43 protein-coding genes are annotated in these 49,953 nt (G+C 41.6%); 5 read left to right on the top strand and 38 right to left on the bottom strand.

Translation table 11 applies throughout. The features are described from left to right. Positions 1–206: 206 nt before the first annotated feature. From M1R56_RS06685 to M1R56_RS06725, 9 genes are all read right to left on the bottom strand, one after another. Entirely contained in the window at positions 207–1,466 is a 1,260-nt protein-coding gene (locus tag M1R56_RS06685; protein ID WP_248035215.1) for a TRZ/ATZ family protein, read from the bottom strand. A gap of 269 nt (positions 1,467–1,735) precedes the next feature. Next, a complete protein-coding gene (locus tag M1R56_RS06690) occupies positions 1,736–3,484 on the bottom strand; it encodes an ABC transporter ATP-binding protein (RefSeq protein WP_248035217.1) in 1,749 nt (582 codons plus the stop codon). Position 3,485: 1 nt separating this feature from the next. Beyond that, positions 3,486–5,210, bottom strand: a complete 1,725-nt coding sequence (locus M1R56_RS06695; protein WP_248035219.1) for an ABC transporter ATP-binding protein — start codon at positions 5,208–5,210, stop codon at positions 3,486–3,488. A 50-nt stretch (positions 5,211–5,260) separates the two neighbouring features. Beyond that, a complete protein-coding gene (gene msrB / locus M1R56_RS06700; RefSeq protein ID WP_248035221.1) occupies positions 5,261–6,199 on the bottom strand; it encodes a peptide-methionine (R)-S-oxide reductase MsrB in 939 nt (312 codons plus the stop codon). A 124-nt stretch (positions 6,200–6,323) separates the two neighbouring features. After that, positions 6,324–7,193, bottom strand: a complete 870-nt coding sequence (gene thrB / locus M1R56_RS06705; protein ID WP_248035222.1) for a homoserine kinase — start codon at positions 7,191–7,193, stop codon at positions 6,324–6,326. 1 nt (position 7,194) lies between these two features. Continuing rightward, the gene (locus tag M1R56_RS06710; protein WP_248035224.1) at positions 7,195–8,481 is read right to left on the bottom strand and encodes a homoserine dehydrogenase; all 1,287 of its coding nucleotides are present in this window, start codon (positions 8,479–8,481) and stop codon (positions 7,195–7,197) included. Between the two features lie 139 nt (positions 8,482–8,620). Then, positions 8,621–9,343 carry a peroxide stress protein YaaA gene (yaaA, locus tag M1R56_RS06715; protein ID WP_248035226.1) on the bottom strand — a complete coding sequence of 241 codons (723 nt, stop codon included), beginning with the start codon at positions 9,341–9,343 and terminating at the stop codon, positions 8,621–8,623. A 45-nt stretch (positions 9,344–9,388) separates the two neighbouring features. Then, a complete protein-coding gene (locus M1R56_RS06720) occupies positions 9,389–9,799 on the bottom strand; it encodes a peptide deformylase (protein WP_248035228.1) in 411 nt (136 codons plus the stop codon). 108 nt (positions 9,800–9,907) lie between these two features. Next, positions 9,908–12,592, bottom strand: a complete 2,685-nt coding sequence (locus M1R56_RS06725; protein WP_248035230.1) for a cation-translocating P-type ATPase — start codon at positions 12,590–12,592, stop codon at positions 9,908–9,910. A gap of 266 nt (positions 12,593–12,858) precedes the next feature. On the opposite strand from M1R56_RS06725, the gene M1R56_RS06730 reads away from it, so the two are divergent. After that, a complete protein-coding gene (locus tag M1R56_RS06730) occupies positions 12,859–14,049 on the top strand; it encodes a cation diffusion facilitator family transporter (RefSeq protein ID WP_248035232.1) in 1,191 nt (396 codons plus the stop codon). A gap of 40 nt (positions 14,050–14,089) precedes the next feature. Here M1R56_RS06730 and scrK read toward each other — a convergent pair whose 3' ends face one another. Next, positions 14,090–14,977, bottom strand: coding sequence for a fructokinase ScrK (gene scrK / locus M1R56_RS06735; RefSeq protein WP_248035234.1), 888 nt, complete (start codon positions 14,975–14,977; stop codon positions 14,090–14,092). A 307-nt stretch (positions 14,978–15,284) separates the two neighbouring features. Continuing rightward, complete coding sequence (locus M1R56_RS06740; RefSeq protein WP_075230624.1) at positions 15,285–17,165, bottom strand: sucrose-specific PTS transporter subunit IIBC; 1,881 nt, start codon at positions 17,163–17,165, stop codon at positions 15,285–15,287. Between the two features lie 364 nt (positions 17,166–17,529). On the opposite strand from M1R56_RS06740, the gene M1R56_RS06745 reads away from it, so the two are divergent. Continuing rightward, positions 17,530–18,984 carry a sucrose-6-phosphate hydrolase gene (locus M1R56_RS06745; RefSeq protein ID WP_049528003.1) on the top strand — a complete coding sequence of 485 codons (1,455 nt, stop codon included), beginning with the start codon at positions 17,530–17,532 and terminating at the stop codon, positions 18,982–18,984. Then, positions 18,965–19,930 (top strand): LacI family DNA-binding transcriptional regulator, encoded by a 966-nt coding sequence (locus M1R56_RS06750; RefSeq protein WP_049528006.1) that lies wholly within the window; start codon positions 18,965–18,967, stop codon positions 19,928–19,930. Before M1R56_RS06745 ends, M1R56_RS06750 begins: the two co-directional genes overlap by 20 nt. 244 nt (positions 19,931–20,174) lie before the next feature. Here the strand turns inward: M1R56_RS06750 and M1R56_RS06755 are convergent, their stop codons facing one another. The 26 genes from M1R56_RS06755 to M1R56_RS06880 all read right to left on the bottom strand — a co-directional run bounded on the left by M1R56_RS06755 (position 20,175) and on the right by M1R56_RS06880 (position 43,241). Further along, positions 20,175–20,366 (bottom strand): hypothetical protein, encoded by a 192-nt coding sequence (locus M1R56_RS06755; RefSeq protein ID WP_248035236.1) that lies wholly within the window; start codon positions 20,364–20,366, stop codon positions 20,175–20,177. A 236-nt stretch (positions 20,367–20,602) separates the two neighbouring features. Further along, the gene (locus M1R56_RS06760) at positions 20,603–21,877 is read right to left on the bottom strand and encodes a hydroxymethylglutaryl-CoA reductase, degradative (RefSeq protein WP_075231434.1); all 1,275 of its coding nucleotides are present in this window, start codon (positions 21,875–21,877) and stop codon (positions 20,603–20,605) included. Beyond that, entirely contained in the window at positions 21,877–23,049 is a 1,173-nt protein-coding gene (locus M1R56_RS06765) for a hydroxymethylglutaryl-CoA synthase (RefSeq protein ID WP_075231435.1), read from the bottom strand. The genes M1R56_RS06760 and M1R56_RS06765 overlap by 1 nt, the downstream gene beginning before the upstream one ends. Before the next feature lie 153 nt (positions 23,050–23,202). Then, positions 23,203–23,652 (bottom strand): threonine/serine exporter family protein, encoded by a 450-nt coding sequence (locus tag M1R56_RS06770; RefSeq protein WP_049503410.1) that lies wholly within the window; start codon positions 23,650–23,652, stop codon positions 23,203–23,205. Position 23,653: 1 nt separating this feature from the next. Continuing rightward, positions 23,654–24,412 (bottom strand): threonine/serine exporter family protein, encoded by a 759-nt coding sequence (locus tag M1R56_RS06775; protein ID WP_248035238.1) that lies wholly within the window; start codon positions 24,410–24,412, stop codon positions 23,654–23,656. An 86-nt stretch (positions 24,413–24,498) separates the two neighbouring features. After that, positions 24,499–26,382, bottom strand: a complete 1,884-nt coding sequence (pknB, locus tag M1R56_RS06780) for a Stk1 family PASTA domain-containing Ser/Thr kinase (protein ID WP_248035240.1) — start codon at positions 26,380–26,382, stop codon at positions 24,499–24,501. Further along, positions 26,379–27,119, bottom strand: coding sequence for a Stp1/IreP family PP2C-type Ser/Thr phosphatase (locus tag M1R56_RS06785; protein WP_248035242.1), 741 nt, complete (start codon positions 27,117–27,119; stop codon positions 26,379–26,381). The genes pknB and M1R56_RS06785 overlap by 4 nt, the downstream gene beginning before the upstream one ends. Positions 27,120–27,134: 15 nt before the next feature. Then, positions 27,135–28,448, bottom strand: coding sequence for a 16S rRNA (cytosine(967)-C(5))-methyltransferase RsmB (gene rsmB, locus M1R56_RS06790; protein ID WP_248035244.1), 1,314 nt, complete (start codon positions 28,446–28,448; stop codon positions 27,135–27,137). Next, positions 28,441–29,376, bottom strand: a complete 936-nt coding sequence (fmt, locus tag M1R56_RS06795) for a methionyl-tRNA formyltransferase (protein ID WP_248035246.1) — start codon at positions 29,374–29,376, stop codon at positions 28,441–28,443. Before fmt ends, rsmB begins: the two co-directional genes overlap by 8 nt. Positions 29,377–29,387: 11 nt before the next feature. After that, positions 29,388–31,784 carry a primosomal protein N' gene (locus M1R56_RS06800; RefSeq protein WP_248035248.1) on the bottom strand — a complete coding sequence of 799 codons (2,397 nt, stop codon included), beginning with the start codon at positions 31,782–31,784 and terminating at the stop codon, positions 29,388–29,390. Between the two features lie 84 nt (positions 31,785–31,868). Beyond that, positions 31,869–32,183: a DNA-directed RNA polymerase subunit omega gene (rpoZ, locus tag M1R56_RS06805; RefSeq protein ID WP_006146546.1), complete on the bottom strand. Its 315-nt coding sequence runs from the start codon at positions 32,181–32,183 to the stop codon at positions 31,869–31,871. A gap of 24 nt (positions 32,184–32,207) precedes the next feature. Beyond that, a complete protein-coding gene (gene gmk, locus M1R56_RS06810; RefSeq protein WP_248035250.1) occupies positions 32,208–32,834 on the bottom strand; it encodes a guanylate kinase in 627 nt (208 codons plus the stop codon). A 136-nt stretch (positions 32,835–32,970) separates the two neighbouring features. Continuing rightward, positions 32,971–34,584 (bottom strand): ribonuclease Y, encoded by a 1,614-nt coding sequence (locus tag M1R56_RS06815; protein ID WP_049528027.1) that lies wholly within the window; start codon positions 34,582–34,584, stop codon positions 32,971–32,973. Positions 34,585–34,799: 215 nt separating this feature from the next. Further along, positions 34,800–35,054, bottom strand: coding sequence for a Txe/YoeB family addiction module toxin (locus M1R56_RS06820; RefSeq protein WP_248035252.1), 255 nt, complete (start codon positions 35,052–35,054; stop codon positions 34,800–34,802). Between the two features lie 3 nt (positions 35,055–35,057). Then, complete coding sequence (locus tag M1R56_RS06825) at positions 35,058–35,312, bottom strand: type II toxin-antitoxin system Phd/YefM family antitoxin (RefSeq protein WP_186822552.1); 255 nt, start codon at positions 35,310–35,312, stop codon at positions 35,058–35,060. A 132-nt stretch (positions 35,313–35,444) separates the two neighbouring features. Beyond that, positions 35,445–36,542: a nucleotidyltransferase gene (locus M1R56_RS06830; RefSeq protein ID WP_248035254.1), complete on the bottom strand. Its 1,098-nt coding sequence runs from the start codon at positions 36,540–36,542 to the stop codon at positions 35,445–35,447. Between the two features lie 9 nt (positions 36,543–36,551). Beyond that, the gene (locus M1R56_RS06835) at positions 36,552–37,292 is read right to left on the bottom strand and encodes a class I SAM-dependent methyltransferase (protein WP_282434686.1); all 741 of its coding nucleotides are present in this window, start codon (positions 37,290–37,292) and stop codon (positions 36,552–36,554) included. Between the two features lie 110 nt (positions 37,293–37,402). Beyond that, positions 37,403–37,756: a ribosome silencing factor gene (gene rsfS, locus M1R56_RS06840; RefSeq protein ID WP_075231449.1), complete on the bottom strand. Its 354-nt coding sequence runs from the start codon at positions 37,754–37,756 to the stop codon at positions 37,403–37,405. Between the two features lie 12 nt (positions 37,757–37,768). Next, entirely contained in the window at positions 37,769–38,269 is a 501-nt protein-coding gene (locus tag M1R56_RS06845) for a cysteine hydrolase family protein (RefSeq protein WP_075231450.1), read from the bottom strand. Further along, positions 38,270–38,863 (bottom strand): bis(5'-nucleosyl)-tetraphosphatase (symmetrical) YqeK, encoded by a 594-nt coding sequence (gene yqeK / locus M1R56_RS06850; protein ID WP_248035256.1) that lies wholly within the window; start codon positions 38,861–38,863, stop codon positions 38,270–38,272. After that, positions 38,863–39,492 (bottom strand): nicotinate-nucleotide adenylyltransferase, encoded by a 630-nt coding sequence (locus M1R56_RS06855; RefSeq protein WP_248035257.1) that lies wholly within the window; start codon positions 39,490–39,492, stop codon positions 38,863–38,865. The genes yqeK and M1R56_RS06855 overlap by 1 nt, the downstream gene beginning before the upstream one ends. 50 nt (positions 39,493–39,542) lie before the next feature. Next, a complete protein-coding gene (gene yhbY, locus M1R56_RS06860) occupies positions 39,543–39,854 on the bottom strand; it encodes a ribosome assembly RNA-binding protein YhbY (RefSeq protein WP_000060171.1) in 312 nt (103 codons plus the stop codon). A gap of 210 nt (positions 39,855–40,064) precedes the next feature. Then, positions 40,065–41,171, bottom strand: a complete 1,107-nt coding sequence (gene yqeH, locus M1R56_RS06865) for a ribosome biogenesis GTPase YqeH (protein ID WP_248035260.1) — start codon at positions 41,169–41,171, stop codon at positions 40,065–40,067. A gap of 2 nt (positions 41,172–41,173) precedes the next feature. Next, entirely contained in the window at positions 41,174–41,701 is a 528-nt protein-coding gene (locus M1R56_RS06870) for a YqeG family HAD IIIA-type phosphatase (protein ID WP_248035262.1), read from the bottom strand. 16 nt (positions 41,702–41,717) lie between these two features. Next, positions 41,718–42,623 (bottom strand): magnesium transporter CorA family protein, encoded by a 906-nt coding sequence (locus M1R56_RS06875; protein WP_075231455.1) that lies wholly within the window; start codon positions 42,621–42,623, stop codon positions 41,718–41,720. A gap of 51 nt (positions 42,624–42,674) precedes the next feature. Then, on the bottom strand, positions 42,675–43,241 hold the full coding sequence (locus M1R56_RS06880; RefSeq protein WP_248035264.1) for a mechanosensitive ion channel domain-containing protein: 567 nt from the start codon (positions 43,239–43,241) through the stop codon (positions 42,675–42,677). A gap of 150 nt (positions 43,242–43,391) precedes the next feature. On the opposite strand from M1R56_RS06880, the gene sstT reads away from it, so the two are divergent. Beyond that, complete coding sequence (gene sstT / locus M1R56_RS06885) at positions 43,392–44,597, top strand: serine/threonine transporter SstT (protein WP_070461192.1); 1,206 nt, start codon at positions 43,392–43,394, stop codon at positions 44,595–44,597. A gap of 64 nt (positions 44,598–44,661) precedes the next feature. Beyond that, positions 44,662–45,636 (top strand): aromatic acid exporter family protein, encoded by a 975-nt coding sequence (locus M1R56_RS06890; protein ID WP_248035266.1) that lies wholly within the window; start codon positions 44,662–44,664, stop codon positions 45,634–45,636. A 130-nt stretch (positions 45,637–45,766) separates the two neighbouring features. Here M1R56_RS06890 and M1R56_RS06895 read toward each other — a convergent pair. Continuing rightward, positions 45,767–49,953 (bottom strand): ZmpA/ZmpB/ZmpC family metallo-endopeptidase (locus M1R56_RS06895; protein WP_248035268.1); only part of this gene is annotated, 4,187 nt, incomplete at its 5' end.

Raw genomic sequence — 49,953 nt, forward strand, 5'->3', positions numbered from 1 at the left:
ATATCAGATGATGAGACAAAATATTTTTGAAAACAGAAAAAGACAAACACCAAAAATGACGTTTGTCTTCGTTCTGAAGAAGACTCTGTAAGGTCTTCTTTTTTCTTTACGGCCTACACAATAAATACTCACTCAATAAACTTGTTAGAGCATACGAAGTCAAGACAACACCGACCTAGCTTTAAAAAATTTAGAAAGAGTATCACTTACAAATCTACTGTTAGTACCTTCCCAGCTCTCACGACTTGCTCACCTGCAATGTAGACGTCATCAACATCACTGGATTTGACAGCATATACTAGGTGAGACAGCATGTTTTCTTGTGGTTGGAGATGGATTTTTCCTTGGGGCTGGATGACGAGAAAATCAGCTTGCTTGCCGATTTCCAAACTACCAATCTCATCTTCCATTCCCAACACCTTAGCACCCTCGATCGTCAGGGCCTTGAGGGCAGTTTCGATTGGAAATTGGCTGGCATCACCACTCTTCATTTTCTGTAAAAGTGCTGCAGTCCGCCCTTCCTCAAACATATCAAGGTTATTGTTAGAAGCAACTGAGTCAGTCGCAATACCGACTGGCACTCCTGCCTTTTGAAGTTGGACGACTGGTGCAATCCCTGAAGCTAGTTTGAGATTGCTGATAGGATTGTGGGCGATTGCAACTTGCGAATCTGCCAAGCGTGCTATCTCTGCTTCATTTAACTCCACTCCATGGGCAAATACAGCCTGATGATCTAAATACCCAAGTTCATCTAGAAAGGCTATTGGACGTTTGCCATAACGTTTCAGGATAATCCCTGACTCTTCTTTTGTTTCTGCCACATGAATATGAAGTGGAATATCTTCTTTTTTTGCTAGGTTCAAACTAGCCTCTAACAATTCTCGACTACAACTGTAGGGCGAATGAGGAGCCACCATAACCTTGAAATTGGGATCCTGATAGCCTTTGATTGTCTCGATAACAGCACGCGTTCTTGCTATGGTCTCATCAGTCGTCTCCATGTCTGAAGAAAAGAGGGTTGGAGAAAAATAGCAACGCATCTTGGAAGCCTTGACCACTTCATAAATCTTCTCTATCTCTACCCCATTTGGATTGTACATATCATTGAAAGTTGTCGTTCCCGACTGGAGCATCTCTGTCAGCGCCTCTTTGACGGCTTTTGTAGTCATCTCTGGTGTAAATTCTGCTTCTGCTGGCCAGATACAGTCTTCTAGCCATTCGTGGAGATTGCTATCATCACGAATCCCCCTCAAGCCTGTCATGGCAGAGTGGGTATGGCAGTTAACCAAACCAGGCATAATCCAAGCCCCCTGATAGTCTATGATTTGATCTGCTTGCTTGAGAATTTCTTGATTTCCCTGACCGACATAGACAATTTGAGAATTTTCAAGAGCTAGAATTCCATCTAAGTATACGTGGAAATCTTGGTCACAAGTAACGATATTTACATGCTGAAAGACTTTCATTCATAGGCTCCTTTTCTAAATTATACTCTTCGAAAATCAAATTCAAACCGCGTCAGCGTCCCCTTACCGTATATATGTTACTGACTTCGTCAGTTCTATCTACAACCTCAAAGCAGTGCTTTGAGCAACCTGCGGCTAGCTTCCTAGTTTGCTCTTTGATTTTCATTGAGTATTATCTTTCATACCAGATAATTTTTCTAGCTATTGTAACAAAAAAGTCACCCGAAGGCAACTTTTATTCTGTATTTGCTTAAGAAACTAGGTAAAGTCTATTCTGAGCTAAAAGCTGCTGCTTCTTGCATTTGATAATATTTCCCTTTTCTCGCCATGAGTTCCTGATGATTGCCATACTCGACAATATCTCCATCCACCAAGACAAGAATCAAATCAGCATCCTGAATGGTCGATAAACGGTGAGCGATGATAAAGCTTGTCCGCCCCTTCATGAGTTTGGCAAAGGCATCCTGAACCAGCACCTCGGTACGGGTATCAATGGATGAAGTCGCCTCATCTAAGATAAGAATCTTAGGAATGGCTAGAAAGACACGGGCAATAGTTAAGAGCTGAGCCTGACCAACAGACAAGGATTCCCCTGCATTTTCAAGCTTAGTATCGTAGCCCTGGGGCAACTGTTGGATAAAGAAGTCTGCGTTAGCTGCCTTGGCTGCCGCAATGACCTGCTCTCGACTTGCTTGAGGATTTCCAAAAGCAATATTGTCATGAATGGTTCCTTGCTTGAGCCAAGTTTCTTGAAGCACCATCCCAAACTGCTGTCGAAGAGAAGCTCGGGTATAGTCATAAATGGAATGACCATCCAATAAAATATCTCCAGAGTTAATCGGATAAAAACGCATGAGGAGATTGATGAGGGTTGACTTACCAGCACCAGTTGGCCCAACGATAGCAACCTTGCTACCAGCTGGGATATCAATGGACAGATCCTTTATCAATATCTTTTCAGGATTGTAACCAAAAGAAACATGTTTAAAGGAAATAGCTCCACTGACTTGGTCGCTGTTCAATTCTTTAAGGCCAGTTTCTGTAATCTCAGGGCTTTCTAAAACAGTATAAACACGTTCTGCACAAGCCAATGCACTCTGCAACTCGGCTAAGACCGATGAAATATCATTAAAAGGCTTAGTGTACTGCTGCACATAGTTCAAAAAGGTCACTAAACGTCCAACTGTCAAAGTAGAGCCCATCATGATACGGAAAGCCCCAACTCCAGCAAGAAGGGCATAAATGAGGGCATTGACAAAACGAGTTGAAGGATTGACTGTTGATGAATAAAAGATGGCCGACTGAGAATATCCTGCATAAGTATCGTTTGCCTCATGAAGTTTTTGGATAAATTCTTCTTGGGCATTGAAAGACTGGATAATAGTCTGTTGGGTAAGGGATTCCTCTATCAGCTGGGTTTGAATCCCCCTAGACTCTGTCTGTTTTTGAAAGAGATGGTAGGATCTCTTGGCAATAAAGCGTGAAATGACCATAGACAGAGGTGTTAAGAGCAAAACTAATAAAGTCATCAAAAGATGAATTTGAAGCATAGCAAGGATACTGACCAAAATCATCAGAACTCCGATGAAAAATTGGTTGAAAATCATGTTCAGTCCCGCTGCCAACTGTTCAATATCTGTCGTCACACGGCTGACCATTTCTCCACTCCCCTGTCTGTCTACCAAGGCAATCGGGAGACGATGGAGTTTTTTAATGATTTTTTCACGTAAATCTCTGGTATAGGAAAAAATGAGACGATTATAGAGAAGGGGATTGGCCCATTGTACCAGTGTATTTCCTATGACCACCAATATCATCTGGAGGAAAATCTGCCAAAATACCTGAGATGAACCATCGACTAGGACTTGGTCAATCACCTGTCCTATCAAGATTGGTAGATAGATTGATAGGGCTACCTGAGCAATGGTACCTAAGAAAGCCAGGAAAAGAAGGACGGGATGGCCAGCTAAATCTTTTGCTAATCGTTTAAGGGTTTGACTTGCATGTTTGCCTTTCATTCTAGTCCTCCTTTCCATGTTGGGATGCATTGATTTCACGATAGACTTGGCTAGTCTCCATCAATTCCTTATGATTTCCAAGTGCTAATTGCTCCCCTTTCTCTAAAAGGAGAATTTGATCAGAAATCTTCAAGGTTGAAGTTCGTTGGGAAATCAAGATCAAACTGGTGTTTGGTAGCTTATCTTGAACAGCCTTCAGAAGATTGGACTCGGTGATGGTATCAAGGGCTGAAGTCGCATCATCCAAGATGAGAAAAGATGCTTGATGCAAGACTGCCCGGGCAATCGACAAGCGTTGCTTTTGTCCACCTGAAAAATTACGACCGCCTGCTTGAACCTCTGCGTCCAACTGACCTTCCTTTTCACTGACAAAGTCCTTGGCCTGAGCAATTTCCAAAGCCTGCCAGAGTTCTTGGTCAGAGACAGTTTCTTCCATACCCAGAGTCAAGTTAGAACGAATGGTTCCCTTAAAGAGTTCAACCTTTTGAGAAACATATGCCATCCAGGACCGCCATTCAGAAAGATTGCGAGGACTACGTCCATCTCGATAAAGGGAAATACTTCCCTTATCTGCCGGATAGATCCCAAGTAGGACTTGTACCAAGGTCGATTTACCAGAACCAGTCCCACCGATGATTCCAAGAATTTGTCCTTGTTGCATAGCAAAAGAAAGATTTTGCAAGGATGGTTGAGCAGCATCTGGGTAGGTAAAGCTCAAGTGTTCAACTCGTAAGGACTGGTTCGAGGAAGTTTCTTTTTGAGCAATTTCTGCCAGTATATCTTCAGGTTTTTCAGCGAAGACTTCTTTAATCCGCTTGGCAGAAATATAAGACTGGTTGAGTGAATTAATGAGCATGGCTAGTTTTATCAACTCTACCAAGATTTGTAGAAGATAGTTAATCAGGGCAATCAAGGCGCCTTGACTGAGGAGTCCGCCTTGGATAGAAATATAGCCATTCCAGATAATCACTAGCAAGGTTCCATTGACGATCAAATAGGTCAAGGGGGGCAAGAGAGTGGACCAATAGCCTGTTTTCATTTGGATAGCTGTATAGACTTGATTGAGTACTTGGAAGTTCTCGATTTCTCGTCTTTCTTGGCCAAAGGCACGAATCACACGCATACCTTGTATCTGTTGGCGTGTTTCCTGAACCAGCTGGTCTGTTTTCTTTCTCAAAATACTATAGAGAGGATTGACCAAGCGTGATAACACGACAATGACAAAGGACAAAATGGCAACCATGACCAAAAACCAGAAGGTCAATTCAGGCGAGAGACGATAAGCCATAAAAATGGCACCAAAAACAATAATAGGAGCCCTTAAAAATAGGCGTAAAAATTGATTGATCCCTGTCTGAATCTGATAGGTATCTGAAGTCAAACGCGTCACCAAACTCGAGGTCGTTAAACGGTCTCTACTATCCTTGGGCAAGGAAAGAATATGACGATAGAGGTCATTGGTCAACTCCTTGGCAAATCCTACTGCTGCCTTGGCTGAGTAAAACTGAGCAACTAAGGCAACTAAAACGCCGATAACCGCAAAAACAAAGAGGAAACCCATTTGCATCCAGAGGTGACCCTGATCTTTTTTTGGGAGAGATTGGTCGACAATCCCAGCTATAATCATAGGAACTAAGAGTTCAAAAACAGCCTCTAGTAACTTAAACAAGGGGGCTAGGAAAGACTCTTTGAGATAGGGTTTAAAGTAAGAAAGTAATTGTTTCATGTATCCCTTCTATTTCCAAAATGAAGAAGGTGGAAAAACCACCATCTTTTTTATTTGTTCAAATATGGAAGTAGATAGCCATATCCAGCCTCTTCCATTTCATTCTTAGCGATAAAACGTAAGGATGCAGAATTGATACAGTAACGGAGACCACCCAGTTCACGAGGGCCATCTGTGAAGACGTGCCCCAAATGAGCATTCCCTGAACGTGAACGAACTTCGATACGTTCCATGCCATGACTCAAGTCCTGGTAGTAATGAATGAGTTCCTTGGAAATAGGACTGCTAAAGCTTGGCCAACCACAGCCTGAGGCAAACTTATCCTTGGCAAAGAAGAGGGGCTCACCAGTCGTGATATCGACATAAATTCCTTCCTCAAAAGTTTGGTCATAAGCATTGCTAAAAGGAGCTTCCGTCGCAGCTTCTTGGGTAACTCTATAAGACTCTTCTGACAAATTTTCTCTTAAAACTGCCTGACTCGGTTTTTCGTAGTTAGCAGCGTCTATCAGTGGTTTCTCAGCATCCCTCACATCTATGTGGCAATAACCACCAGGATTTTTCTTGAGGTAGTCTTGGTGATAGTCTTCAGCCAAGATGTAGTGACGTAGTTTCTCCACTTCCACTGCTATCTTGCATCCAAGCATGCGCTCCTGCTCTTGGACAAGAGCATAGATAGTCGGTAAATCCTCTTCATCTTGATAATAAATCCCTGTGCGGTATTGACGACCACGGTCATTTCCTTGTTGGTTGACAGATAGTGGATCGATAACTCGGAAATAATAGAGTAAAATCTCACGAAGCGAGACCGCCTTTTCGTCGTAGACGACTTGCACAGTCTCTGCGTGATCTGTTTCTTTGATCAGTTGATAATTGGTGGTTTCTACCTGACCATTGGCATAACCAACACTTGTTTGCAGCACTCCAGAAATACAGGAAAAGTATTCTTCTAAGCCCCAAAAGCAACCACCTGCTAGATATATTTCTGCCATTTCAAATCCTCCTTGACCGTCTGTCGGTCGCTAAACACGGGAAACAATTTATATCCCATGTTTCATTTTCAAAAAAAGGACAGGAAGCCCTCTAATAGAGAGTTTCCCCATCCCATTGCTATGTTTATGTTGCTTCGACGCGAACGCCTTGTGTATCTACTTGCAAATCATGAAGTTTTCCTTTGAACGGTTGCTTTTCAAGCTCAGCCTTAATTTTAGGCATCTTATCAGGCTCAGCTAGAACCATGACTGTAGGCCCAGCACCAGACAAGTAGGTCGCATAAGCACCATTTCTCTTGGCAACTTTTTTTATGGTCGCAAATTCTCGCACCAAATCTTGACGGTAACGCTCATGGAAAAGGTCACTCTCAATAGCCTGGCCTGCTTTGACCATATCTCCAGTCAGTAGGGCTGCAATAGCCACATTGGCGATAGAACTTGCTGCAACAGCTTCTTTATAAGAAAGTTTCTTAGGCAAGACACCACGACTATCTCGAGTTCGCAATTCATAGTTTGGAATATAAGCTAGGAAAGCACATTCTGGGAAAGGCGCCACAACAGCAGAAACCTGACCTTCTACCGAACTAGCAATTACGAGATTGCCATAGATAGCAGGTGCAACATTATCAGGATGCCCTTCGATCTTAGTCGCCAATTGCAATTTATCGTGATCGCTTAATTTCAAATTTCCGAGTTGATTTGCCAGCTCAATTCCTGCAACGATGACTGAACTAGAAGAACCAAGTCCACGCGCAAGTGGAATATCACTGATCATTTTCAGGCGTCTGGGTTGTAGGTCTGGAACAATTTGTAAAGCAATCTTCAGCAAAAGATTACGTTCATCACGTGGAATCCATTTGCCTAATTGGTGCTCGATCATCCATTCTTCACGTTCCTCACAAACCTGAATTTCTAGATACTTAGTTACAGCTACACCAACAGAGTCAAAACCAGGACCCACATTGGCACTTGTAGCAGGTACAATAATCTTCATCTTAGTCTCCTAAAACCTTGAAGGTGTTGAGAAGTTCAAATTCAGCTATACCCTTCAAAGCTGATGTAATATTTTCAAGTTGCGCCTTGTTGATTTTATGAGTGATGATGACAACACGAGCCTTGCCTTCTTGCTTACCATCTTGAAGGATTTGCTTGAAGGAAATATCTTCTGCATTAAAGAGCTCAGCCAATTTCAAGACTTGACCTTTTGAATCTGGAGCCAAGATTGAGAAATAGTAGTTAGCTTTGACATCTTCTGGCTTAGCCAAGACTACTGGACGGCTGTATTCATTAAAGGCTTTTCCAATTGTTCCATCATTCAGACGACGAACGATGCGGGCAATATCAGCCACAACACTTGTTGCAGTTGGTTTTTGACCAGCACCTGGTCCATAGTACATAGACTCCCCGATACCGATAGACTCTACAAAGACTGCATTCATAACACCATTAACACTCGCAAGTGGATGTGCTTTAGGAAGGAAGGTTGGCGTAACCTCAGCAGCAATACCAGATGCCGTTTCTTCAACAGAACCAACCAATTTGACTACGTAACCAAGTTCTTGAGCTACTGCTACATCTTCTGGAGTAATGTTGCGAATTCCTTGGTGGCCTACATCTTCAAACTTGACATTCATCCCAAAGGCGAACTGACTGAGGATGACCATCTTGTAAGCCGCATCAATCCCGTCAACGTCATTGGTAGGGTCGCTTTCAGCAAAGCCAAGTCGTTGGGCTTCTGCCAAAGCATCCTCGTAAGACCAACCTTCGGTTACCATTTTAGTCATCATGAAGTTAGATGTTCCATTGACAACACCAAGAACACGAGTGATTTTGTCTGATGCTAGTGAGTTAACCAAGGTACGAAGGATTGGGATTCCTCCTGCAACAGCTGCTTCATAGTATAGGGCAACATTGTGAGCTTTGGCTACCTCAAGCAATTCTGCACCATGGACTGCCAAAAGATCCTTGTTAGCTGTCACGACATGTTTCCCTGCTTCTAAAGCACGAGTGATAAAGGTTTTAGCAGGTTCGATACGCCCCATCAACTCAACAACGATCGTGATGTCTTTGTCTGACAAGATTTCATCGATATTTGTTACAAAATTAAAATCATTTCCTGCTTCAAGCAAGCGGGCTTTCTCTTGATCGTCTTTGACCAAAACTTTAGCTACTTCAATTTCTGACTGGGCTGCTTGAACAATTTTTTCTTTATTTTCCTTTAGCAAGAATGGCACACCACTGGCTACTGTACCAAATCCAAGTAAAGCAATCTTAACTGACATGTTTGTCTCCTCGAAATTTTCTAATAGTCCTATTATACCAAAATTGTGAGAAAATTCCTACCATTCTAAACTAAAAATAAGAGCATCAAATCACAAAAAGTCTGCCCTGATACAATTTAGGACAGACTCTATTTTCTACCTATTTCACAAAAGCCAATTCCTTGTCACTAGACAAGTCTTCTCGATAATTGAAACCCGCAAAGCTGAGCTTTTTAATCTCTTCAACCGAAGTTACCTGACCTTCCATCAAGGCTGTCAAAAAGGCTCCTCGGGATTTTTTAGAAATAGTTGAGTGGATTTTTAGTTTACCATCTCGCTCTTCCATAAACTTAAAGGTCACCATTTTCTCACGGATTTTTTTAGGAAAGACAGTTTCAAACTCTGAAGACAAGAGAGAAAAGATTAACTCCTGCTCTTTCATTGACTCCTCATAAGCTACCTGCCAGTGACTTTTCAGGCTTTTCCCAGCAATTTTAAGCTTCATCAAAAAGTCCAGTCTGTGAGGTGCAATCGGTGCAAAGGCTGGAATCACACCATAGAGAGCTGATGTTATCATGAGGTGTTTCTCCAGATAGGCTTGCTCTTTCTTGGTTAGATTTTCTCGTTTAATGTTGCGATACATAAGTCCATCAAAGAGGTGCAAGGCTGGATAGTTTCTAGCCGTTCCATTTTTCAAGGCTTGGATATGGTCATACTCCTCTTGCGCCTTTTCGGCAGAGATTTTATAAAAACTCTCTAGTTCTTGGGCAGAATATCTAGCTAATTCATCCAGAACAGCCTGACTCTCAGGAGACAAAGGTTTTGCCTCTAAACTAGGAACATTTGTATTCATTTCTTTTGCGGTTGGGATTAGAATTTTCATAGTCTTAGTGTAGCATATTTTTCTAGGAGCACCAAGGATTTGAGCCTAAATAATACGACCTTCCAAATGATCCAATTCATGCTGACAAATCTGCGCTGGAAAGCCTGTCAGGGTAATGGTCTGCTCTTGCCAATGAATATCTCTGTAACTTACTGTAATTTTTTCATATCGAGTTGTTGGTCTCACGCCTGTCAAAGACAAACAACCTTCCTCGGTCTCGTAAGGCCCTTCAAAAGACTTGAGAACGGGATTAAACATAACCATAGGAATCATGCCGATATTAAAAATAATGACACGTTTTCGTACCCCAATCATATTGGCTGCTAGTCCAACACAGGTCTCACGATTGGCCTGTAGGGTATCTTGTAAATCCTTTGCTAGGGGTAAATCCTCCTGACTAGCAGGCTGAGATACCTGCGATAAAAACATCATATCTTTGACAATTTTCTTTTCCAAGATTCTTTCCTCCATACCATATCATTATCTTTGATTATAGCACAAAATCTTTGGCAGTTTATCTTTATATAAATAAAAAGCCATCCGAAGATGACCTTTCATAAGTGATTAAATCGCGTTTTTATCTTTTCCAAGTGCTCGTTGAACTGCTTTAACAATCTCAACAAGGACCACAATCATAAGTGCTCCTACGGCAACAACCATCCATTGAGTCAAGCTCAAGTGTGACACGTGGAAGAGATTATTAAATCCAGGAACCAAAATTGTCACCACAAAGAGGACAAAGGCAACTGGGATAGACCAGTTAAAGGTCTTGTTCGTAAAGAGTCCCACTTTAAAGATTGATTGGTAAACCGACTTAACGTTAAAGGCATGGAGCAATTGAATCAAACCGAGAGTTGCAAAAGCCATGGTAAGGGCATCCGCATGGATTTCTGCATGACTTTGGTGCTCTGGGAAGAGAAGAGCCCAACCATAAACACCTAAAACGAGCATCGTTTGGAAGATCCCTTGATAAATGATTGCTCCGAATACACCACCGTCAAAGAAGTTAGATTTACGTCCACGAGGTTTGTGGGTCATCACGCCTGGCTCAGCTGGTTCAACACCAAGAGCGATGGCTGGAAGCGTATCTGTTACCAAGTTAATCCAGAGAAGATGCACTGGTTGCAACACATCCCAACCAAATAGGGTTGCGAAGAAGATGGTGAAGACTTCAGCCATATTGGCAGACAAGAGGTATTGGATAGATTTTTGGATATTTGAGAAGACCTTACGTCCTTCTTCAACCGCTACGATAATGGTTGCAAAGTTGTCATCGGCAAGGACCATATCAGAAGCACCCTTAGAAACCTCTGTACCAGTAATTCCCATACCGATACCGATATCAGCTGTCTTCAGTGATGGCGCGTCATTAACTCCATCACCAGTCATGGCAACAACCTTACCTTCTTTTTGCCATGCTTTCACGATACGAACCTTATGCTCAGGTGATACACGAGCGTATACAGAGTATTGTTTGAAGACTTTTTGGAATTCTTCATCAGAAAGTTCATTCAACTCAGCCCCTGTGAAGACATGGTCTTCTGTATCATTTGGATTGATGATACCAAGACGTTTAGCAATAGCTTCTGCTGTATCTTGGTGGTCACCCGTGATCATGATTGGACGAATACCCGCTTCCTTAGCGACACGAACAGCTTCTGCTGCTTCAGGACGTTCAGGGTCAATCATACCGACCAAACCAGAGAAGATAAGGTCAGACTCAACGATTTCAGATTCCAAGGTTGGGATTTCGTTGCTGGTCTTATAAGCCATCATCAAAACACGAAGAGCTTGTTTAGCCAAGTCTTTGTTGGTAGCAAGGATAGCATTTTTATCTTCTTCTGTGATAGGACGAACTTCCCCATTAACTTCAATACGAGTCACACGTTTGAGCAATTGGTCAGGAGCACCCTTAACAGCGATAAAGTAAGTACCGTCTGCTTCCTTATGGATCGTAGACATAAGTTTACGTTCTGAGTTAAATGGTAATTCTGCCACACGTGGCTCATCCTTCAAAACTTCACGAACGTCAAAGTTGTGGTCCAAACCAAACTGTACCAAGGCAGTCTCCGTTGGATCTCCAATCAATTTACCAGATGGATCCACCTTTGTATCATTGGCAAAGTTCATGATACGAAGGGTATTGTTGCTAGGAGCAATCTCAGCTGCAGAGCTTTGCAATTGACCGTTGGTGTAAACCTTCTCAACCGTCATTTGGTTCATAGTCAAAGTACCTGTTTTATCAGATGCTATGATTTCTGTTGAACCAAGCGTTTCAACCGCTGGCAATTTACGAACAATCGAATTACGTTTGGCAAGGGTTGTTGTTCCCAAAGAGAGAACGATGGTTACAATGGCAGGGAGACCTTCTGGAATCGCTGCAACCGCAAGAGCAACTGCAACCATCAAGCCTTCCAACGGATGCTCACCACGAACGAATACACCAACCAAGAAAGTGATAATCGCAATCACAACGATTAAGTAAGTCAAGGCTTTAGATAATTGTTCCAAGCTTTGCTTCAATGGTGTTTCTGTCTCATCGGCATTAGCCAACATATCTGCAATCTTACCAACTTCTGTATACATACCAGTATTGGTTACGACACCAATACCACGACCGTAAGTTACGTTTGAGTTTTGGTAACTCATATTAACGCGGTCCCCAATACCAGCATCTGCTTCTACCACTTGAGTAATATCTTTTTCAACTGGTACAGATTCACCAGTAAGAGCAGCTTCTTCGATTTTAAGAGACGCCGCTTCAAGCAAACGCATATCGGCAGGCACCACATCTCCAGCTTCTAGCAAGACGATGTCCCCAGGCACCAATTCTTTTGAGTCAATCTCAATGACATGACCATCACGACGAACACGAGCCATCGGGCTAGACATATTTTTCAACGCTTCAATGGCTGCTTCAGCTTGCCCTTCTTGGTAAACACCAAAGGCTGCATTCAAGACAACTACGGCCAAGATGATAATGGCATCTGTTAAACCGTCCATGCCTTCTGTAATCACAGAAAGTGCGGCCGCCGCCAACAAGATGATGATCATCAAATCCTTAAATTGATCAAGGAATTTAGCTAGTAGGCTACGTTTTTCGCCCTCTTCTAACTCATTTCGACCATAAGTTGCTAAGCGTTCTTGAGCTTGAGCAGTTGACAAACCTTCGACAGATGAATCCAGATTCTTTAGTACTTCCTCAGAAGATTGCGTATAAAACAAGTCTTTATTTTGTTCTTTTGACAAAACAGTCTCCTCCTTTTTGGCCTCTTTTTACAAAAAAAGAGACCTGTTTTTTAAAAAAACAAGTCTCGCTGTTTAATATAGTGCCGGAAATAATTCGTAATGACGACACTATCGCGGTTTCCCGCCAGCTACTCCCTTGAGTAGTTCTATTATAACAGATTTTCAAAAGTTTTCAAGTGCTGGAGTGGAGTGAGTCACCTCCATTTGAATTTTCCTTACAAAACCAGTATAATGATAGAATACAAAAATTCTAGGAAGAGAGTTAGATGAATCAATCGGTTTCAAACTTAAAATTGGCTGAGCGTGGTGCCATCATCAGCATTTTGACCTATCTATTCTTATCTGCAGCTAAGCTAGCAACCGGACACTTGCTCCATTCATCCAGTTTGGTGGCTGATGGTTTTAACAACGTTTCAGATATTGTCGGAAACGTGGCCCTTCTAATCGGGATTCGTTTGGCTCGCCAACCGGCAGATAGAGATCATCGCTTCGGCCACTGGAAAATAGAGGATTTGGCAAGTCTCATCACTTCCATCATCATGTTTTACGTTGGTTTTGATGTTCTACGCGACACCATTCAAAAGATACTCAGCCGAGAGCAAACGGTCATTGATCCACTTGGGGCGACTCTGGGAGTCAGCTCCGCCATCATCATGTTTGCAGTTTATCTCTACAATACCCATCTGAGTAAGCAATCTAAGTCCAAAGCTCTCAAGGCAGCAGCCAAGGATAATTTGACAGATGCCGTAACATCACTTGGAACATCTATTGCTATCCTGGCTAGTAGCTTTAACTATCCAATCGTGGATAAGTTGGTCGCCATTATCATTACCTTCTTTATTCTGAAAACTGCTTATGATATCTTTATCGAGTCATCCTTCAGCCTTTCTGATGGTTTTGATGAACACTTGCTCGAAGATTACCAAAAAGCTATCCTGGAAATTCCTAAGATTAGCAAGGTCAAATCACAACGCGGTCGTACTTATGGAAGCAATATTTATCTAGACATTACTCTGGAAATGAACCCAGATCTGTCTGTTTATGAGAGTCACGAGATCGCTGACAGGGTCGAATCCATGCTGACAGAACGCTTTGGTGTCTTTGATACAGACATTCATATCGAACCAGCACCGATTCCTGAAGATGAAATTCTTGATAATGTCTATAAAAAATTGCTCATGAGAGAGCAACTAATTGACCAAGGAAATCAATTGGAAGAATTACTGGCTGAAGATTTCATTTATATTCGCCAAGACGGACTAGAACTAGACAAGGAAGCCTATAAGGAGGAAAAAGAATTAACCACTGCTATCAAAGAGCTTCACTTAACGTCCATTAGTCAGAAGACAAAACTCATCCGCTATCAGATAGGTGATACTATTCATACAAGTATCTGGCGCAGACATGAAACTTGGCAAAATATATTCCATCAGGAAACGAAAATTGAAAAAGACTAAAGAAAGAGGCCGGGATAAATCTCGACCTCATTTTTTATACTTATTTTGCTACGCTCTTAGCAAGAACGAAGTTTCCAAGTGTAGCTGAACCATTACCTGAAACAGCTGGTGTTACGATATAGTCACGCACATCCGGAACTGGTAGGTAACCATTGAGCAAGGATGTGAATTTCTCACGTACACGGTCAAGCATGTGTTGTTGGGCCATAACACCACCACCAAAGACGATGACATCTGGACGGAAGGTTACAGTTGCATTTACAGCTGCTTGAGCGATATAGTAGGCTTGAACATCCCAAACAGAACTGTTGAGTTCGATGTTTTCACCACGAATTCCTGTACGAGCTTCTAAGCTTGGACCAGCCGCAAAACCTTCTAAACATCCCTTATGGAAAGGACAAACACCGTTGAATTCTTTTTCAATATCCATTGGGTGTTTAGCCACATAGTAGTGTCCCATCTCAGGGTGACCCACGCCACCGATAAACTCACCACGTTGGATGACACCTGCACCGATACCTGTCCCGATTGTGTAGTAAACCAAGTTCTCGATACGGCCACCAGCATTGTTACGGGCAACCACTTCACCGTAGGCAGAGCTGTTTACGTCTGTAGTGAAGTACATTGGCACGTTTAGGGCGCGACGAAGGGCACCAAGTAAGTCCACATTTGCCCAGTGAGGTTTTGGAGTTGTTGTGATAAAGCCATAAGTTTTTGAGTTTTTGTCAATATCAATGGGACCAAATGAACCAATTGCAAGACCTGCAAGATTATCAAATTTTGAAAAGAACTCGATGGTTTTATCGATTGTCTCGATAGGAGTTGTTGTTGGAAATTGTGTTTTTTCTACAATGTTAAAGTTTTCATCACCGACAGCACAGACAAATTTTGTACCGCCCGCTTCCAAGCTTCCATATAATTTTGTCATGATAAACCTCTAGTTTTTATTTTCTCTATTATAGCATATTTCAAGAAGGAAAGTTGCTCTATATTTTAGTTTTTCCTCTGTAAATTTTACGATTCAATCAAAAACGAACAAACATGACATTTGTTCGTTTTTTGATCTATTAAATCGAAAGTAGTGTACTCAATGAAAATCAAAGAACAAACTAGGAATCGAGCTGCGGATTGCTCAAAGCACGGCTTTGAGGTTGTAGATAGAACTGACGAAGTCAGTAACACATACATACGGCAAAGCGAGTATGACGCAGTTTGAATTTGATTTTCGAAGAGTATTAAGCTTTAACTTCGATGATTGCATCACCTTTAGCAACTGATCCAGAAGCAACTGGATTTACTGAAGCAAAGTCTGCAGTGTTTGTCACGATAACCATTGTTGTGTTATCAAGACCTACAGCAGCAATCTTAGCTGAGTCAAATGTTCCAAGAACATCTCCAGCTTTAACCTTGTCACCTTGAGCAACTTTTTGGTCAAATCCTTCACCGTTCATTGAAACAGTGTCGATACCCACGTGGATCAAGATTTCAGCTCCGTTTGCAGTTTTCAAACCATAAGCATGTCCTGTTGGGAAGACGATTGTCACTTCAGCATCAGCTGGGGCGTAAACAACATCTTGACTAGGTTTTACAGCGATACCTTGTCCCATAGCTCCACTTGAGAAGACTGGGTCATTAACATCTGAAAGGGCAACTACGTCACCAACGATTGGTGTTTGGATTGTTTCGTCTGTTAGCTTAGATGCAGTTTCTACTACTTCTTCGCTAACTTCAGGCTTTTTTACAGTTGATTCTCCATCAGTTTCATCTTCATAACCAAACATGTAAGTAAGAGCAAAACCAAGAGCGAATGATACAGCTACCATAAGAAGGTATTGTGGAAGTTGTCCGTTACCAATGTAAAGCATTGTACCAGGGATGATTGTGATACCATTACCAGTACCAGCAAGACCAAGGATAGATGCCAATCCACCACCGATTGCACCAGCGATCAATGAAAGGAAGAATGGTTTACGGAAACGCAAGTTAACCCCGAAGATAGCAGGCTCAGTAATACCTAGGAAGGCAGAAAGAGCAGCTGGGAAAGCAAGTGTTTTAAGTTTTGGATTTTTAGTTTTCACACCAACGGCTACTGTTGCAGCACCTTGAGCAGTCATGGCAGCTGTGATGATAGCGTTGAATGGGTTAACATGGTCAGTAGCAAGCAATTGAACTTCAAGCAAGTTGAAGATGTGGTGAACACCTGATACGACGATAACTTGGTGAACTCCACCAATCAAGAAACCACCAAGACCAAATGGCAAGTTAAGGATAGCTTTTGTTCCAAGAAGGATATAGTTTTCAACAACGTGGAAGACTGGTCCGATAACAAACAAACCAAGAATTGACATTACGAGGAGTGTTACGAATGGTGTTACCAAGAGATCAAGTACATCTGGAACCACTCTACGAACAGCTTTTTCAAACTTAGCTCCGACAACCCCGATGATGAAGGCCGGAAGAACTGAACCTTGCAAACCAACAACTGGGATAAATCCGAAGAAGTTCATAGCAGTTACTTCACCGCCAGAAGCAACAGCCCAGGCATTTGGAAGTGAACCAGAAACGAGCATCATACCAAGAACGATACCAACAGCTGGGTTACCACCAAATACACGGAAGGTTGACCAAACAACCAAACCTGGCAAGATAATGAATGCTGTGTCAGTCAAGATTTGAGTGTAAGTTGTAACATCTTCTGGAAGTGTCATTCCAAGAGCATTCAAGAGACCACGAACACCCATGAAGAGACCAGTTGCTACGATAACTGGAATGATTGGAACAAAGACGTCACCAAAAGTACGGATGGCACGTTGGAACCAATTTCCTTGTTTAGCAGCTTCTGCCTTCATCTCATCCTTAGATGTCGTTGGCAAACCAAGAGCTACGACTTCATCGTACATCTTGTTAACTGTACCTGTACCAAAGATGATTTGGTATTGACCTGAGTTAAAGAAAGCACCTTGAACTTTTTCCAAGTTCTCAATAGCATCTTTGTTAATCTTCGCTTCATCTTTCACCATAACACGAAGGCGAGTAGCACAGTGAGCTACACTGTTAACATTCTCACGTCCGCCCAAGGCTTCGATGACTTTTTTTGCAATTTCTGTATTGGTCATTTGCAAAAATCTCCTTATAAAAAAATTTGTTCTTGTTTGAAAGCGATTTTACTCGCCCCACGAATATTATTCTATCACGTTTAAAAAATATGTCAAGCGTTTTGCAGAAAAAATTTTGCTATTTTTTATTTTTTGATTGTTTTTGCTATTTTTTTCATCAACACAGCCATAACACCCTCTAAAATCAAGGTTTTTACTTTAAAGTTTTTCAAAAACTTTCATATTTTCATCATTTTCCATAAAATTACGTTTCCAAACTCTGTCAATCGTTTGACATTTTTTTCTTTAATTTAGTGTAAAAGACTTGCTTTTTTATAAGGAAACGTTTACTATTAAGATAGTAGAATTTATGGAGGAAATAGAAATGGAATGGACTACTGAACGTCGTTACAGACGTTATGAAGATTGGACACAAGAAGAAAGAAAAGAAATCCAAGAAAAGATGGTGCAATCCCCATGGCATGTCAGCTATCACATTGAACCAAAGGAAGGACTTCTCAACGATCCAAACGGTTTTTCTTATTTTGATGGTAAGTGGATTGTATTTTACCAAAACTTCCCCTTTGGAGCAGCCCACGGCTTGAAATCTTGGGTTCAACTTGAGAGTGACGATTTGGTGCACTTTACTGAAACAGGTGTAAAAATCTTACCTGATACTCCACTGGATAGCCACGGCGCTTACTCAGGATCTGCTATGCAGTTTGGTGATCAATTGTTCCTATTCTATACAGGAAATGTCCGTGATGAAAATTGGGTTCGCCACCCTTATCAGATTGGTGCCTTGATGGATAAGGATGGAAATATTAAAAAGATTGATAAGATCTTGATTGATCAGCCTGCTGATGCTACTGACCACTTCCGCGATCCACAGATTTTTAACTTTAAAGGACAATACTACGCTATCGTTGGTGGTCAAGACTTGGAGAAAAAAGGGTTTATCCGTCTTTACAAAGCTGTCGAAAATGATTATACAAACTGGCAAGAAGTTGGTGATCTTGACTTCAACAATGACCGTACTGCCTATATGATGGAGTGCCCAAATCTTGTCTTTGTTGGAGAACAACCTGTCCTTCTCTACTGCCCACAAGGTTTGGATAAAAAGGTTCTTGACTACGATAATATCTATCCAAATATGTATAAAATCGGTGTTTCCTTCGATCCTGAAAATGCTCGTATGGTAGATGTGTCTGAACTACACAATCTAGACTATGGTTTCGAAGCATATGCCACTCAGGCCTTCAATGCTCCTGATGGACGTGCTCTGGCAGTTAGTTGGCTTGGTTTGCCAGATGTGTCTTATCCATCTGATCGTTTTGATCACCAAGGGACTTTCTCATTGGTCAAGGAACTTACCATTAAAGATGGCAAACTCTATCAGTATCCTGTAGCTGCTATCAAAGAACTCCGTGCTTCACAAGAGGAATTTTCAAATCGTTCTGAAACCAAAAACACCTACGAGCTCGAGCTTAACTTAGCAGCCAATAGTCAAAGTGAAATCGTTCTTCTTGCTGACAAAGATGGCAAAGGACTCTCTATCAATTTTGACCTTGTCAATGGTCAAGTTACTGTTGACCGCAGTCAAGCAGGTGAGCAATATGCTCAAGAATTTGGAACTACTCGCTCATGTTCAATCGACAACCAAGCTACTACTGTAAATATCTTCATCGATAATTCAGTCTTTGAAATTTTCATCAATAAAGGAGAAAAAGTATTTTCTGGTCGTGTCTTCCCTCACAAAGATCAAAATGGAATCCTCATTAAATCTGGAACCCCAACTGGAACTTACTACGAATTAGAATATGGTCGCAAAACTAACTGATGTCGCAGAACTAGCAGGCGTCAGCCCAACTACTGTCTCACGTGTTATCAATAAAAAGGGCTACCTGTCAGAAAAAACTATTCAAAAGGTCAATGAGGCCATGCGGGAGTTAGGCTACAAACCCAACAACCTTGCTCGTAGCCTCCAAGGGAAATCAGCCAAGTTAATTGGGTTGATTTTCCCAAAAATCAGCCATGTTTTCTATGCTGAATTGATTGACAAACTGGAGCACGAACTCTTCAAAAACGGCTATAAGACCATCATCTGTAATAGTGAGCACGATTCGGAAAAAGAACGTGAATATCTTGAAATGCTAGAAGCTAATCAAGTGGATGGCATTATCTCTGGTAGCCATAACTTAGGGATTGAGGACTACAATCGCGTAACGGCTCCAATCATTTCTTTTGACCGAAACCTATCACCAGACATTCCTGTCGTTTCCTCTGATAACTATGCTGGTGGAGTCCTAGCAGCTCAAACCTTGGCTAAAACTGGATCCAAGTCTGTCATTATGATTACAGGTAATGACAACTCCAATTCACCAACTGGACTTCGCCATGCAGGCTTTGCTTCTATCTTCCCAAAAGCTCCCATCATCAATATTTCCAGTGACTTTTCACCCCTCCGCAAGGAAATGGAAATCAAAAGTATTCTGAAAAAACAAAAACCAGATGCTATTTTCGCATCGGATGATTTGACTGCCATCTTGGTAATGAAGATCGCCCAGGAACTTGGCATCTCTGTTCCAGAACAACTCAAGGTTATTGGTTACGATGGAACTTATTTTATCGAGAATTTCTATCCTCATCTTACTACCATTAAACAACCTTTAGAAGAAATTGCTCGCCTGACAGTTGATTTACTCCTTCAAAAAATCGAAGGAAAAGAAGTTGCCACGACTGGTTATTTCTTACCAGTCAGCCTCTTACCAGGTAAAAGTATTTAAACAAAAAGAGTCTGAGACAAAATAGTTCTCAGACTCTTAATTTAGTATACTATCAATAAATAATATTATAGAAGCAATAATAACTATGATTTTACCTATTTGGATAAGTTTACTTTGAGATTTAAATATATTTTCTAACAAAAATATTTGGATCACACACATTATAGGAATTAAATTTTTTGAAATCGAGAAGTATCCAAACAAATAGACTATAAATAATAAAAATAAAACTACATTGTATTTCTTATTCAAAACAGTTATCACCAATTTCCTTAATTCCCAAAATAGTAGACCCCATGTCAACTACAGCATATCCGAATTTTGTAGCTGAAACCACCTCATTAGCATGAACAACTGAAACACCTTCTGTAAGTGCTATATTCAATATTACTGTACTAAGTAATGCAACACTCACCATTTTTATTTTTTTATTCATAATCAAAAATCCTCCTCTCTATATTTTTTGATTATGAATCTTAATAATTTACAACTATGTTATAACAAAAAATGAAAGCGTTGTCAATACATACGTCTTGTTTTTTTGAACAAAAACAGAAAAACTGGCAAATAATGTCATTGAATTAAGAAACTCAAATACGATTCTGTATTTGAGTTTCTTTTATTTGAAAAAACAGTAAAAAGCGCTAAAAATCAAACCAGTCTAAATTTTTCTTATGATCTTAAATGTTTCAATAGCGTTTGCGCTTTTTCTAGATTAAAGGTTTTTTCAGCAATCAAGTTTTCTACTAACTTGGGTACTTCTGCCTCAGTCGCACCTGCTAAAAGCGCTAAAGATTTCGCTTGAAGCTTCATGTGTCCATGCTGAATCCCTGTACTGACAAGAGCTTTAAGTGCTGCAAAGTTTTGAGCGAGACCAATCGAAACGATAATTTGAGCCAATTCTTTGGCAGATGGTTGACCTAGCAACTCATGACTGAGTACAACTCGAGGATTGAGACCAATCGAACCGCCCTTAGTGGCAACTGGCATCGGCATGGTCATCTCTCCAATAAGCTCTTCGTTTTCCAAATCTATAGTCCAACGACTGAGTCCTCGATAGGCGCCATCATGACTTGCATAGGCATGCGCTCCTGCTTCGATGGCACGCCAATCATTTCCTGTCGCAATCAAAAGGGCATCGATTCCATTAAAAATTCCCTTATTGTGAGTAGCTGCTCGATAAGGATCTGCCTGAGCAAACTGGCTAGCTAAAACCATTTTTTCCGCTAGTTCACGCGCTTCATCCTTCTGGCGACTCAAATAACGAAAGGCAATACGACAAGTTGCTGTTACTAGAGAATCTGTGGCATAGTTGGATAGAATTCCCATTAAACTTTGCCCTTGACTTAGAGCCTCTAGACTTGGTTTTAAAGCTTCAAGCATGGTATTGAGCATATTAGCTCCCATTGCTTCCTGAGTATCTACATGGAGATAAACCACTAAAAAGTCAGACTCACCAGAAATTTTTTCAACTGTTAGCTCTCTGGCTCCACCACCACGTTTGACAATAGAGGGATAGGCTTGGTTTGCTTGTTCGAGCAACTCTGCTTTTTGACTCAGAATAGCCTGACAAGCTTTATCCCTATCTGGAACCTGATAGAGGGCTACCTGACCTATCATTTGTCGCTGATGAACTTGAGCTGTAAAACCTCCAGCACGTTTGATAATCTTACTGGCAAAACTAGCTGCAGCAACAACAGATGGTTCTTCGGTCACATAGGGAACTGTGTATTCTTGACCATTTACCAGAACTTCTGGAACGATTGAGTATGGAAGTGAGAAGGTTCCTACCACATTTTCACTCAATTGGTCCGCTACTGCTAGACTGAGATTTTCATTTTGCGCAAGACTTTCTTGGGCTTCAATAGTAGTAAGCGCCTGAGACTTAACGAACTCTAGGCGCTCTTGAATTGATTTTTTAGCAAATCCATTCCAATTTTTTTTCATTATTTTTCAACCTTGCTGTAGCGACGTTGGTGTTCTACAATCTCAACAAGGGCATAGTCTTGCCCTTCATAGCCTGACATCGTTGCAGAACCAGACTCATCTAATTGGGCTTCCTCAAAGAAGATTCGTTCATAGTCAGCAACACTCAATGCTTGACGTTGGTCTAGCAAGTCTAAGCGATTTTTCTGCAATTGCTTTTCAAAACCTTCAACCAATACTACACTAAAGAACTCAGATACAGCCCCACTACCATAGCTGTAGAGGGCAATCTTATCCCCAGCTTTTAGGCTATCAGAATTTTCAAGAAGAGACAAGAGACCTAAGAAGAGTGAACCTGTATAAATGTTCCCAACTTTTTGGCTATAAATAATAGATTCATCAAAGTGCTTTTGAAGCAAGTCCTTCTTCTCTTGAGGCAAGGATTTGTCTAGGATTTTTTTCAATCCTTTGAGAGCTAGCTTTGGATATGGCAAGTGGAAACATACAGCTTCAAAATCATCCAAAGTACAGTCATAACGCTTTTGGTACTCTTCCCAAGTCGTTTTTAAGCTATCAAGATATTGTTGCGTTGAGTAAACCCCATTTACAAATGGTGTTGTCGAGTAATTTGGACGCCAAAAGTCCATAATATCACGAGTTTGTGCAACATTATCATTATTGAAGACCATAACACGTGGATTTTGGCTAATCAACATAGCAACACAGCCTGCACCTTGAGTTGGTTCTCCAGGAGTTTCGACACCATATCTTGCAATATCGCTAGCCAGCACTAAAACTTTTGATTTAGGAGAATTTTCTACATGTAACTTAGCATAGTGAAGGGCCGCTGTTGCACCATAGCAAGCTTCCTTGATTTCAAAACTACGAGCAAATGGTTGAATTCCTAGCAAACCGTGTACAAAGACAGCTGCAGCTTTACTCTGGTCAATCCCAGACTCTGTCGCTACGATAACCATGTCAATCTCTTGCTTCTCTTCTTCAGTCAGGATAGAATTACCTGCACTGGCAGCCAAGGTAACAATATCCTCTGTCAAAGGAGCAATACTCAATTCTTTTAAAAGGAGTCCTTTACTCAATTTTTCAGGATCAATTCCTCGGGTTTCCGCTAAATCTTGTAATTTCAAAACGTATTGACTGGTTGCAAAACCAATCTTATCAATACCGATTGTCATATTTACCTCTATTTTTATCATTCATTGTAAAAAATCGTTCACCTCTATTTTATCACAATTGAGGTCAAATGAGCTAAAAAAGACTTGATTCACCAAATCAAGTTCATTATCTCATTTTTCAAATAGAACTTTAGGGCTACAAAAAATCGAGTCTTAGCTAGCTCGATTCTTTTTGAGATAATGATACAATTTCAACAAAACTGTCCCACTGGCCATTCCAATGGAGATAACAAGGGCCAACATCATAACTAGCATGGCACTAGAAATGGCATGGCCGTAGTCACCTGTAACGAAGAAGGAAGTGGTTCGATAGGACAGATAACCTGGCACTAATGGTGCCAGAATGGCTAGGGCAAAAACCACTGCTGGTGTTTTGTAGAGAATACTCATAATCTGGCTAACACAAGAACCAATCACCGCAGCAATAAAGGTTGCCAAAATAACATTGGTTGGTTCCTTGAGTATCAGATAGAGTAGCCAGATAGACATTCCTAAAACTCCACCAGGGATAAGCATGGAACGCTGGACATTTAAAACGATTAAAAAGGTAATAATGGCAAGCAAACTTGCCAGAGCTTGCAATAAAAATGTTGTTAGTGTCATATTAGTTCATGAGTATGAGGGCGACTGATGTTCCAGCCCCTAAGGCAAGGGTAATCAGCAAGGATTCAAACATCTTGCTCATACCAGAGTTAATGTGATTGGTCATAATATCTCGAACAGCATTGGTCAGAGCAATTCCAGGTACAAAAGGCATAACCGCACCCGCAATCACCAGATCAGCTGTTGATGGTAAACCAGAATAGCGCGCCCAAAATTGTGCAATCAAACCAAAGACAAGAGCTCCTGCGAAAGCAGTCATAAAGGGAATACGGATAAATTTTTCTACATAGAGCGAACAAGTGAAGGCAAACAAGGTCGCCACTCCTGCTCCGATTGCATCGTAGACATTCCCACCGAACATGATTGAAAAGAAAGGAGCACTGAGGGTCGCTGCAGCAATTAGTTGAACATTGGTATAGGGAGATGCCTTGGCATTCAATTCCTTTAGTTGGATAAAGGCTGTCTCCAAATCCAGCTGTCCTGCTACAAGTTGCCGTGAAATCTGGTTGACATCACACACCTTCTCAATATTATAAGCAGAGGAGGTCACTCGCTTCATACGAGAGATATTTGTATTTTCAATGGAAAAAAAAATGGCGGCAGGCATGGCTAGGACATTGCAATCCATAATGCCTTGCGAGTGCGCAATACGAATCATAGTATCCTCAACACGATGGATTTCAGAGCCATTTCGAAGCAGAATCGTTCCTGCAAGCATAATGACATCAATAACTGCATTCAGTTTTTTTGATTCGTCCATATTTCCCTCCTTGATAAGCTTCTTTTATTTTATCACAAATTTGAAGGAAAAAAAATCTTTGTCACAAAAACTGTGACAAAGATTGGTTAGTTATTTGTGCTATGTTCGTCCACATGAGTTTGCGAAGACGAAGATGGAGTTGTTGGACCTTGTGATGGCACTGTATTGTCCGTTCTATTAGTATTGCGCTGGCTCGAAGACGGAACCGAAGAAGATGATGGTGGAGTTTTTGGTTTATAAATAGAAATCTTTATACGTGTCGTACTTAGATCAACTTTCTCACCTAGTTTTGGACTTTGATCCACAACGGTTCCTTCAGCAGCGCCCTCAGGAGCTGTCGATACCTCCACTACTTCGATATTGGCTTCCTTGACACCAACAATTTGAATTAAGTTATTCTTTGTAAATTCAAGACTTGAGCCAATATAACTTGGCATGGTCACGGTTGTCACCTTTTTAGCAACAGTCAAAACGATAGAAGTTGCCTTGCTAAGATCATAGGTTGTACCTTCTGCTAGGCTCTGTTTTAAAACCACACCTGGTTCTGATTCACTGGACTCTTCTTCTTCAATCTTAATCAGATTTTCAGGAACCTTTTTCCCTTTCAATTCTGCAATAACATCAGTAGATTTTCGTCCAATATAGTTTCCAATCTTAAATGATTGTTTACCTGAAGATATGATTAGATTAACTTTAGACCCTTCTTTGCGAGCTGAGCCAGCATCTGGATCTGTTCGGATAACCCGTCCTTCCTCGACTGTTTCACTGGCTTCCGTTTTCTCATCACCAACTTCAAAGTTGGCTTTTTTCAAAGTTTCCTTAGCTTCAGCAACAGTTTGACCTGCAACTTTTGGAATCTCAACAGTAGCTGGTGTTCTGGATAAAATCCACACCAAAGAAGCGGCAACCAGTACGAAACTTGCTAGTAGAACTAGATAACGTGCTTTAAAACGACGTTTTTTCACCGGTTTTTCCACAGATTTTTTAGCGCTTACTTCTGGGCTAGCTTTAGTTGCCTGATGGCTATCTGTCTGTGGTTGAACCTTAGGAATAGAGGTCAAGGTTGTTTGAGAAACCTTTGGCAAGGTCTTGGTATCTGCCTTACTAGCATCATCAAAAACAAGTTTAGGTTCATTTCTGCGGTTATAAGATAGACTGCTAGATAAATCAACATACATCTCTGAAACCGACTTGTATCGATCCGTAAGCTTTTTAGCAGTTGCCTTGATAACCACATTTTCTAAGGCTTGGGGGACAGATGGATTTTCAGCGATGACCGATGGCAGCGGTTTTTGAAAATGCTGGAGGGCAATGGTTACTGCACTATCGCCATCATAAGGGATATGCCCTGTCAACATCTCATAGAAGATAATCCCCATGGCATAGATGTCACTCTGGACAGTTGCCTTAGAGCCACGAGCCTGCTCAGGTGACAAGTAGTGGACAGAGCCCAGCATAGAGTTGGTCTGAGTCAGACTGGTCTCTGCAAAGGCTACGGCAATCCCAAAGTCAGTTACCTTGGCCGTCCCATCCGGAGTTAAAAGAATGTTTTGAGGTTTTAAGTCACGATGGACAATACCTTTAGTGTGCGCTAAGCGCATCGCTAAGAGAATCTGACCCATAATACGGACAGCTTCTTCATTTGAGAGGGGATAGTGTTCTTTGATATAGCGCTTGAGATCAAGACCGGCTACATATTCCATAGCCAGGTACTGTTGACCGTCCTCTTCGCCGATATCCGTTATCCGAACGATATGGGGATGATCTAAGTCAGCCATTGCACGCGCTTCACGCTGAAAACGAGCAACAGCAATCGGGTCAGTCTGGTAGTTAGTCCTTAGGACCTTTACAGCTACCTCTTCCCCGTCTAAAATCAAATCCTTGGCCAGGTAGACATCCGCCATACCTCCACGGCCAATTTGTTTGACAATCCGATACCGCCCGGCAAAAATCTTGCCGATCTGGATCATTGTGCCGCCTCCTCCTCAATCGAAACAAGGGCAACTGTAATATTATCAAGGCCACCAGCATTGTTAGCAAAACGAATCAAGGTCGCCGCTTTATCATCAAGCGAGATATCACTTGTGACAATATCACAGATTTCACTAGCTGAAATCATATTTGTCAGACCATCGCTATTGAGCAAGAGATAGTCTCCTGCTTCCAAACTGACAATTCCTAAGTCAGGTTGAATTTCGTCTTTTTGTCCGATAGATTGGGTGATAATATTTTTTTGTGGATGCGCTTCTGCCTCTTCTGGTGTCAGTTGACCTGCCTTGAGCAATTCGTTAACCAAGGAATGATCACTTGTCAGTTGACGGTACTCTTCCCCTCGAATGAGACCGATTCTAGAATCTCCGATATGGGCATAAATTGCCTGATTTCCGATAACTGCAAGAGCTTCGAGGGTTGTCCCCATTCCCTTGTAGGCTTCATCTCGTCCTAGTTGATAAATCTTTTGATTTTCAATTTCTAGGTAGTGGGCAAACCATTCGCGAACTTCATTGACCGTGTCAATCTGGGTATCTACCCATGACACACCCAAGTCAGTCACAGCCATTTCGCTAGCAATATTTCCTGCGCGATGACCTCCCATTCCGTCAGCCAAGAGAATCATTGTACAACCTGCTCGGTTGATAAAAAGATTGACATAGTCTTGATTATTTGTACGCTTCTGACCCACATCTGTTAATAATGAAATCTCCATTGTGTCAGTTCCTTCCTAATTGGATATCTTACGAAATTGGCTAATAAAGAATCCATCACTTCCGTACAATTCCGGAGTAATAAGGATACAGCCATCTTTTAGAATATCCTTGCATTCGTGTTCTAGTTTAACCTGCTCGAACTCGGGATGACTTTCTAAAAATGCTTGAACCACTTTAAAGTTCTCTTCCGAGACAATAGTGCAGGTACTATAGGTTATTATACCACCTTTTCGTAGTGTTTGACAAACACTACCTAATATTTCCAGCTGAATTTCCTGTAATGACGCGAAATCTGCTGTCTCTTTATTATATTTGATATCTGGTTTTCGACGCAATAAACCAATCCCTGAACAAGGGGCATCAACAAGAATCTTATCAAATTGATCCTTACCAAAAAATTCATGCACTTTTCGAGCATCCAGTTTTTGCGTTTGGACACGGTCCGCTACACCTAAACGCTGAGCATTTTCTTGAATTAAGGTGAGTTTGTGGTCATAGAGATCTAAAGCCGTTACCTGACCTGTCGTCAGATAGGATGCCATATGGGCGGTCTTTCCGCCAGGAGCTGCACAGGCATCCAAAACCTGCTCCTCTCCTTGTAGCTCTAGTGTTGGTGCAACCAGTTGACTAGACTCATCTTGGATAGTAATAACCCCTTCAGCAAACAAGTCATGACCCGCAAAATGCCCCTGTTCCTTAACCAGACCAGCAGGAGATAAATGAGAATCACTTGCACCAAGCAGAGCTTTGATTTCCTCTTTTCGGCTCAAATCTGTTACGCGAATACTGGCTTTATTACGCTTCAATAGACTTTCAAAAATCGCTTGCGCTCTCTCTTCACCATACTCTTCCTTGAGCTTAGAAACCAACCACACTGGCAAAGAGTAGGCGATGGAATCACGCTTATTTTTACGTTTGATACTGGCAATATCTGGCAAGCCCTCACGCAAGATGCGGCGCAGAACAGCATTGACTAGTTTTTCGCTACCTTTTTTTCGAAGTTTAGCCAGTTCCACTGCTTCATTGACCACTGCATGATCAGGAAGTTTATCCAAGTATTGGAGTTGATAGACGCTCATGAGAAGCAAAACATAGAGCCAGCTGTCTAGCTTGTCTCTATCCTCAATAAAGTGAGACAAATACCATTCTAAAGTTAGTTTACGAGCTACGGTTCCATAGACCAGTTCGGTCACCAAGCCTTTGTCTGTTGCTGACAGCTGACTGGCTTTTAGGTGTTTGTTTAAGGCGATATTGGAGTAAGCTTGTTGGATAAAGACATATTCCAATACCTCTAGGGCTAAACTTCTAGCCGTTTCTACTTTAGTCACCAAATCGTTCTCCTACTGCTAAAGTCCGTCCCACACCGTTAAGGAAGGAACCAATGTCCATTTTAGGTTTTCCTGCTGGTTGAACCTGTTTGAGAGATAGAGCCCCTTCTGCTGTTGCGACAATCAATTCTTTCTTACCGATGGAGAGTATCTTACCTGGAGTTCCATGACCTTCTACAGGCAGAGCTTCATAGATTTTGAAGCGTTCGCCCTTTAGAAAAGTATGAGCAACTGGCCAAGGATTCATCCCACGAATTTGGTTAAAGAGTTGACGGTTGGTCTTGTTCCAGTCCAGTTTTTCCTCCTCTGGTTTGATATTTGGTGAGAAAGTTACTTGGCTTGGATCTTGCGGTTGAGGCTGAATTTCACCAGCTATATAAGCAGGTAGAGTATCCAAAAGCAAATCACGACCAACAACCGCCAATTTCTCAAACAAGGTTCCTACATTGTCCTCATCTGTAATTGGAATACTACGACGGGAAATCATATCTCCTGCGTCCATCTCCTTGACCATTTCCATAATGGTTACTCCTGCCTCCTCATCACCCTGAATCAAGGCATAATGGATAGGAGCACCACCACGGTGTTTGGGAAGGAGGGAAGCATGAACATTGACTGCAAAATCCATGCTATCAAGGAGTTTACTTGGGAGGAATTGTCCAAAAGCTGCTGTTACAATCCCATCAGCTCCCAAATTCATGATGGCTTCCATTTCTGGACTACCCGATAATTTTTCAGGTTGGTAAATAGGAAGTCCTGCCTCTTTGGCTGCTTGTTTGACTGGGGTTTCTTGGATGACTTTTTTACGTCCAACCGCACGGTCTGGCTGAGTTACAACTGCAACAATCTCGTAGCGGTCATCTGTCAAAAGTCCCTTTAAAACAGTCGCTGAAAATTCAGGCGTTCCCATAAATATTAGTTTTGTCATCTTTTCTCCTTCTATAAAAATTGTTGCGGTTCGTGGTCAATACTGAGACGAAGTTCGCTATTTTCCCGTTCTTGTGTCAAGGCCAAGACCTGGTTAAGGGTTGAGCCCAGCTCATCTTCTAAACGGTATTTAATCAAAATTTGGTAATGATAGAGGTTATGAGTGCGAGCGATAGGTTTTGGTGTTGGTCCAAGGATGATACTAGCATCCGACAAACCTGACCGCAATATTTCCATGACTTCATAAGCTCTTCTAAGAACCTCTTCTTCTTTCTTATGAGACAAGGTAATTCCAATTGTGAAATAATAAGGTGGATAACCCAACTGACGTCTGATGCCCATTTCATAGGCATAAAATCCTTCGTAATCCTGATCCTTGGCAAAGCGAATAGCATAGTGCTGAGGATTGTAAGACTGGATCAAGACCTGCCCAGCTTTTTCAGCTCTTCCTGCTCGTCCTGCCACCTGGGTCAAGAGTTGGAAAGTTCTCTCAGAAGAACGGAAATCAGGCAGGTTCAAGGCTGTGTCCGCATTGAGAACACCAACCAAGGTCACATTTGGAAAGTCCAAGCCCTTGGCAATCATCTGGGTGCCAAGTAAAATATCAGCCTCCCCTTTTCCGAACTGCTCCAGTAAGGCTTGGTGGCTGCCTTTCTTACGAGTGGTATCCACATCCATTCGCAGAATACCTGCCTGCGGAAAGAGTTCTGCTAGCTCATCGTAGGCTTTCTGAGTTCCTGTTCCATAGTATCGAATACTACGACTCTGACAGTTTGGACAGACATGAGGGATTTCCTTAGAAAAACCACAATAATGACAATTCATAGTCTTAGTATCCATGTGTAGCGTCAAGGAAATATCACAGTTGGGACAGGTATCAACAGTCCCACATTCCCGACACATAACAAAGCTAGAATAACCACGACGATTGAGCATGAGAACAACCTGCTCTTTTTTATCCAATCGATTTCGAATGGCCTCAATCAGTGGTGGTGTAAAGTTTGATGTTTCATTTTGCCCGATATAATCACGGAAGTCAATCAGTTGAACTTGAGGAATACTTGCTAAAGGATTGGCCCTTTGCGTCAGACGGAGATGTTGATAAACACCCTTGCCAGCACGCGCACGACTTTCTAGACTCGGTGTTGCAGAACCCAGGACTAGGGCAGCCTGATTGTACTGGGCTCGTAAAAGAGCCACATCTCTAGCATGATAACGAGGATTGCTATCTTGCTTATAACTAGCCTCGTGCTCTTCATCGATAATGATAACACCTAGATTTTTTAAAGGCGCAAAAATAGCAGACCTGGCCCCTACAACTACCTGAGCATCTCCACGCTCCACCTTGCGCCACTCATCATACTTTTCACCATTGGACAAGCCTGAGTGAAGAATGGCTACTTTATCACCGAAACGAGCAATAAAACGCTCCGTCATTTGAGGTGTGAGAGAAATCTCTGGCACTAGAACAATCGCTGTTTTTCCCATATCCAGGGCACCTTGGATAATCTGCAGATAAACCTCGGTTTTCCCACTTCCAGTGATTCCTTGTAGAAGAAAGGGAGGATATTGCTTCCCAATCGCTCCAACAACCGCCTCACAGGCTTGTTTTTGCTCTGGGTTTAACTCTAAGGCTTGATTTGACTCGATTCCTTCAAAGTAGGCGGCTGAGCGTTGAACTTCCTTTTGAAGAATCGTCAAAGCCCCCTGTTCCACAAAGAAATTGACTTGTTCCCGTGAGTAATGTTCTAACAAATCAGCTAAAGGAACTGTTTCAGGATGTACTAATAAATATTCTCGCAGTTCCAATTTCTTCTTGGCACGATTTGAGATTTCTAGCTTTTCTAACTGTTCAAGATGAACTTCAACCCAAGACTGCGTCTTAACTTTCTTCTGATCCACAGCCTGATACTCTAGCTTCAAGATCCCTTTTCGGGTCAAACGCATCATCTCAGCTTGCTTTTCTAGGTCAAGAGATGAAAATGCTAGAGACTCCTGCGAACCAAACAAACGGTCTCTATCTTTCTGACTCAAGCCTTCCAGAGGATAGAGGATCTTATCATAGCTAGAATTCAAAAATCCTGGAAGCATGGCTTTTAAGATAGAAATCTTGTATGAAAAAACTGTCTTACGTAGTTCTTCGGCCAACCAGAGTTGTTCCTCTGTTAAAACAGGAGAAAAGTCCAGCACCTCGGCAATTTCTTTTAAGTCCTCGTCTGCCACATCTGCATCAGATTGAGACTCCAACCCAAGAACAATTCCCTGAATCAAGCGATTGGCCTTCCCAAAAGGTACATGAACTCGCATGCCAACTTCCAGCATCTCTTCAAATTCCTCTGGAATCTTGTAGCTATAGGGCTGGTCTGTCTGCATCAAGGGAACATCCACAATGATTTTTGCAATAGCCATATCCTCACCTCCTTCTCTTCTTAAATCCTTTTAATTGATTGAGTATTCTTGCAATAGAAAAAATAAGATTGAGTCCCCCCAACCTTAAATTTTTTCACCTTCTTCTTTTTCTTTCGCGATTTGCTCTTTAATTTTCTTTTCTTCTTCTTCTTTCAATCGTCTTTCTTCTTCGATACGACGACGAACAGCTTCGCGTTTTCCTTCTGGATCTGGGTGGATGGTTACATTCCCTGATTCAATTTCTTCCAAGGCACGAAGAGTTGATTTTTCAGATTTGAATTCTTGAGTAGCAGGTGCTCCAGCTTCTAATTCATGAGCACGCTTTGCTTCCAAGATAACGAGTGAATATTTTGATGGTACCTTGTCAAGTAAGGTATCAATAGAGGGTTTAAGCATCATTTGTTTGTACCTGTTTTCTAAATTTTATCGAATAGTCGGAGACTTTGGTAGCATATCCTGATAATGACCAATCACGCGGTCTACACGGAAATGTTCTGCTTCAATCACACGTTTAACACGATCGGCCGCTAGAGGAACATGGTCATTTACAATAGCGTAGTCATACTCACGCATCAAAGCAATTTCTTCCTTGGCTTTTTCGATACGCTGAGCAATCACTTCTGCACTATCTGTACCTCGGCCAACGAGACGGTCTTGCAATTCTTCCAAATCTGGTGGTGTTAAAAAAATAAAGACCGCATCTGGAACTTTTTTCTTAACCTGGAGAGCTCCCTGCACTTCAATTTCAAGAAAGACATCGATTCCCTTATCAAGCGTTTCATTAACATAAGTCAGAGGAGTTCCATAATAGTTACCCACATACTCTGCATACTCTAACATTTGCCCTTGACGGATCAACTCTTCAAATTCCTCCCGTGTACGGAAGAAATAATCAACACCATCTACTTCACCTGGACGTTGTGCCCGCGTTGTCATAGATACAGAATATTGAAATTGATTTTCAGAACTCTCAAAAATTTCTCGTCTAACCGTTCCTTTTCCAACTCCTGAAGGACCTGAAAAAACGATTAGTAAGCCTCGGTCTGCCATTATGTCTCCTTTGGATAGTTTGTGAAATGACTTGAAAATTTCTGTAAGATTATATATCTAAAGCCATTTCTGCTCGCTACAATCTTTCTATCTAGTGTAACAAAAAAGCAGTAATTTTTCAACTGCTCTTTCTTATTTATTTTGCATAATCAACTGCACGAAGTTCACGAATCACGGTTACCTTGATATTTCCTGGGTAATCGAGATTGTTTTCGATTTTCTCACGAACTTTATGAGCCAAGATTGTGACCTTGTCATCTTTGATTTGACCTGGATTTACCATAATGCGGATTTCACGACCTGCTTGAAGGGCAAAGCTATTTTGAACACCTTCAAAGCTATTCGCAATTTCCTCTAAATCATGGAGACGTTTAATGTAGCTTTCGAGTGACTCACTACGAGCTCCTGGACGGGCTGCGCTTAAGGCATCCGCTGCAGCAACGATAACTGCGATCACACTTTCAGGTTCTACATCTCCGTGGTGACTTGCAATGGTGTTGATTACAACTGGATGCTCTTTGTACTTGCGAGCTAACTCGGTACCAATCTCAACGTGGCTACCTTCTACTTCACGGTCAATGGCTTTACCAATATCGTGAAGGAATCCCGCACGACGAGCAAGGGTAGCATTTTCACCAAGTTCGCTGGCCATAATACCAGCCAACTTAGCAACTTCAATCGAATGACGCAAGACATTTTGTCCGTATGAAGTACGGAACTGCAAGCGACCCATGATCTTCATCAAGTCAGGGTGAAGGTTCGGTGCACCAATTTCATAGGCTGCTGCCTCACCATATTCACGAATCTTGTTATCAATCTCTTGACGATTTTTCTCAACCAACTCTTCGATACGAGCTGGGTGGATACGTCCATCCTTAAGCAAGGTTTCCATCGTCATACGGGCAATCTCGCGACGGATAGGATCAAAACCTGACAAGGTTACCACTTCTGGAGTGTCGTCAATGATAACATCAACCCCTGTCAAACTTTCAAAGGTACGAATATTACGCCCTTCACGACCAATGATACGACCTTTCATGGTATCATCAGGCAGATGAACTGTAGAGTTGGTAGACTCAGCTACATACTCACCAGCAATTCTCTGCATGGCTTGAGACAAGATATCCTTAGCCAATTTGTCTGAACGTTCCTTAACTTCTTGCTCAGCCTCACGAATGCGACTAGCAATTTCCTTAGTCAAGTTTTCCTCTGTCTGGGCCAAGATAATGTCTTTTGCTTCCGACTGAGTCAGAGTTCCAATACGCTCTAGTTCAGCTTGCTTTTGTTTCTCAATTTCTTCTAGTTGCTCTTCACGTACATCAAGGTTTTTTGCTCTATCAGAAATACTTTGTTCTTTTTGTTCAAGTGTTTTTTCTTTGTTCGTCAAATTGTCATCTTTACGATCAAGACTGCTAGCACGTTCGGTCAAACGACTTTCGATTTGCTTGAGTTCTTGACGTTCTGATTTAAATTCAGCGTCCACTTCTTCACGGTATTTTCTGGCTTCTTCTTTGGCCTCCAATAGTGCTTCTTTTTTAAGAGACTTGCTTTCGCTCTTAGCTTCATTGAGTAATAAATCCGCTTCGCGCTCAGCTTGTCCTCGTAAATTAGTTGCTTCTTGTTCAGCATTTAAAAGCATCAGCTCTGCAGCCTCTTGTGATGATTTCATCTTGACTGAGATGCTGACATATCCAATGACTAAACCAATGATGACGGCAAAAACAACGATAACAATCGCCATAATTTCCATGTTTTTACCTCAATTTATTTGTTCATCCGAATGATATGCATTCTCATACATTATACCATAAAAAATCATTTTTAACAAACCTTAATTTTAAGTTGTTTTGCTTATTTCGGCGATTAAAATCCTTATTTCCCTAATAAACTAGGGTATTGTTACTAAGCAAATTTTTAAAGAATTTTTTTACACACAAATTAGAAAAAGCCCACCTCTCAGTAGACTTAGTAATGATCCTTAAAGGATAAGAAAGCGACGCTATCACCATCCATCATATATATCAAGCGATTTTCTGCATCAATCCGACGTGACCAAACTCCTTGGTAATCATACTTGAGCGGTTCTGGTTTACCAATTCCTGAAAAAGGATCGCGTTGAATATCCTTGATTAGTTTGTTGATTCTTTTTAATGTTTTCTTATCTTGGTTTTGCCAATAGCAATAATCTGACCAGGCATCTTCTGTAAACTTGAGTAGCATCCATCACTCCTCAATCACATGCACCTGAGTGTGTCCCGCACGAACTTGGGACATTCCTCGCAAGACCTTGTCAGAAAGCTCCTTATTCTGAGCGATTCTTAGAGTTTCTTGAATACTATCCCACTCGCTTTTTGAAAGGACTACAATATCCTCGTCTGGATTTTTATTGACCACCGTCAAAGGCTCAAATTCATCGTTTACCTTCTTCATATAATCCTTCAAATGATTTCGGAATGTTGAGTAAAGAACTGCTTCCATAACCATACCTCGTTTTACCTCTTTTCCACTATTATACACAAAAAGAAAGAAATTGTCAGGAACTTGTACAAGTTTTTTCTTTTATATCTATTTATTCGAAAAAGACCAAAAAAAGCCTACCTTTCAGTAGACTTAGTTTGTTTCTATTCTAATTGGCACTCGACCAAAATTTTGTTCTGCGATACTTGGGTGTCCCAGTTGATAAATTTGGTCTGCCTTTTGAGTTATAGCATCCCAAGGCTCTTTGCCGATTCGGCTAACTAGCTGGACTTGGACTTTCAAGGATTTAAGATGTTGTCTGCCTTTTTCAGTGAAGCCAAGGACATGGATGGCTTCTGGCAGGTCACTTTCTCTAGCCTGCACCAAGATATAGGTCAAGAGGCGTCTGACACGCGCTTTAGTGTACCGTTTGGTAGCCACTAACTCAACCAATTCCTCGACAGATTGGGCTGTTTTGATGGCTTCCTTGATGCGCACTACCATTTCTTGATTGACCTGATAGATGGCAGTTAGGTCTGGATTTGACAAGATTTGATATCGTAAGAGTGGAAAATAATCTTCCCAATTTATCTTACTAGCATTTTCAAAAATTTCAACAGAAGGCATAAAACGTTCTAAGAAATCTTGGTCATTTTGGTGCTGACGAAGAGCTGTCGCCGAGGCAAAGTCCACATCCTTGCCTACAGAATGGTAACCAGCTCCCTGACGTTGAATTGGATGAAGTTTGATGTTGCGCCCCGCGACTGCCTTGGCATAGGCCAGAGCAAGGACATGATTGGGGGTATCTCCAGAAAAATCAAGACCTGCAAATTCCTTCCACATGGCTTGGGTTTTCTGTGGGTAAGAAAGAGAATCAGGTAAATTATCCACAAATTTCTCCATCTCTTGAACACGTTCTGAGTATAGGTCTGCGATTTTCTGGTAATCCAGAACTTCTTCTGTCCCAAATGCTAGAGTGTCAATCTCTAACCGTTCCAAGATAGCCACTGCACCTTGGCCGAAAAAATCCGCTGCTTGGACACTGACGAAAAAGGGCAATTCTACGACCAAATCCGCACCATGTTCCAGCGCCATCTGAGCCCGTGTCCACTTGTCCACGATAGCCGGCTCGCCCCGCTGCATGAAATTCCCAGACATGGCCACAATTTTCAATCCCTCCGCCTGTTCCAGCAGGTATTTGTGTCCATTATGAAAAGGATTGAACTCCGCGATAATACCTGTAATGGTCATGATATTCTCCTACTTCTGTGCGACGAAAAACCAACGGTTACTAGTCTCTGTTGGCACCTTGTCTTCAAAGTCCGAAAATAGTTTAAAGGACTTGAAACCAGCCTGCTCAAGTAAAATATCATAGGTTAAGACCTCATAAGTTCGTTCCTCATGAACTTCATCATGACGACTAAAGGAACCGTCCGCTTCCTTGATAAAGAAGGTCAGTTCATGCACGATAGAATGTGGTGCTGCATCCTCATAGGTATCCCAAAGCATGGCAAAATCTTCCGCATTTTCATGATAAGAATAACCTGGGAAGACCTCATCTGTCTGGTAAGTCGAATGCACATCAAAGATAAAGACCCCATCCTCATTGAGGGCATTATAAACTTCCTTAAAGACGTCCCCTACTTCCACCTCGTCCTGCATATAGCAGATAGAATCCGAGTAGCAGGTCACAAAGTCGTATTTACCTGCCTTGGACAAATCCAGCATATTACCTTCAATGAAATCAATCTTTTGCTTGGCTGAAGCCGCTCTCTTTTCGGCAATCTTCAACATATCCGCACTCAAATCAAATCCAGTCACATCAAAACCAGCTTGCGAAAAGCGAACGGACTGGATCCCTGTCCCACAAGTCAATTCCAAAAGCTTCTTTCTGTCCTTGGTTTTAGGCAAATGGCGTAGCGAAAAGTCCGTCCATTTGTCATATAAACTATCATCCATGACCGCATCATAGACCGCCGCAAAAGTTGCATAAGTTGCCATAATCATGATACCAAGAGCGTCCATGGCAAACACCACTCGCCCTTTACCTTTCAATCAATTTTTCTAAAATAAGCAAATAAAACCCAGTTGACTGCAACTGAGTTCATCTCCTATGCTAAGGTTTCTGAAATATCTACAGAATCTGCCTCATGCCATAGTTTTTCTAGGTTATAGTGGGCACGCATTTCTTCTGAGAAGATATGCACTACAACTCCACCGAGGTCTAGCAAGACCCAACCTCCAGCTGCATCGCCTTCGATATGGCTGCCTTTAAAACCAGCTTCCGCTACTTTTTCACGGATATTATCAGCGATAGCGTCCAACTGACGGCTATTCATAGAGCTAGTGATAACAAAGTAGTCTGTCACACTGGTCAAATCTTGTACATCAAGTGCGAGGATATCCTCGGCACGTTTCTCATCAGCCGCTTTCACGACTAGTTCTAGTAATTCTTTTTCGTTCATTTAGTCCTCTTTCTAGAAAATATGTTTGTAATCTAGGACATCTGCAAAGCGCTCCTCCCAAATGTCCTCATAAAATTCATTTATCGTTTCTGCTGGAATGTCATCGCCATCAAACGTTGTGCAAGTTCCTTCTGGAATAATAAGCTGATAGCCATATTCAAAGGCAACCTTGACAGAGGTATCCACACAATATTCTGTCTGCATACCACATAAAACTAATTTTTCAATCCCCTGTTTATCCAAGTATTCTTTTAAACCAGTTTCTTTGAAAATGCTGTTATACTTCTTCTGAAAGACCTTTTCATTAGGTTTTCGACTTAAAAGCTCAGATAACTGCCAATCTTCTGATGTTTGAGCTGCAGAGTTCTCAATATGTTGAACATAAATAATTTCGATATTCTTGCTTCTAGCCTGGTTTTGTAAATAAGAAATTTTTTCCAATAGACTTTTTATCTGAAACCCAGTTTTCACTAAAATATTCTGAACATCAATGATTATAAAAGCCGTCTTCATTTAATCCTCTTTCAAATAGTGCACATAGGCGTTATAGGTTTCAAGGGTTTGGGGATAGATGGGAAATCCCTGATGCGCTAAATGCTCCACGGTATGAGCTGTCTCGTAGGCCACCGCCTTATTTAGCGATAGTTCAGCAATTTCACGCGCCTCATCTACTCCTGGAAAGGCACGATTGTGCTCGATGTAGTCTGCGACGTAGATAACCTTGTCAAGGTCGGTCATCTGACTCGATCCAACTGTATGAATTTCAATAGCCCGTAAAATTTCAGGATCTTGCAAATCCAAATCTTCCTGAATCTTGTAAATCCCGACCATACCATGCCAGACATTATTGCCCCAGTTTTTGAGGTCTAGATCTAGTTGATAACGGTCAATCAAGTCTAGAAATTCCTGATCTGACAACTTTTTAGCATAGTCATGAAGGAGACCTGCTAGACCTGCTTTCTCGGCATCCACTCCGAATCGTTCTGCAAGTTCAATGGCTGCGCGCTCTACACCCAAACAATGGGTTAAGCGTTTTTCAGGTAGAAGCTCTGCCATTTTTTTCAATAATTCCTCACGGGAACAGTTGATATAGTCCTGGTATGCCATCAGTAAAGTCCTTCTTTCTCAATGTAATCTAGTACAGGCTTAGGTAGGAGAAAGTTAGGTGTGCGTCCTTGGGCGATGAAATCACGCACCATGCTGGATGAAATATCCATGAGAGGCACATCCACCCAGATAACTGGATAAGAAGTCCCTGCCTTGTAACGTGGACGCTGAACCCCTACAAACTGAACTAGATCCACCAACTCATCAATTCTATACCACTTAGGCAGATAGTCTACCATGTCGGCACCGATAATGAAATAGTAATCTGTATCTGGATTCTTCTCTGTTAGAAGCTTCATGGTGTCGTAGGTGTAAGAAATACCCTTACGTTCTAGCTCGATGGTTTCAATAGCTAGACCTTCGACTCCATCAATCGCTAACTCAAGCATTTTGAGACGGTGGTGTTCTGGAATGGTTTCCTTTTTATCAACGTGAGGGGGCTGATATTCGGGCATGAGCAGAACCTGATCCAATCCCAACTGCTGGCGGACTTGGTCTGCTACGATAAGATGAGCATTGTGAACAGGGTTAAAATTTCCACCTAAGATTCCAACTTGCTTACGTTTTTTATCCTTGATTTCTGGCTCTAACTCCACTTTTGTAAAGGGAGTTAATAATTCGATTGCCATAGGCTAATCTCCTTTAGTCTTCTGTAAAAACAGTTTTTTGGAGTATATTTTTAGATTTCTTTAACTTTTTTAGAAATCTTACGATTTTCTTTCTTGCTTGATTGTTTATACAAAATCAAGATGCGTCCGATTTTTTGGACTGTATCCACACCGATTTCTTCTTCCAAGATTTCAGCAACTTCGTGGATATTCTCATCTGTGTTTTGCAAGAGAGTAACCTTGATCAATTCACGCGCGTCAAGTGCTTGGCGAACGCTGGTTTTGATTTGGTCGTTGAGACCATTTTTCCCGATTTGGATGATGGGTTTGAGGGTGTGTGCCTGGCTGTTGAGGAAGGCACGTTGTTTCGATGTTAATGACATATTCTTTCTTCCTTTTTTGATAGTTATTTTAGGTGGTGGGGGACGGTCGGAACTAATTTTTCAATGATTTCATCTTTGAAAAATGGATTTCCTGACCTCACAATTGAGCCTAGGTCTCAATTGTGCCCCTTGCTAATCTAAAGATTGGCAAGACACCACGGCAATAACTATCTTTTTATGAGCTCACTTTGTTCGCTCGGTGATTTTATTTTAAATAATTGCTTTTCGTGTGACGACGGCGACGCCTTCTGGTGCCCAGACGGCTACTTTGGCAGTTCCTGTTACACGGATCCAGCCCAGGCCTGAGATAACTAGGTCAGTCTTATCCTTGATGTTAAATACATGTTGGACTAGTTTTGGAAAATCTTCTTTTTCCTTGCTATTTGGTGGTGTAAGGAGGGTTCCAAGGTGCTTGTCGTAAAAGGCACTAGCTCCCTCTAGCTTGGTACGATGAAGTTTGAGTTCATTGTCAAAGAAGGCTGTAAAACCTTGCTTTTCTCCTGCAATAAAGTCAAAGCGTCCCAATCCACCTAAAAATAGGGTTTGTTCAGGGTTTAGCTGATAGGTTTTTGGCTTGATTTCCTTTTTAGGACTGACATACTTGAGGTTTTTAGCAGTCAAGTAGTGGGCCATCTGGTGACGGTGGATAATCCCCGGCGTATCGTAGATATAAGAACCATCATCGAGTGGAATTTCAATCTTATCCAAGGTTGTTCCTGGGAAGCGTGAAGTTGTGATGACGTTCTGGTCACCTGTAATTTCTTGGATAATGGCGTTGATAAGGGTTGATTTCCCGACATTGGTCACCCCAACAACATAGACGTCACGTCCCTTACGGTAGTGTTCAATCTTGTCGATTACTTCTCTAATGGCATGCTTGTTTTGGGCTGAAGTCAAGACGACATCAACAGGACGCAAGCCTTCTTCGTGAGCACGCTCCATCAGCCATTGGCTAATCTTACCTGGTTTCACTGACTTAGGTAGAATGTCTTTTTTATTTCCAACCAAAAGCACATCATTACCTGACACAAAGCGTGGCAAACCTGGGATAACAGAGCCATTGAAGTCAAAAATATCAATGACATTGACCACCAAGGCATCGCTATCTCCAACCTCGTGCAAGAGTTTTAGGAAATCATCATCCGTCAACTGCACATCTGTGATTTCATTATAATGACGAAGACGGAAACAACGCTGGCAATAAACTTCTCCAGTTTCCAAACCTTTTTCAAGTGCTGACTGAGGTGTAAAACCTAAACCAGTCTTATCTTCCGTCTGAATGGTTGCTCCACAACCAATACAGAGAATTTCTTCCATAATTAGATTCCTTTTTTATAAGTAATAGGGCCGTACTTTTCAGCGATTTTTCTCATCATACGACGCTCACGCGCTCGGTTGATCTGAGTTTTAATAGAGTCGTGTTGAACCAAGGGTTTGACCAAAATCGAGCGAATGCCTGCTCGATGGGCTGCTCGAATATCAGTCATGAGCTGGTCGCCAACCATGACCACTTGGTCTTTTTCATAGTGGAAATGTTTCATGGCACGGTTAATTCCTAAAGTAAAGGGCTTCAGTGCCCAGTAAACATAGTCAATATTAAATTTTTCAACTGCTCGTTTGACACGTTTGGGAGTATTGTTAGATACCACAATGATCCGTATGCCAGCATCACGCAGATCATGCAACCATTGCTTCATCTCTACTGTTCCATCTGGATTATTCCAAGCAATCAGGGTATTGTCCAAATCCACCAAAACAGCTTTGATTCCCTGTTTTTGCAGGCTTTGAACTGTCAGATCATAAACTGCTTCCACGGCAAAATCTGGCATATAATTTTCAATCGCCATTCTGTCTCCTTCTCTTTTATTTTCTAGTAATTTTCTTCAGCCATTGAGATAAGGCTGCCCATAAAATCAAACTTGCTATTAAGATATAAATCCAAGCATTGGGCTCTTCTGTAAATGGCAGAGGGACATTCATTCCGAAAAATCCTGTAATGACTGCAAGAATGGCTAGCAAAACTGAGATAATGGTCAAGGTTGTCAAACTATCATTCAGGTTATTGTTTAGGATGTTGTTGTAAGAAGCGGAGAGTTGTTGCAAGACTTGAGAAATCAAATCTGTCATGGACACCAACTGATGAGCTTCAATCATAGCATCATCAAACTGCTCTCTTTCCACTTCGTTAAAGTTCCGATAAAGCGCGTGTCCTTGGATATGTTCCAAGAGGAGGCGATTTTGTTTAGCCGCAGCTGTCAAGTAAACCATACCAGTTTCCAAGTCAGAGAGGGCAAAGAGATTTTTTTTAGTGGTTGTTTGACGCAACAAGGCACTGATTTCATCCTTGCTCTTATCCATCTGTTCAATGACGGGATAATAAGCATTGCTGATAAGCTCTAAACCGGCAAATAGAAACTTGTAGATTGAAATGATTTCATGATTTTCAAGATAGCCTAGCATCTGATCAATGACATAAGCGTTCTTATGATTGCTGATGGTAATCATTCGTTGTTTTTCAACGATAAAGGTCATAGGAATGGCTTCATAGTATTCCTTGTCCTTCTCTAAGTCAAGAACGTTGTAGATAAAGGTGACTGTCCCATTTTCACGATTATAATCCATGTGGGCTCGTTCGTTTCTATCCAGCGCATATTCGATGGTTTCTTTATCCAATCCATAGATTTCAGATAAATCTTCAAGATTTTTGATGATTTCCACATCTAGATTAATCCAGGTACAACCATTTCCTAACTGCTTATCTAAAAACATCGTTTCTCCTTCACCAAACTCTTTCTATTGTACCATAAATCAAGTAAAATTTCAGTTCTCTTCTTTTCTTGAAAAATTGCTAACGACGGTGATATTCCTATTAGGAACAAAGTGAAGGGCTTGGTCGTCACTTCTCAGTTGAGTCGTCCGAATTCCAACACTGACAACTTTACCTGATACGGTAATAGGCCCATTTGTCAAGACAACCTCGTCTCCAACGTCCAATTGGCGCTCAAAGAGAATAAAGAAGCCATTGATGACATCTGATAGAAAGCCTTGTGCCCCCATACCGATAGCCACTCCAGCAATCCCAGCCCCAGCAAGCAAGCTAGATACAGGCAACCCTAAGATAGACAAGATACAGTAAATCAAGAAGAAATAAAGTGTGTAGTTAAAAATATTCTCAAGCAAACGAGAAATGGTCTTTTGTCTACCTGCATCTCGATTTGAAAATTTAAGTGAAGGTTTAACAATCTTTCGTACAGCAACATGGAGGAACTTTTTAGCTATATAGAATAGAAGGATAAGAAGTAGAAGAGAAATCACCTTGGTCAAGAGATTTTCTAAAACAGTTGTTACATCTAATTTATCCAGATAACGTTGAAAAAATTCTTGCATATAAAACTCCTTTTCTATTCATTATACCATAAATCCTTCCTCGCCATCCTTTTCATAAATATTCATTTATTCTAATAAAATCTATAAGACACTTGCTTTTCAAGTATATTTATACTATAATCATAAACAATACACAAAAAGGAGACCTTTATGAAAAGAATTATTCGTGCTTGGAACAAAACAAATCTTATCAAACGGATCGGAATCGGAATGACCTTAGGAGCAATTCTGGGTCTACTCGTTCCTAATCTAACTGGCATCGGTTTATTGGGAGATTTATTTGTAGGAGGACTAAAGGCCATCGCCCCTATCCTAGTTTTTGCTTTAGTCGCTAACGCCCTTTCCCAACACCAGAAAGGTCAAGATAGCAATATGAAAAAAGTCATTTTCCTCTATTTGCTGGGGACCTTTGCTGCGGCTCTTGTAGCAGTTTTGGCTAGCTTTCTCTTCCCTGTTCAGATGGTCTTGAGTAGTGCTAGTACAGAAGTTACTCCTCCAGACGGCATCGGACAAGTACTCAGTAATCTCCTACTAAAAATAGTAGACAATCCTGTCAATGCCATCATCGGAGCTAACTATATCGGAATTTTGTCCTGGGCTATCGTCTTTGGAGTTGCCATGCGTGAAGCTAGCAAAAATAGCAAGGAGCTACTCAAAACAATGGCCAGTGTGACTTCAAAAATCGTCGAATGGATCATTAACCTTGCGCCATTTGGTATCCTCGGATTAGTCTTCGAAACCATCTCTGGCCAAGGAATTGCGAGTTTAGCAAATTACGGAATCTTACTCGGACTTTTGATTGCCACTATGGTTTTCGTTGCCCTAGTGATCAATCCTCTGATTGCTTTTCTCTTTATCAAGAAAAATCCTTATCCACTTGTTTGGAAATGTTTGCGTATCAGTGGAGTCACAGCCTTTTTCACTCGAAGTTCAGCTGCTAATATCCCTGTTAATATGAAACTCTGTGAGGATCTAGGGCTTAATCCAGATACCTATTCTGTCTCTATCCCACTTGGTTCAACTATCAATATGGCTGGAGCTGCTGTTACCATCAACATCTTAACCCTAGCAGCTGTCAATACCCTTGGAATCTCAGTTGATTTTGCAACAGCCTTTGTACTCAGTATCGTTGCAGCCATCTCTGCCTGCGGTGCTTCAGGGATCGCCGGAGGTTCACTCCTACTTATCCCGGTTGCCTGCAGCCTCTTTGGGATTACCAATGATATCGCTATGCAGGTTGTAGGTGTAGGTTTCGTCATCGGTGTTATCCAAGACTCTTGCGAAACAGCCCTCAACTCCTCAACAGATGTCCTCTTTACAGCAGTAGCTGAATTTTCCTCTGCTCGCAATAAATAATCAAGGCAAGCCTATTTAGGGCTTGTTTTGTCTGGTTTCTATCATTCATTTTAGGAAATGTCTCATGTCTATCACCCAACGTACTTTTAAACTCGTTCTGGCGACCTGTTTGGCCTGTGTTCTAGCCTACTTTCTGGATTTATCTTCAGCAGTGTCCGCTGGTATCATTGCCCTATTGAGCTTATCGGATACCCGTCGAAGCACCATTAAGCTGGCTCGCAATCGTTTATTTTCAACCCTTCTTGCTCTTTTCATTGGCGTCCTTTCCTTTTACCTGACTGGCTATCACATCTGGAGTTTTGGTCTCTATTTGGCTCTCTATGTCCCTCTGGCCTATAAACTTGGCTGGGAGATTGGCATTACCCCGAGTAGTGTCCTAGTCAGTCATCTCTTGGTTCAGAAGTCTACATCACCTGATTTGCTAGTGAATGAACTCCTCCTATTTCTGATCGGTACGGGATTCGCCTTGACTGTCAATCTTTACATGCCTTCTCGGCAAGAAGAAATCCATCTCTATCATCTCAAGGTAGAAGAAAAACTCAAACACATTTTACAACGTTTTGAATATTATCTTGGAAAGGGCGATGGTCGTAACCGTGCCCAACTCGTTGAAGAACTGGATCAGCTCCTTGAAGAAGCTCTCAAACTGGTCTATCTTGATCACTCTGACCACCTCTTTCATCAGACCGACTATCATATCCACTATTTCGAAATGAGACAGAGACAGAGTCGCATTCTTCGTAATATGGCCCAGCAAATCAACACCTGTAATCTAGCCGCAAGCGAAAGCCTAATCCTTGCCCAGCTATTCGCTAAAATTGCAGATCAACTCAGCCAGACCAATCCTGCCAACGATTTATTAAATGATATTGAAAGCTACCTGCAGGTATTTCGCAATCGTAACCTCCCTAAAACAAGGGAAGAATTTGAAACGCGCGCAACCTTACTTCAACTCCTGCGCGAATTGGAAAACTTTATTCAACTGAAAGTTGACTTCTATCAACGCTATTCTGAAGAAAAAAGCAATCTATCATCATAAACAAAACACCTTTTGAACTGCGAGAACTTGCAATTCAAAAGGTGTTTTTCTGTCTCGAACCTAGCTAACTAGTTAATCTTACCGAGTAGCAAAATTGCTATGAACTCCTAATGATAGACTTATCTTTCCCTTAAGAAGTATAGATGGAATTTCTAAACTCATTTGATTCCTTGAGATATGCTTTGTATATAGCTTTTTTCAACTTCTGAACAGGAGTTTCAATGAAACGGTATTGTTTTTGACTGATATTTCCTGCTTTAATCTGAGCAAGCTCTTCTTCTACCGCTACTTCCATCAATTGCTTCATTCGTTCAGGACTAGAAATCACTTCCTGCTTACCTTTGTAGTCAATGGTAATCGGTTTTAACTTACTGATATTCGCAATCCGTTCATCCATTTGTTCCTTCTTGAATTGAGCATAGGTCTTACCAGCTAAGATCTTTTCAAAGATGTATTGGTCTGACAAGGGACGATTCTCTTTTTCTGCATCTTGCTTGTACTGATTAGAGACATAAGGAACGAAACCTTCGTAATAGCCAAGACCTGCCATGAGTTCAAAGGCTTGCTTCCTAAAGCTGATATCCCCACTCATTCCCTTATCATTTTCGTTGACACCATAAATCGTATCAAACATATCAACGGTGTAATAACCATTGGCATCTACTTTGCCTGTAGCCGTGAATCCCTTGATAATATAGCGGTTTACTACGATGTGGTTGTCAATCAAACTATGAACATCGCCTAACTTGCTAGCATCTGCCTCTGTCAAGGCCTTGATTTCCTCACTCTGGTGGGTTGGTTTGACAGATGGATTTGGATAAGAAACAGGAGTTCTTGAACCACTTGTCGCAGTCGGAAAGAGTTGCTTGAAGTAGACTGCCTTATCTGCTACTGACAAACCCAGGCTTGCCTCAGCTTCTAGATAATCTAAAGTATAGAGAACATCGAAACTACCGTGCATATATTCTTTCAAATCTGCGGCTGATTTAAAGCGTTCTGGTGTTTTGTTGTAAAAACTTTCTTTGTCACTCTCATCATAAACAAAGTTCAAGTTAAAGTAACTATCTGTTTCAGGAGTGTAGGAGTTTTCAAAGATTCCACGTGCATAGAATTCTGCTCCTGTACCATCTCGTCGACCATAATTGTTAAAGAGAACTGTACGATCCAACAAGTGAGTCATTTCATGAGAATAGGTTGCTGACCCTCGATCGTCCAAAACCCTATCAATAAAGTAGCGAACACCAGCCCCATTAGCCTCAGCACCTACTGATTGAGGCGGAGAATACATGCCTAGCGGAGACATAAAGTCCTTGACTCCCTTATCCGCCTCTGAACCAAACTCCTTGGACCAGGTTTCCTTGATACCTGCATTTTGCTTGCTAGTATACTTTTTCATAGTATCCACAATCAAACGGTTGGTTACTAGTTTTGATTGATTGTCTTTTTTAGTGATTCTATAAAGCGTATCAACATAAGCAGCCTGACGCTCAGCTGTCAATTCAACCAGAGCCTTCACTTTTTCCAATTCAGCCTTATATTGAGTAGGATTGCTCTGAGCCAGTGAGGTATCCATATAAGTTCCGATATTCCCGTAAGAAACGGTCGCCATATTTGTAATGGCATAAATACTTGGTTCCTTGATGTTTACTAGACCTAGAAGGGTAGCCATGTTATATTGTTTGCGATTATCAATCTGTTGAGGTTCTGCCCCGTACTTGGCAGGGTCAGAGGTCAACTTCGTGTAAAGACTGACATTTTCATCTGTTTTTTCTTTAGATTTTTTCTCAACAACGATGGCTTTTGTAGCATCCTTCAACCAAGTATCACCATCCATGATTGTAAAGGTTGTTCGGTTATAGTCAAGAAAGTCTAATAGGGTTGACTTATCGGTTACTTTTCCAAAGTATGCTTCAAATGTTCTAGGACTATTGACAAGTTTCATCTCATCATAGCTCATTGAACCCAGAGATGTTAGCCATTCTAATGACGTCACCTTCTTGCCAAAAGAGCTTGGATTGTAGGCAAGAATATCACGGATATTGGTCTTGCCAAAGTCAATATTGTAGAAACGATTGATATAGGTCAAACCTAGGAGAATTTTTTCCTTATTAGCTTCTAAATCTGCCTGAACCTTGGCTCTGGTTTCTGCTGTGTTTCCGAGCACACTCAAGGTATGGGCTACAACTTTTTTAAGGTCTGTATCTAGGGTCTTTTTCGTTTCTTCAAGCGTATCTTTAATAGATAATCTCTCTAGATATTCTTTGCGAAGGACTTCTTTGACCTCTTCATCTGTAATAGCAGGATTTGTCTTTTTGAGTTCAATCTTCTTACTAATCACATCTCGTCCCAGAATATTTGGTCTGAGGGCGTTTGTCACGTAAGGATTGGAAAGCAAATCCACAGCCTTCATTCCTTGGCTAGCAGGCCGTACATCGATAGCATTTTCTAACTCCGTATTCACTGGAAGAAGATGTGGTTTGTTTTCTTTGGTTCCCACCAAGATGACCTTTGGCTTCATTGCTTTTGTCACAGCACTTGTTTCCGTGTGTGATAGCAATTCACCTGTTTGAGAATTTACTTCATAGACTCTGATAGTGGTGGTCTCGCCAGGCTCGCCCTGGCTTTCTAGTTTTTCAAGATTCTTATCAAGTCTTGGATCCTGACGGCGTTCCTCCTTGATTGGAATTGGTGTCACGACGATTTCGACATTTCCGACTTTCATAACTTTATCAATCGGAACTGTTACTTCTTTTTGGTGATCTCTTTCTGTAACCTGACCTGTCTGAGTATCTACTTGGTAGGTGGTAGTCGTTTTTTCGCTTCCTTCCTTACCGGAAACAGCAACTTTTTCTGTTTGATAAGGAAGTGTTGGGTCCGCTTCATATATCGTTTTATTAGCGATAACCTTCGTTTCCACACTTGGTTTGCTTCCAACTAGAATAATCTCATCTACCTTTTCCACCAAGTTTTTTGATGTACTAGACTCTGTAATCTGGCCACTTGTTTGATCTCTTGTATATCGGGTAGTGGTTTCTACTTGTCCATTGACACCATGTGTTTTAGTTTTTCTAGAACCGACCTCTTGACTGTCATCTGCTTGATAAATTGTTTTATATGGGATCGTTTGGGTTTCAACTTTTGGTTGTGGTACAGGCAAAGGCTCTTTTTTAGTCCCTACAAGGATGATTTCTGAAACCGGGGCTCTTGTTATTTCATTAGAAATCAGTTTGCGACTTTCCTTGCCGTTAGGTGTCGTCACCTCGGTTAAGATGGTACGTTCACCGGCTACTCCTGCTCTGATGACACGGGTTTGACCCTTAAGCAAGTCTGGATCTTCCTGATGGATAGTATCATAGGCAACTGCTTCTGTCGTAACTTCAAGTTCTGGTTTCACTTGGACCAAGCTTGGATCACCTTCACTTGGGATTGAGGTAGATTCTACCTTAGTACCTACTGCGATAATTTCGAAAACGGGCGCGGTCGTAACTTCATTAGAGACCTGCTTGCGATTTTCCTTGCCATCTACGGTCGTCACTTCCGTTAAAATAGTGCGTTCGCCTGCTACCCCTGCTTGGATAAGGCGAGTTTGACCCTTAAGCAAGTCTGGATCTTCCTTATGGATGGTGTCATAAGCAACTGCTTCTGTCGTCACTTCAAGCTCTGGTTTCACCTCGACCAAGCTTGGTACACCTTCACTTGGGATTGAGGTGGAGTCTACCTTAGTACCTACTGCAATGATTTCGGTAACGGGTGCGGTCGTAACTTCATTAGAGACCTGCTTGCGATTTTCCTTGCCATCTACAGTCGTAACCTCGGTTAAGATGGTACGCTCGCCTGCTAGGCCTGCTTGGATAAGGCGGGTGTGACCCTTAAGTAAGTCTGGATCATCCTGATGAAGAGTGTCATAGGCAACGGTTTCTGTCGTCACCTCTAACTCTGGCTTCTCTTGGACCAAGCTTGGAGAATCTTCACTTGGGATTGAGGTGGAGTCTACCCTAGTACCTACTGCGATGATTTCTGAAATCGGTTCTTGGGTAACACTATTGGATTTGACTTGGCGGACTTCCTTGCTATCTACAGTCGTCACTTCCGTTAAAATAGTGCGTCCGCCTGCTACCCCTGCTCGAATGACACGGGTTTGACCCTTGAGCAAGTCTGGGTCTTCCTGATGAAGAGTATCATAAGCAACGGTTTCTGTCGTAACTTCAAGTTCTGGTTTCACCTCAACCAAGCTTGGAGTACCTTCGCTTGGAATAGAGGTGGACTCTACCTTAGTGCCTACTGCGATAATTTCGGTAACGGGCGCGGTCGTCACTT

It is taken from the genome of Streptococcus sp. oral taxon 431, assembly GCF_023115445.1.
Lineage (GTDB): Bacteria > Bacillota > Bacilli > Lactobacillales > Streptococcaceae > Streptococcus.

What these genes read in the sequence shown, in the direction of transcription:
- pknB (WP_248035240.1), bottom strand. Translation starts at nt 26,382, where the DNA reads ATGATCCAGATCGGCAAGATTTTTGCCGGGCGGTATCGGATTGTCAAA.
- M1R56_RS06835 (WP_282434686.1), bottom strand. Translation starts at nt 37,292, where the DNA reads ATGGCAACTTATGCAACTTTTGCGGCGGTCTATGATGCGGTCATGGAT.
- M1R56_RS06770 (WP_049503410.1), bottom strand. Translation starts at nt 23,652, where the DNA reads ATGACACTAACAACATTTTTATTGCAAGCTCTGGCAAGTTTGCTTGCC.
- M1R56_RS06685 (WP_248035215.1), bottom strand. Translation starts at nt 1,466, where the DNA reads ATGAAAGTCTTTCAGCATGTAAATATCGTTACTTGTGACCAAGATTTC.
- rpoZ (WP_006146546.1), bottom strand. Translation starts at nt 32,183, where the DNA reads ATGATGCTTAAACCCTCTATTGATACCTTACTTGACAAGGTACCATCA.
- M1R56_RS06745 (WP_049528003.1), top strand. Translation starts at nt 17,530, where the DNA reads ATGGAATGGACTACTGAACGTCGTTACAGACGTTATGAAGATTGGACA.
- M1R56_RS06825 (WP_186822552.1), bottom strand. Translation starts at nt 35,312, where the DNA reads ATGGAAGCAGTTCTTTACTCAACATTCCGAAATCATTTGAAGGATTAT.
- yhbY (WP_000060171.1), bottom strand. Translation starts at nt 39,854, where the DNA reads ATGTCATTAACATCGAAACAACGTGCCTTCCTCAACAGCCAGGCACAC.
- M1R56_RS06870 (WP_248035262.1), bottom strand. Translation starts at nt 41,701, where the DNA reads ATGGCGATTGAAAATTATATGCCAGATTTTGCCGTGGAAGCAGTTTAT.
- M1R56_RS06785 (WP_248035242.1), bottom strand. Translation starts at nt 27,119, where the DNA reads ATGGAGATTTCATTATTAACAGATGTGGGTCAGAAGCGTACAAATAAT.
- thrB (WP_248035222.1), bottom strand. Translation starts at nt 7,193, where the DNA reads ATGAAGATTATTGTACCTGCTACAAGTGCCAATGTGGGTCCTGGTTTT.
- M1R56_RS06815 (WP_049528027.1), bottom strand. Translation starts at nt 34,584, where the DNA reads ATGGAAATTATGGCGATTGTTATCGTTGTTTTTGCCGTCATCATTGGT.
- M1R56_RS06730 (WP_248035232.1), top strand. Translation starts at nt 12,859, where the DNA reads ATGAATCAATCGGTTTCAAACTTAAAATTGGCTGAGCGTGGTGCCATC.
- yqeH (WP_248035260.1), bottom strand. Translation starts at nt 41,171, where the DNA reads ATGGAAGAAATTCTCTGTATTGGTTGTGGAGCAACCATTCAGACGGAA.
- M1R56_RS06765 (WP_075231435.1), bottom strand. Translation starts at nt 23,049, where the DNA reads ATGACAATCGGTATTGATAAGATTGGTTTTGCAACCAGTCAATACGTT.
- M1R56_RS06775 (WP_248035238.1), bottom strand. Translation starts at nt 24,412, where the DNA reads ATGGACGAATCAAAAAAACTGAATGCAGTTATTGATGTCATTATGCTT.
- fmt (WP_248035246.1), bottom strand. Translation starts at nt 29,376, where the DNA reads ATGACAAAACTAATATTTATGGGAACGCCTGAATTTTCAGCGACTGTT.
- M1R56_RS06690 (WP_248035217.1), bottom strand. Translation starts at nt 3,484, where the DNA reads ATGAAAGGCAAACATGCAAGTCAAACCCTTAAACGATTAGCAAAAGAT.
- scrK (WP_248035234.1), bottom strand. Translation starts at nt 14,977, where the DNA reads ATGACAAAATTATATGGAAGCTTGGAAGCGGGCGGTACAAAATTTGTC.
- M1R56_RS06880 (WP_248035264.1), bottom strand. Translation starts at nt 43,241, where the DNA reads ATGCAAGAATTTTTTCAACGTTATCTGGATAAATTAGATGTAACAACT.
- sstT (WP_070461192.1), top strand. Translation starts at nt 43,392, where the DNA reads ATGAAAAGAATTATTCGTGCTTGGAACAAAACAAATCTTATCAAACGG.
- M1R56_RS06695 (WP_248035219.1), bottom strand. Translation starts at nt 5,210, where the DNA reads ATGAAACAATTACTTTCTTACTTTAAACCCTATCTCAAAGAGTCTTTC.
- M1R56_RS06760 (WP_075231434.1), bottom strand. Translation starts at nt 21,877, where the DNA reads ATGAAAAAAAATTGGAATGGATTTGCTAAAAAATCAATTCAAGAGCGC.
- M1R56_RS06855 (WP_248035257.1), bottom strand. Translation starts at nt 39,492, where the DNA reads ATGGCAATCGAATTATTAACTCCCTTTACAAAAGTGGAGTTAGAGCCA.
- M1R56_RS06710 (WP_248035224.1), bottom strand. Translation starts at nt 8,481, where the DNA reads ATGTCAGTTAAGATTGCTTTACTTGGATTTGGTACAGTAGCCAGTGGT.
- M1R56_RS06875 (WP_075231455.1), bottom strand. Translation starts at nt 42,623, where the DNA reads ATGTTTTTAGATAAGCAGTTAGGAAATGGTTGTACCTGGATTAATCTA.
- yaaA (WP_248035226.1), bottom strand. Translation starts at nt 9,343, where the DNA reads ATGAAAATTCTAATCCCAACCGCAAAAGAAATGAATACAAATGTTCCT.
- gmk (WP_248035250.1), bottom strand. Translation starts at nt 32,834, where the DNA reads ATGGCAGACCGAGGCTTACTAATCGTTTTTTCAGGTCCTTCAGGAGTT.
- M1R56_RS06740 (WP_075230624.1), bottom strand. Translation starts at nt 17,165, where the DNA reads ATGACCAATACAGAAATTGCAAAAAAAGTCATCGAAGCCTTGGGCGGA.
- rsfS (WP_075231449.1), bottom strand. Translation starts at nt 37,756, where the DNA reads ATGAACGAAAAAGAATTACTAGAACTAGTCGTGAAAGCGGCTGATGAG.
- M1R56_RS06750 (WP_049528006.1), top strand. Translation starts at nt 18,965, where the DNA reads ATGGTCGCAAAACTAACTGATGTCGCAGAACTAGCAGGCGTCAGCCCA.
- yqeK (WP_248035256.1), bottom strand. Translation starts at nt 38,863, where the DNA reads ATGGCATACCAGGACTATATCAACTGTTCCCGTGAGGAATTATTGAAA.
- M1R56_RS06890 (WP_248035266.1), top strand. Translation starts at nt 44,662, where the DNA reads ATGTCTATCACCCAACGTACTTTTAAACTCGTTCTGGCGACCTGTTTG.
- M1R56_RS06845 (WP_075231450.1), bottom strand. Translation starts at nt 38,269, where the DNA reads ATGAAGACGGCTTTTATAATCATTGATGTTCAGAATATTTTAGTGAAA.
- M1R56_RS06830 (WP_248035254.1), bottom strand. Translation starts at nt 36,542, where the DNA reads ATGACCATTACAGGTATTATCGCGGAGTTCAATCCTTTTCATAATGGA.
- M1R56_RS06800 (WP_248035248.1), bottom strand. Translation starts at nt 31,784, where the DNA reads ATGGCTATTGCAAAAATCATTGTGGATGTTCCCTTGATGCAGACAGAC.
- M1R56_RS06755 (WP_248035236.1), bottom strand. Translation starts at nt 20,366, where the DNA reads ATGAATAAAAAAATAAAAATGGTGAGTGTTGCATTACTTAGTACAGTA.
- msrB (WP_248035221.1), bottom strand. Translation starts at nt 6,199, where the DNA reads ATGGCAGAAATATATCTAGCAGGTGGTTGCTTTTGGGGCTTAGAAGAA.
- M1R56_RS06820 (WP_248035252.1), bottom strand. Translation starts at nt 35,054, where the DNA reads ATGCTACTCAAGTTTACAGAAGATGCCTGGTCAGATTATTGCTATTGG.